Source organism: Skermanella stibiiresistens SB22, from assembly GCF_000576635.1.
Taxonomy (GTDB): domain Bacteria; phylum Pseudomonadota; class Alphaproteobacteria; order Azospirillales; family Azospirillaceae; genus Skermanella; species Skermanella stibiiresistens.
The window spans coordinates 57,672-115,342 of record NZ_AVFL01000014.1 but is presented as its reverse complement, the minus strand read 5'-3'; the positions used below and the strand labels follow the sequence as shown (position 1 = coordinate 115,342).

Below are 57,671 nucleotides of genomic sequence, written 5' to 3'. Positions count from 1 at the left end.
GGCGGCGCTGTTCTCGTCGACCGCGATCATGTCCACGGCCCTGTCGTCCAGCGCCATGGCCTGGACGCTGGAGGAGGCGGCGCAGCCTTATAAGGGCACCAGCATCAAGGCGATCTTCCTGGATCGTCCCGGCTATGCCGCCGCCATCAAGCTGCTGCCGGAGTTCGAGAAGAAGACCGGCATCAAGGTCAACTACGAGATCGTTCCCTACGAGAACAGCCGCGAGCGCCAAGTGCTGGACTTCACCGGCGGCGGCGAGATCGACGTCGTGCTGACCGACGTGGTTTGGATCGGCGAGTTCGCCGGCAACGGCTGGCTGGAGCCGGTCAAGACCTTCACCGATGACGCCAAGCTGGCCGACCCGAAGCTGAAGCTGGACGGCTTCTTCCCCATCCTGCTGGAGTCGTTCGGCACCTGGGGCGACGAGGTCTATGGCCTGCCGTTCGACAACTACTCGGGCCTGCTCTACTACAACAAGTGCACGCTCCAGCAGGCCGGCTTCGACAAGCCGCCGGCCACGTGGGACGAGTTGCTGAACGTTTACGGGCCGAAGCTGACGGATCAGGCGAACCGCAAATACGCCTTCGCGCTGCAATCCCGTCGGGGCGAGACCCAGTCGGCCGACAGCTTCATGCGCGTGCTGTGGCCGTTCGGTGGCTCGCTGCTGGACGACAAGTTCAAGTCGAACCTGAACTCCAAGGAATCGCAGGCTGGTCTCAAGTTCCGCCAGGACCTGATGAAGATCATGCCGCCGGGCATCGTCGACTATGACCACGCCGAGGCGGTCAACGCCCTGGCCCAGGGCAACGTCGCGATGATCACGGAATGGTCGGCCTTCTACAGCACGCTGGCCGATCCGACCAAGTCGCGGATCACCGACTGCCTGGCGGTCGCGACCGAGCCGGCGGGCCCCGCCGGTCTGAAGCCGGCGCTGGGTGGCTTCTCGCTGGGTGTCAACGCGCAGTCGTCCGACGCCAAGAAGGCGGCGGCGTGGCTGTTCATCCAGTGGGTCACGTCCGAGGAAATGGCCAAGCCCTATGTCGAGGCCGGTGGCGTCAGCGGCCGCACGACCATCTACAAGGATGCCGATATCCAGAAGCGCTATCCGTTCGTCCAGCCGATGGTCGCGTCCTGGGATGGTGGCGTGCCCGACTTCCGGCCGCGTTTCGCCGAGTGGCCGGAACTGTCGGAAGTCATCGCCGAGTGGGGCACCCGCATGATGCTGGGCAACGTCAGCATCGAGGACGGCGCCAAGTCGATCGGCGCCAAGGTCGAGGAAGTGCTGGGCCAAGCCGGTTATTACAAGGGCGACAAGCCGCTCCGGAAGTAAGGGGCGGAGTTTTGGGTCGAGGTTGCCGCCGATGCCGGGCTTAAACCCCGGTGTCGGCGTCGCCTTCTAAATATTTGTGAAACCAGGGAGATCCGCCATCATGTCGAGCGGCACCCAACCCGACGGCTCCGGCAAGCCGCGGGTCTTCCCGACGCTCTGGAACAATGGACGCGCGGCCTTCGCCTTCCTGGCACCCGCCGTGGTGGCGCTGGCGATGATCGGGATCTTCCCGACGGTGTTCGCGCTGGTCAATTCGTTCCGGCGCTACAACCTGGCCAAGCCGCGCGATCCGACGCCGTTCATTGGCTTCGACAACTATCTAACCGTGTTCAACGACGCGTCGTTCTGGGGCGCGCTCGGCCGGACATTCACGTTCCTGATCACCGTCGTGCCGATCCAATTGGCGCTGGGATTGATCATCGCGCTGCTGCTGCACAAGCCGGGCCTGTCCGGCTTCAAGCTGCTGGCGCGGCTCAGTTTGGTGATCCCGCTGGCGACCGCACCGGCCGTCGCGGGACTGATCGGACGGCTGGTCTTCAACCGTGACTTCGGTGTCGCCAACGCCGTGCTGGCGTTGGTCAACGCCGGTCCGGTCGAGTGGCTGGGCGACACGACCAACGCCTTCATCGCCGTGGCGCTGATGGACATCTGGCAATGGACGCCGTTCTGCGCCTTGGTGCTGCTCGCCGGATTGACCATGGTGCCGAACGAGGTCGAGGAGGCGGCGAGGCTGGAAACGCGAAGCCGCTGGCAGATCGTCCGCTATGTCCAGCTGCCGTTCCTGCTGCCCAGCATCACGGTGATCCTGATCCTGCGGACGGCCGACATCCTCAAGATGTTCGACACCGTCTTCACCATGACGCGCGGCGGTCCGGGGGCGGCGACGGAACTGGTCAGCGTCTATATCCAGCGGGTGGGATTCCGGGTGTTCGACCAAGGTGTCGCGTCGGCGCAGGCGATCCTGCTGCTGATCCTGACCATCATCCTCGCCCGCCTGTACATCAAGTTCGTCTACCGGGAGATCTGACCATGGCCGTGGCAACAGCGGGCGGCACCGTCCCCGCCGCATCCCACACCAAGCCGAAGCGGCTGGTCAGCGCGTGGCATCTGGTGGGATTGCTGGCGATCTTCCTGTTCGCCGTCTTCCCGTTCTACTGGATGGTGGCGACCAGCCTGAAGACGCAGGCCGAGGCCCTGGCCTCGCCGCCGATCTGGGTCTTCACGCCCCGCCTGGACAACTACTTCGAGGTCTTGTTCAACCGCGATGTCCTGTCCAGCCTGACCAACTCGATCATCATCGCGGTGTCCACCACCATCCTGGCGGTGGGACTGGGCACGCCCGCGGCCTACGCGCTGGCGCGGTTCGAGTTCAAGTCGAAGGAGGAGCTGTGGTTCTGGTTCATCACCAACCGCATGCTCAGCCCGATCGTCGTGGCGCTGCCGATCTTCCTGATGGCGCGGACCTTGAACCTGATCGACACCCATATCGTGCTGATCCTGGTCTACCTGACCTTCAACCTGCCGATCGTCGTGTGGATCTGCACCGACCAGTTCCGGGGCGTGCCCAAGGACCTGGACGAGGCGGCGCGGCTGGCGGGCGCGTCTCGCTTCACGATCTTCTGGCGGATAGCATTGCCGCTCGCCATGCCGGGCGTCGCGGTGTCGGCGATCTTCTCCTTCATATTCTCCTGGAACGAACTGCTCTACGCCCTTGTCCTGACACGGAATGTGGCGCGGACGGCTCCCGTGGCGGCGACCAGCTTCATGAGCGGTTACGACCTGCCCTGGGGCGAGATCATGGCGACCGGCACGCTGATCGTGCTGCCAGTGATCGTGTTCGCGCTGATCGTGTCGAAGCATCTGGTCCAGGGATTGACCATGGGAGCGGTGAAGTAGGACAGTCACGGGACGCTGACGCGAGAAGGATTTGCCGTGCGGACCAACAGCCTGGACGACGATGTGGGCACCAGCTCCGACGAGCAGCTGAACATCCGCATCGCTTGGTACTACTACATCACGGACATGACCCAGCAGCAGATCGCCGACCGGTTCGGCATCACCCGGGTGCGGGTCAACAAGGCGCTGGCGCATAGCCGCGAGTCCGGTGTCGTCCAGATCCGCATCAACTCCAAGCTGGCCTCCTGCGTCAGGCTGGAATACGAGCTGGAGCGGCTTTATGGGCTGTCACGGGTGACGGTGGTGCCGACGCCCGACGACGACCGCTTCATCTTCCGGGTGCTGGGCGTCGGGGTGGCGCCCTACATCCACGATCAGGTGTTCGACGGCTGCACGCTGGCGGTCGGCTGGGGCCGCACCCTGAGGCAGGCGGTGAGGGAAACGCGGGGACGAGCGCTGCCCAACACGACGGTGCTGTCGCTGCTGGGCGGGCTGCATTACGGCTCCGCCAACAACACGGCGGAGATCGCGTCCAGCTTCGCCAGCCTGTTCGGCGGCTCGTATTTCTATCTGGCGGCGCCGGTCTACGCGAGTTCCGACGAGTACCGCGATATGATCCTGGCGGAGGCATCGGTTCAGGACGTGTTGGGCAAAGCGCGGGACGCGGATATCGCGCTGGTCACCGTCGGAGATCTGACCAAGCGGTCGCTGATGATCGAGCTGGGGCTGGTCAGCCCGGAGGACGCCAAGTCGCTGAAGGCCGCCGGAGCGGTCGGCGACCTGCTCGGACATTACCTTAACAAAGACGGCGAAGAGGTTGATCATCCGCTGAATCGGCGGGTGATCTCGCTGAACCTGGAAGACCTCCGCCGCATCAAGAAGGTCGTGCTGGTCTCCGGCGGGCCGTACAAGGCCGACATCATCCGGGCCGTCCTGTCGCGGAAGTTCGTCCACGAATTGGTGATCGACGAGTCGACCGCGGAACGGCTGGCGGACCCTTCGCCCCGGAAGTGAAACCGAGGAAATGACATGACCGAGACCGTTGGGGAACTGGCGTCACAGGCTTGCGCCGAGATCGCCCGGACCTTCGAGACCATCGACGGGAGCCAGGTGGACGCCCTGGTCGAGGCGCTGGCGGCGGCGCGGAGGATCGTGCTCCACGGCGTCGGGCGCGAGGGGCTGATGATGCGGGCGCTGACCATGCGCCTGTTCCACATGGGGCTGGAGGCCCATCCCGTTGGCGACATGACCACGCCGGCGATCGGGGCCGGTGACCTCCTGGTGGTCAGCGCCGGACCGGGCGGGTTCTCGACCATCATGGCCCTGATCGGCGTCGCCCGCGAAGCGGGTGCCAAGGTGGCGGTGATCACGGCCCAGCCTGCCGGTGGAGCCGCGCGGACCGCCGATCTGGTGATGTTCCTGCCGGCCCAGACCATGGCGAACGACAGCGGAGCGGCGGCCAGCGCGGTCCTGTCCATGGGCAGCGCCTTCGAGGGCGCGCAATACGTCTTCTTCGAGGTGTTGGTGCTGCTGCTGCGCCAGCGGCTTGGCATCAGCGCCGAGGACATGCGCGCCCGCCACACGAACCTGGAGTGAGCGGGATGGTGCGATACGACTTCGGCGGCAAGCGCGCTTTGGTGACAGGGGCGGCGAAGGGCATCGGCAAGGAGACCGCCAAGCTGCTGGCGGATTGCGGCGCCGAGGTGATCGCCTTCGACCGCGGGATGGCCGACCTGTCCGACGTCGAGGCGACCAAGTCAGCCGTCCGCTCGGTCCTGCCGATCGATCTGCTGGTCAACTGCGCCGGGATCGTCGAGCTGGAGAGCTTTCTCGACACCAACGCCGAGACCTTCGACCGCACCCTGGCGGTCAATGCCCGAGCACCCATGATCGTGGCCCAGGAGGTCGCCCGCGACCTGATCCGGCGCGGCGTGCCCGGCGCCATCGTCAACGTGTCCAGCTTGGCCGCCGATGTCGGGACGCGGGATCACACCGCCTATTGCGCATCCAAGGCGGCGCTCGACGCCATCACCCGCGTGATGGCGCTGGAACTGGGATCCCACGGCATCCGGGTCAACAGCCTGAACCCGATCGTGACGCTGACGCCCATGGCCGACAAGGCGTGGAGCGATCCGGCCAAGTCGGGGCCGATGCTCGCCCGCGTCCCGCTGGGCCGCTTCGCCCAGCCAGCCGAGGTGGCGGCGTCGATCGCCTTTCTGCTGAGCGACGCCGCCGCGATGATCCACGGCACGACCCTGACGGTCGACGGCGGCTTCAGCGCCGGTTGAGTCGCGCCAGACGGGGGAACAGGTCGCGGAGCCGCGGGTAGAGGTCGGCGTAGAGGCCGAGCAGCTCGGCGTGGAAATCGGCGTGGGCGGGATCCGGCTCGAACGCCACTCCGGTGTGCGTCATGGCGGTGGCCGCCGCCTCGAAGTCCGGGTACCAGCCGGCACCGACCGCCGCCGCGATGCCGGCGCCGAGGCTGGACGCCTCGGCCGTCTCGGCGCGGACCACGGGGCGGCGGGTGATGTCGGCCATGATCTGGCACCACGGATCGCTGGCCGAGCCGCCGCCGATCGCGACGAAGCTGTCGACCGGCTGGCCCGTGGCAGCCACCACCTTGTCGGTCGCGAAGGCCTGCTCCAACGCTATTCCCTCCAGCAGCGCGCGGTAGATCTCTCCTCGGCCATGGTCGGGTGACAGGCCGAGCAGGCAGCCCCGGGCATCCTGGTCCCAGTAGGGGTTCATCACGCCGTTCCAGTACGGCAGCAGCATCAACCCGGCGCTGCCGCGCGGCACGGCGGCGGCCTCGGCCTCCAGCCTGCGGAAGATGCCGGGATCGGCGTCTGGATCGAGGCCGAACATCTGCCGAATCATGGAGTTGACGAGCAAAGTTCCCGATCGAAGTGAGGTTTCGAGGATGTAGCCTCGCCGGTCGATCGCACACATGGTGCGGAACGCCGGGTCGATTTGGGGCGCCTGGTCGTAGACACCCGAGACGATCGCGGTGCCGAGATTGAGATAGGCGGTGCCGGATCTCGCGACACCCGTGCCGAGGCCGCCCGCTTGCCCATCGCCACCACCGGCCACCACAGGCGTCCCGGCGCGGAGGCCGGTCAACTCCGCCGCCTCCGCCGTCACCTGCCCGACGATGGTTCCCGGAGCGAAGGCGGATGGGAACCTGTCCGTCGGCAGCGGGCTCGGCAGGGCCTGGATCACGTCGTCGGACCAGCGGTGTTCGGCGATGTCGAATGCGCCCAGGGGATCAGCGCTGGCCCAGCTGGTGGCGAACTCACCGGTCAGGCGGCGGACGAGCCAAGCGTGCGGGTCGTAGACGTGGCGGATGTGGCCGAACAGCTCTGGCTCCGCCCGCGCCATCCAGGCGAGGCTATAGACGGCCGGCGCGAAGTCCAGCGGCTTGCCGGTCAGTCTGTGCATCCGCTCGACGCCGACGCGGGCCGACATGGCGTTGACCTCGGCCTTGCGCCGTTCGTCCAGCCACAGGATCGCGGGACGCAGCGGTACGTCGCTCTCGTCGGTGACCGCGACGGTTTCCCGCTGGTTGACCACGGCGACCGCAGCGACCGAGGCGGCGGAGATGGTCGCCAGCGCCTCCGATAGGGCCAACTGAGCGGCGCGCCACCAATCGGCGGGGTGCTGCTCGTAGGCGTTGGGCGCGGGGCGCTCCAGGCCGAGCGGGGCACGTCCCTGCGAGATCGCCCGGCCATCGCGGCTCCAGGCGATCGCCTTGCAGGTCGTGGTGCTGAGATCAATGCCAATAACGACGTCTTCCATGATGCGCGGAAATTAGCACACGATCGAAGTCTTTGGCAGGCAAACATAAACGCCGTGCGACCTGGACCGACTCAGGAGTCGATCGTCTTGCGCGTGAAGGTCTCGATGTAGTCCATCAGGCGGTCGGACGCCCCGGCCGCGGCCACGGGGTCGCGCTGGGTGATCGCCCTGGCGACGCCGGCGTGGAGCTTCGCCGATAGCGGCAGGTCCGCGACCTCCTTGTAGTGCTGGTACCAGAAACGGCGCGACAGGCCGTGCATCAGGCTCATCGAGCGGGCCGCGAACTCGTTCCGGGCCGCCTGGGCGATCAGCAGGTTGAGGCGCAGGTCGAGCCGCATGAAAGTGATGTCGTCGGAGTCGCGCGAGGCGTCCAGCATGCTGGTGGCGATCTGGTCGAACTCCGCCAGTTCGACGGCGTTGGCGCGCTCGGCCGCCCCCCGCGCCATCAGCCGCTCCAACTCCCGCCTGACTTCCAGCAGGCGTAGCTGGGTCCGCAGGTTAATCTCCGACACCAGGATGCCCCGGCGCGGCAGGATGGTGACCAAGCCGTCCAGGGCCAGACGCTGGAGGGCTTCCCGGATGGGGGTGCGGCCGATCTCCAGCCTCTGCGACAGCATCTGTTCCGACAAGATGGTGCCGGGTGGCAGTTGGAGAGTGACGATCAGTTCCTCAAGCTGGCGATAGGCCCGCTCGGTCATCGTGCTCTCGTCTGGAGCCGTGGCGGGAGCGGAAGCTGTCCCGCCGCCTTCGGCGGCATCGGCGGAACCACGGTTTTTCAAGGACTTCATGCTCACCACGGCCGCGTCACCCCGACTGTTCCGGCCCTACGGTTCCGGTAGGGCGTATATGTCATGGCGGACCGGTCGCTTTCAAGATAAGCCGGTTCAGCGCTGGCCGCGCCGGTCCGACCCTTTCCGCGTCACCTCGGGGAAAACCCACATGGCGACGGCCATGAAGACGCCCAGGAACAGGACCGCGTATTTCGGGCCGACCTGCCCGATCGAGTCCTGGAACAGATAGGCGCCGGCGGCGGCGAGGATGACGATCACGGTCAATGTCATCTTGATGGGAAATGGCATGAACGGCCTCCAAGCGTTTGTGATGGATCAGGAAATACTGGTTAGGGGGAGGGCGGCCAAGGTGATGGCTTGGACCATCGCCAGCAGCCCCAGGCCGGTGCGGTTGTCGCGCCAGGCGGCTGGCCAGATCTGGAAGAGCAGGGGCGAGAACAGCAAGATCACGCCACCGACGACGACGACCGTGGTCCAGCGCAATTCCGTCAGCGCGTGAAGCGCTGTCCCGGCCGCCAACGCGAGGAGGAGCGCCGAGTTCGACAGGATCAGGAGACCCGAGCCCCGGCCCCGCGCGGCGTCGGGGCGGGAAGACAGGGGCAGCATGCCGGCGAGTGTCAGGAAAGCCACGCAGCCGATCGCCAGCGGGACGCAGAACCAGGGAAGCGCCATCAAGTTCGGTTCGATGTTGGTCATCGCATCGTTTCCTCCCAACGTTTGGCTTCTTGTGATATGAATGATATATCACTACCATGCTAGATGCAAGCTCACGGGAGGAGACAATGAACAAGACGTATCGCGGTGATCGCACGATCGACGGCATCCTGGTGACGGTGGATGGCGAACCCCTGGCCGAGCGGACGGATCTGAAGCGATTGTCCGGGGAGGGTTTCGAGTGGAGCTACGAGGGCGACGCCCCGGCGCAGTTGGCTCTTGCGATCCTGGCCAATCACGCCGGCGATGAGACGGCGCTGGCCCGCTACAAGTCCTTCATGACGGCGGCGGTGGCGAATTTCGCCAACGAATGGGAAATGACATCGGCGGATATCGACGAGGTCCTGGGTGTGGCATCGCCCCGCTCGGAGCGCGCGAGCTGACGCGGCGGGTTTCAAGAATGGTAAAAACCCCGGCGGAAGCGTTCCGCCGGGGCTTTTTCATGATCAGGGTCGTTCTGGAAGTACCGTACCGCTCACTCGGCCGCGACGGTGTGGTTCGCCGCCGGCTTCGGGGTCCGCGAGGTCCTGCGCATGTCACGCCTGACGAAGCGGGTGTCGTAGCCGTTGAACAGGTGGCCGACCAATCCGCGGTTCAGGTCGGAGGTGCCGAATAGCCAATCCATCACCGGGAAGGTCAGGTTCATGTTGCGCTCCATCATGATCGACTGCTCGTGATGGGCGGTGTGGTGCCGCCGGATCGTGTTGACGAACGGCATGTTGCGGACGAACCAGTTGTCTTCGACATGGCAGCAGAAGTGCATGAACTCGTAAATCAGGTACATCGACGTCGTCGCCGTGATGAACAGCCACCCGACATTCGGCGAGATCAGCCAGCCCAGAGCGATGGCGCCGGGGATCGACATCAGAGTGAACGTGGCGAGCGCGTAGGGCGGGAAGAAGGTGACGCGCCAGTCGTGGTGATCGGCGAAGCGCATTTCCTTCTCGGTGAAGAACTGGTGATGCATCAGCGTGTGGCGGTTATAGATCGCCCGAAACGCCGAGATACTCGACGGGCGGTGCATCACGTAGCGGTGCAGCAGCCATTCGAAGTAGTTGGCGCCGACCAGCGTCACGGGCACGATCAGCCATTCCCACCATCGCACCTGATGGAGGTTGGCTCCGTAGATGTACAGCGCCGTGAAGCCGATCGTGTAGATGATGAAGACGTGCAGCCATCCATTGTACCAGCCGGCGACGCGTTCCCGGTAGGTCTCGCGGTATTTGCGCTGCCGATCGCTCATCGGAGTTGCCGAGAGTTCCATCGGGCGTTTCCTCCTAAGTCTTTGTCTATGACTGATATGTCAGTAGAGTATCAGATGGGGCTTCCTATGTCCACCCCCGATCCGGACGGCGCTCAAAACATGACGACGCTGCGGATCGCCTCGCCTTTCGCCAGGGCGTCGAAACCGGCGTTGATCTCGGACAACCCGATGCGGCGGGTGATCAATTCGTCCAACTTCAGCGTGCCGTCCAGATAGGCCTGGGCCAGCATCGGGAAGTCGCGGGCCGGGCGCGCCCCGCCATAGCTGGAGCGCCGGATGCGCTTCTCGCCCATCAGCGCCCCCCAGCGGAGCGCCACATCCTGGTCGACATCGACCTTGCCCAACCAGACGACTTGGCCGCCGGGCCGGACCGCCTCGACGGTGACGCGGAAGGCGGCCGGGCTGCCGGCCGATTCCAGCACGACATCGGCGCCACGGCCCTCGGTGGCGGCCTTGATCAGTGCCACGGCATCCTGCCGCCCAGCGTCGATCAGGTCGGTGGCCCCCATCGACAAGGCCAGATCGAGTTTTCCGGGGTCCAATTCGCAGGCGAAGATCCGCGCGGCGCCGGCCAAACGGGAACCCTGGACGGCGGCGAGGCCGACGGCGCCGCAGCCGATCACCAGCACGGTATCGCCGGCGCCGATCTCCGCGATGTTCAAGGCCGCCCCGGCGCCGGTCATCACGCCGCAGCCGATCAGACAGGCTGCGTCGAATGGCATGGCGTGGGGGATCGGAATGGCGGACTGGTCGGGCACGACGCAGTATTCGCCGAACGCTCCGAGGAACATCAGGTGGTGCAGGTCGCGCCCATCCTTCAGGCGGGCGGGGGACGCGCCGTCGAATCGCAGAGCCTTGGCGCCTTCGCGCTGATAGGTGTCGCAGAGGATTGGAAGGTCGCGGTCGCAATAGAAGCATTGGCCGCAGTGGGGATTCCACGACAGCACCACATGGTCGCCCGGCGTGACGCCGCGCGCCTCCGCTCCCACCGCCTCGACGACACCGGCGGCCTCGTGCCCCAGGACGATCGGCAGGGGATAGCGTAGTTGGCCACGCATCACTTCCAGATCGGTGTGGCACAGGCCGGCGGCCCGGATACGCACGAGCACGTCCGTCGGTGCCAGATCGGGCGCCACCACCGTCTCGATCGCGAGGGGAGATCCTACGGCGTGAAGCACGGCGGCTTGGTATTCGAACGGCATGGATGGTTCCCGGTTTTGGCGGAAAAGGCGCCGGACCAGCCGCGCCGGTGGAAGGCGGAGCGGCTGGTCCGGCGGGCTGGATCGGATCAGTGGGAGATGTCCTCGAGCATCTTGCCCTTGGTCTCCTCGCCCAGGACGATCACGACCAGGGCCGCGATGACGAAGGCGCCGGCGCCCAGGCTGAAGACGCCGATCTGCCCGGCGGTCGGCAGGATGACGCCGACGATGTAGGGACCGAGCAGCGAGCCCAGGCGGCCGATCGCCGAGGCGCAGCCGGCCCCCGTCGCGCGCGCCCTAGTCGGGTAGAGTTCCGGCGTGTAGGCGTAGAGGACCGACCACATGCCGAACAGGAAGAACTGCATCACCAAGCCGAACCCGATCAGCTGGTTGACGCTGGCGGCGGTGCCGTAGAAATACGAGGCGGCGGCGCTGCCCAGCAGCATCAGCACGCAAGTCGATTTCCTGCCCCACGCCTCCACCAGCCACGCGGCGGTGATGAAACCTGGAATGCCGGCCAGGGAGATCAGGATCGTGTAGAAGACCGATTTGGTGACCGCGAAGCCCGCCTGCTGGAGCAGCGCTCCCAACCATGTCGTGAGGCCGTAGTACCCCAGCAGCGCGAAGAACCAGAGCGACCAGATCATCACCGTCCGCTTGGCGTAGGGGCCTTTCCACAACTCCAGGAACGAGAAGCCGCTGGGGGTGGCTGCCTGACGCGACGGGATGATCACGGGATCCGGCAGATCCCGGTCGCCGGTGCGTTGACGCACCTTGTGCTCGATCTTGGTCAGGATGGCGTCCGCTTCCGCGACACGGCCGCGTGATGCCAGCCAGCGCGGCGATTCCGGCACCCAGAGCCGGATGAAGAGCAGGAAGATCGCTGGGACCGCCTCGATGTAGAAGACGGTGCGCCAATCGGCGAAGGACAGGACCCAGTAGGTCAGCAGACCGGCGGCGATGAACCCGATCGGCCAGAAACCCTCCAGCAGGGCCATGTACTTGCCGCGCTTCTTGGCTGGGATGATCTCGGACACGATCGACTGTGCCACCGGGAATTCCATGCCCATGCCGAAGCCCAGGATGACGCGGGCGACCGCCAGGAACACGACATCCGGCGCGTAGCCGCACAGGAAGCTTCCGACGCCCCAAAACACCATGCTGGTCTGGAACACGATCGTCCGGCCGAACCGGTCGGCGAGCATCCCGGCGATGCTGGCGCCCAGGAACATTCCAAGGAAACTCATGCTGGACAGGAGCCCGGTCTGGGCCGTCGTCAGGCCAAACTCGGTCCTGATCGATCCCAGCACGAAGGTGAGGGTGCCAAGATCCATGGAATCGAAGAACCAGGCGGTCGCGATGATCAGGAAGATCCCACGCTGATACGAGGTCATCGGCAGCCGTTCCAGCCGCGCCGCGACTCCCTCAGCCTGCGCGTACCGACTGTCCACCGCCCGCGCCCGGGCGCCGGGCACGATTCCGATGCCGTCCACTCCGGCTTGTACCGTCATTCCGTCTCCTCCCCTTCTGGTTCTTCGCGCGATCTCGGGCGCGCTTGGGATGTGCGTGACGCGACGCTCGAACACCAATGACATGGTGTTGAGTATGCGACTGACATATCACTAACATACGCAAAAAGGGCTGACAAGATGACCGGAGGCGTTCACCCGTTTCCGAACGAAGGGATGGAGAAACCATGGAACCACCGGCCCATCAGGGAGTTTGGCCGGGTACGTCCAACCATCGATCTAGCGAGGGCTCCAAGTGGGAAACCAGACAATTCCATCTCCACCCGTCGTCTGCGTCACCGGCGCTTCCGCCGGGATCGGCCGGGCCATCGCGTTGGCCTTCGCCGCCGAATGGGGAGCCGACATCGCCTTGATCGCCCGTTCGGAGGAGGCGCTGAACGTTGTCGCCCGCGAGGTCGAGCGGCTGGGGGGCGGGGCCCTCGTCCTGCCGCTGGACGTGGCCGACGAGGCCGCCGTGTCGGCGGCGGCGGACCGGATCGAGCGCGAATTGGGACCGATCGACGTCTGGGTCAACAACGCCATGGTCACCGTCTTCGGCCGGGTCGAGCACTTGGCGCCAGAGGAGTTGCGCCGGGTGACCGAGGTGACATATCTCGGCTCCGCCTTCGGCATCCAGGCGGCCTTGCGGCACATGATCCCGCGCGGCCAGGGTACGATCATCCAGATCGGTTCCGCCTTGGCCTATCGCTCCATTCCGCTCCAGGCGGCCTATTGCGGAGCCAAGGCGGCCATCCGGGGCTTCATCGACAGCCTGCGGTCGGAACTGCTCCATGACGGCCACGACGTGAAGCTGTCGATGGTCCAGCTACCCGCCGTCAACACGCCGCAGTTCGATTGGGCACGGAGCCACATGCCGCGCCGGGCGCGGCCGATGGGGAAGATCTTCCAGCCGGAGGACATCGGCCGCGCCATCGTGCGGGTGGCGGAGCGACCGAAGCGCGAATACTGGCTGGGAGCGAGCGCCATGGAGGCGATCCTGGGAAACTACGCCCTACCGGGTTTCGCCGACCATTACCTCGCGGAGAACGCGGTCGATGGGCAGTTGACGGAGCAGCCCGACACGCCGGGCCGGCCCGACAACCTGTTCGACACGGTTCCAGGCCAGCACAGGATGCGCGGCCGGTTTGGCCTGCCTCGGCATCATCTGATGCTGACATCGAGTGGAGGGACGGCGAGGGCGACAGCCTTCACGGCGGCCGTAGCCTTGGCTGGAGGACTGGGATACCTGGCCCACGCGGCGCTGACCCGCCAGCGACGCTGACGGGCCAACGGGGGCAGGCTGGCCTTGGCTGGAGTTCAGCGGGGTTTGTGGCCGGGCAGGATGCCGCTCAGGACCTGCTTGGCGGAGTTGATCAGGACGCTGCCCTGATCGGGATCGCCGGCGATCAGGAACGAGGTGAAGTTCTTCGCCTGGGTCAGGGTGATGTGCGGCGGCAGCGGCGGCACGTTGGGGTCGGTCTTGACCTCCAGCAGGACCGGCCGGTCGGCGGCGAAAGCCTCGTCCCAGCCCGCCGCGACCCGCTCGGGATCGTCGACATAGATGCCCTTCAGGCCGATCATCTCCGCGAAACGGTGATAGGGGACGTTCGGCAGCACCTGACTCGCCTCGAACTTGGGGTCGCCTTCCTGCACCCGCTGTTCCCAGGTCACCTGATTTAAGTCCTCGTTGTTGAAGACGCAGACCACCAGCTTGGGGCTCGACCATTGTTTCCAGTACTTGGCGATGGTGATCAGTTCCGCCATGTTGCTCATCTGCATGGCGCCGTCGCCGACCAATGCGATCACGGGGCGATCCGGATGGGCGAACTTGGCGGCGATGGCGTAGGGAACGGCGGCGCCCATCGAAGCCAACCCGCCCGACAGCGAGCACATCATGCCGCGCTGGATTTTGATGTCACGCGCGAACCAATTGGCGCAAGACCCTGAGTCACTGGTGATGATCGAGCGGGGCGGCAGGCGCGGCGACAGTTCCCAGGTGACGCGCTGGGGATTGACCGGCTCGGCGGGCTGCATGGCCCGATCCTCCAGGGTCTTCCACCAAGCGGTGACGTTCTCCTCGATGCCGGTACGCCAGGAACGGTCGGACTTCTCCACCAGCAGGGGCAGCAGGGCGCGGAGCGTCTCGGCGCTGTCGCCGACCAGATTGACCTCCATCGGATAGCGGATGCTCAGCATGTCCGGCTTGAGATCGATCTGGACACCCCGGGCGTCGCCTTCCTTCGGCAGGAACTCGGAATACGGGAAGCCAGACCCGATCATCAGGAGCGTGTCGCATTCCATCATCAGGTCATAGCTGGGCTTGGTTCCCAGCAGGCCGATCGAACCAGTCACCCAAGGCAGGTCGTCGGGCAGAGCCGCCTTGCCAAGCAGCGCCTTGGCGACACCGGCACCCAGCCTGTCGGCGACGGCGATCACCTCGTCGGTGGCGCCAAGGGCGCCGGCGCCGACAAGGATCGCGACGCGCCGGCCCTCGTTCAACACGTCCGCCGCGCGCCGCAGGTCGGATTCGTAGGGAACCACCTTGGGGGCGCTGAAGCCGACACCGGAGAAGACGGAGCCGTGCTTGCGCGGCGGTTCCTCGTACGCCGCCTCCTGCAGGTCGTTGGGAAGTATCAGGGCGGTCACCTTGCGCTCGCCCACGGCCGTCCGCACGGCGCGGTCGACCAGATGCCGTACCTGTCCAGGCACCATCGCCTGCTGCACGAAGGCGCCGGCGACATCCTTGAACATGCTGACGAGGTCGACCTCCTGCTGGTAGTGCGAGCCAACCGCCGTGCGGGCCTGCTGCCCGGCGATCGCCAGCACCGGCATGTGGTCGAGGCGGGCGTCGTACAATCCGGTGATCAGATGCGATGCCCCGGGACCGGAGGTGGCGAGGCAGACGCCGAGTTCCCCGGTGAACTTGGCGTGGGCGGAGGCCATGAACGCGGCCATCTCCTCGTGCCGGACTTGGACGAACTCGATCTCGCCATCGAACCGGTTCAAGGCTCCGAGAAGGCCGTTGATGCCGTCGCCAGGATATCCGAACACCCGCCGCACACCCCATTGATGCAAGCGTCGCCAGAAGAAATCGCCGACTGTCTGGGCCATGGTCGCAAACCTTTTCGCTGAGGATCCGTCCCGTACCCGACCGCGCGTCGGTTCTGGCACTGGTCGGGACATGCCGGGTCAACAGGGGGGAGCCGTTGGCGTTGCCCGTGACTTCGTTAAAACCCCTTCGTGATCGGCAAGAATACCCATCGTATAAATTATGTTTTACGATGGGTTGTAGTTTACTAATTCACCAAAAACACCGACAACTAAAATAGTGATATACAGACTCACAGCTCTCCAAAACAATAATTGTGAGGATTATGTACCTAGCGGATTGCACCATGGATCGGCCAAAGCGAAGCGGCAGCCGACAAGCAGGCGCGTTTGAGTGGGTGTCGGCTGCCGCTTCGCTTTAGCCGACCTACGATTGAACCATCGTTGGTGGCGGATGACCGGCCAGTTCCAAGGCCTTTCTAGCCATTTCGAGCGCGCCGGCCTTGCTCCCGGCGGCACCGCAGAAGCGGGCGGCGTGAGCGAACACCGCGTCCTCGACCCCGGAGGTCTTCTGGATGTCGGCATCCCGCAGTCCCGCCCACGCCCGGGGCAGGGGAACCCGTTGGTCATGTCCCCCCGCGCTGGTTGGCATGGCGGTGATCATCCAGTCGCCGTCCTTGTGGTAGATGGCGTAGACCACGGGCAGACCGTGATCCTGTACGACGCCTTGCCAGGGCAAGCTTCCGGGTAGCTCCAGCACACGGGGGTCGGCGCTCGACGCATGCGCCTCCAGGACGATATCGCGCGAGAGAATGTGGGCGAGTTCCCGCCTGACCAAGCGGCGCAAGGTGTCCGCCGCGAAACCGGCCGCTTCGAGGAATCTCCTGTCGGCGTCGATCTCCTCGGTCCAGTTCGGGTTGAAGGCGTCGATCTGGTCCGCGTAGGAGAGCGGTGGCGCCGGCTCCTCACCGGTGTCGACGCCGTCTATCCGGCGGATGAACACGTGGTCGATGCGTGCCCAAAGCTCATCCAAGTGGGTCGTGACGCCATCGGCCGGAATTCCCTTGTCATCGGGACCAGCCGCCATTCCTCGCAACGCGGCACGGCCGAAATCCCGCCATATCAGACCGGCGGAACTATAAAGACGCCCGTCATCGCGTTTCGGCGCCCGATCGACCGTCATGTGGTGATCGTATCGGCCCTGGCTTGGATCGTGGACGCCGCCGACATCGAAGACGATGGCCGCCTGGGAGATCAGGGTCGGATCACGGCTGCGCTTGAACGAGGCGGCGACATTCTCGTCCCCGAGCCGGAGGATCGCGTAGGCGGTGACCTCGTCGGCGTGGAAGTATCCCGAGTGGGTGAGAGCTAGGATGGTCGCCATGGATCGTGCCCGCTATCGTGCCGGTAACCGAACCGCGTCGCGGCGATTATCATCGAAATCCTCGGGTGGCGCGGGGCTGGAATCAAGCGCGAATCCCCAGCCGGACAAATCCCCGTCGCTTTGGACGGCGCTGGACCGAAACCCGAGGTGTGGTTAAAAATAAACTATGATTATCCTCTCTGAAATTGTTAAGGGATGGGTGTCATCACAGCGCCCTCACGACGCTCACTGTAGAAATTGTATGATAAGTCCAGGAAAACATGACTGTGGCTTCTGTCTCGCCGATTGAAGAACGGGCGACTTGGTTTCGGCGGTCCCTGCGGGTGCGGACTTGGCTTGTTCTACTGGTGACCGCTTGTACCATACCACTTCTGCTTTTCTCCGCGGCCCTTCTCCACCATGGTGCCAAAGTGGAGATGGCCGTGATCGAGGATCAGGTTCAAGACCGGGCCCGACTGCTGGCCGAGGACATAGACCGGGAGCTTGCCCGCATCTTGGCCGTCGGCGAGGTCCTGGCTCTGTCGGAAAGCCTGACGAGCGACGATCTCGCGTCGTTCCACGATTACGCCACGAAGGTGCGCGACCTACTTGGAACCAATGTGCTGCTCCGCGATCTCGCCAGCCAGCAACTGGTGAACACGCGGGTGCCGTGGGGAAATCCCCTGCCGCGCAACCCCATCTTCGACGCGGACCGCGCCGCCATCTCGACCCGCCTGCCGAAGTTCTCCAATCTCCTGACCGGAGCCGTGGCCAGGACACGGCTCTTGATCGTGGTCGTGCCCGTCATCAGGAACGACGAGGTCAAATATCTGCTGAGCCTGACGATATCGCTGGAGCGGCTTCAGTCGATCTTCACGCCCGATCGCCTTCCTCCCGGCTGGATCGCGGGTTTGATCGATCGGACAGGCACCATCATCGCCCGCTCGAAATCGGGGGATGAACTGGTCGGCACGAAGCTGCCCGACGAGGTTTGGACAAAGGTGAGGGATGTTCCCGAAGGCGTCCAACACATCGCCAACATCGACCGGTTCATGTCGCTTCAGTCCTACCAGCGCTCCGAATATTCGGGCTGGCTGGTCGGTGTCAGCGTTCCCGACGCCCTGGTGAACTCCGCGCCCCAAAGGACACTGACGCTGTTCGCAGCCGGCGGCCTGCTGCTTTTCCTATTGGGCTTGGCCGTCGCCTTGGCGCTGGCGCGCGGTTTGGCGATGCCGATCACGCAATTGGCCGCGGCGGCGCGGGCTCTGGGCCTCGGCAGACCCCTGTCGGCGGTTTATCCAGGCGTCGCCGAGATCAGGGCCGTGGACGAGGCGCTTCGGGATACCGCCGACTTGATCGGCAGGCGGACCGCCGACCTGCGGGACAGCGAGACCCGGTTGCGGCGCGTGGTCGAGGGAGCGCCTTTCCCGGCGATCGTGCATGCCGAGGATGGCGAGATCATCCATGTGAACCGCGCCTGGCTGGACGCCTCGGGATACTCGCGCGCCGAGATTCCGACGATGTCCGATTGGTCCAGCCGCGCCTTCCACGACAATGCCGGACCCTCATCCAACTTTGACAGGCTCCACGCGCTGGACCGGCCGCTCGAGGAGGGCGAACACGCCGTCGTCACATCGGAGGGGCTGGAGCGCGCCTGGGCTTTCCGATCCGCGCCGATCGGGCGCGACGGTGGCGGACGCCGACTGGTCGTCACGATGGCGGTCGACCTGACCGAGCGGAAGGACGCCGAAGCCCGTCTGCGCCTGCTCATGGGGGAAGTCGATCACAGGGCCAAGAACGCGCTCGCGGTGGTGCAATCCATCGTCATCCTGAGCCGGGCGGAAAGTCCCGCGGATTTCGCGGAGGTCGTCCAAGGGCGCGTCGCGGCCATCGCCCGGGCTCATACGCTGCTCGCGAACACGCGCTGGTCCGGGGCGGATCTGACCACGATGATCCGTCAGGAGTTGGAGGCCCACACCACGCCTGGACGCATGGACATTTCCGGAGTTCCGGTGACGATCGTGGCAACGTCCGCCCAGGCCATGTCGATCGTCCTGCACGAATTGACGATCAACGCGGCCAAACACGGCTCTCTCTCGAAGGCGACGGGAAGGGTCGCCGTCGCCTTCGAGGTCGACCAGCGGAACGGCACCCTGGTGCTGAACTGGGAAGAAAACGGTGGCCCCACCGTCAACACGCCGAAGCGGCGCGGGTTCGGCACGTTGATCATCGAACGGACCATCAGGAATCAGCTTGGCGGCGAGGAGGATCGCCAATGGGATCCGGCCGGCCTCCGATTCCGCATGGTATTGCCCGCGCATCATTTCATGACAAGCGGAATCGTTTCCGCAGCTCCCATGCCCCGCCCCGCGAACGATGAGCCGACACGGCCGTCGAGCGGCGTCCGGGTGCTGTTGGTGGAGGATGAGGCGCTCACCGCCCTGGCGATGGCCCACGCGGTGGAGGAGGCTGGCTACCAAGTGCTCGGACCCGTGGGACGGGCGCAGGACGCCATCGACATGGCCCAAACGACGAGGCCGGATGTCGCCGTGCTGGATTTCAATCTTCTCGGTCAGACCTCCTTGCCGATCGCCAGGGTGCTGGCTTCCATGGGCGTTCCTTTTCTTTTCTGTACCGGATACGATTCCCTGAATGGCGTCGATCCGGACCTACGGGACGTGACCGTGCTGACGAAGCCGGTCAGCCCCGCCGACCTGACAACCGCCATCTCGACTTTGCTCACGGTGGAGGCCGGCGGAGTGACATCATTACGATGACGCCGGACCGATGACGTCGAGGGTCAATGCGCCATCAGCACGGGAACATGCATGTGATCCAGCACGGCGCGCGTCGCCCCGCCGAGAATCCACTCCCGCAGACGGGACCGTCCGAAAGCCCCCATCACGATGAGATCGGCCCCGGCATCCCGCGCGGCATCGAGGATGGCCATGCCGACGGCGGTGCCTTTGGCGTCGGTTCGCGCCGTCTCAGCCTCTATGCCATGGCGCTTCAAATAGGCCACGACATCGAGCGGCCGGCTGGGAGTCGTGACGGGAAGCCGCTCGCGATCCTCGCTTCCCTCGAGCACGACCACACGTTTGGCGCCGGCTATGAACGGCATGCCCCGCATCACGGCATCCGCCGCCTGGGCGCTGCCGTTCCAGGCGATGAGAACGCATTGTCCGGTGTCCAGGAAGGGGCCTGTGGATGGAACCACCAGGGCGGGGCGACCGGTCGGCACGGTTACCATGCGCTCGATCACGCCGAAACTCTCGCCCGGCTCCGTCTTGCCGACGACGACGAGGTCCCGCAAGCGTCCAACGATGGCGATGAGATCGGCGGCGTCACCCTCGCAGGCCAGCCAGTCGAAATCAACGCCCTCGCGTTCCGCCAGGGCGCGGACACGCTGCTCGGCCTCGGCGGCGGACTCCCGGTCCCGCTCGATCAATTCCCGCAAGGGGTCCGAATTTTCCGCCAGGATCCGCCGGAAACGCGCGACGTCCTCCAAGGCGTAAAGGCCAGTGACGCGGGCGTCGAACCGCCCACCGAGCCGCAGGGCGACCTCGACCGGTTCGAGTGATCCGTAAGGCCGAACATGCGCCAGAATGTCCCGATAGGTCATCGTCGCCATCCTCCCCAACTGGTTCCTTCACGCGTCCCTTCGTGGGATCCGCCATTGGCCCGCGCCGCATTGGGTACCGGCTCCAACCCGGATTCGCCGACCAAAGAACATGATGAGCCTTCGTTCGCCGCTTTGGAAGCGCACTGACGTGGCGCCGGATCAGCCGAGGCGCCCGGCCACCGGAATTGTCACGGGCGCCAGCGTCACGGTTTGAGCCAAGCCGCCGCCGTCACGGTTGCGGATGGCGATGTCGCCACCGTTCCGCGTCACGATCTCGCGCGCGATGGCGAGACCCAAGCCGGCTCCGGGGATTTGCTGGCGACGGCCGGGATCGACCCGGAAGAACGGCTCGAACACCTGCCGAAGCAGATCCTCGGGAATTCCGGGACCGTTATCGGTCACGATCACGGTGGGTGAGCCATACCGTGCCGTCACCTCGACGGTGGCGCCGCCGCCGTGACTGGCGGCGTTGATGATCAGGTTGCGGAGCGCCCGCTTCAGGGCCAGGGGGCCGGCTTTGGTCCAGGCGGGTTCCATCGGTCCCAGCGTGACCTCAATCTCCAGCGCTTTCAGATCCTCGACCAGGGCCGCGACCAGTTGGTCGAGCCGCAGCGGCTCGACGGTGCCGGTCTCGGTCTCGATCTCCTCGCGGACGAGGCCGATCGCGCTGTCGGCGATGCGGTCCAGCTCCTCCAGGTCGGTGAGCCACTGGTCGCGGTCCTCGTCGGGCAGGAACTCGGCGCGCAGCCGCATGCGGGTCATTGGCGTGCGCAGGTCGTGGCCGGCGGCGGCGACCAGGCGCATGCGGCTCTCCATCGCGGATTTCAGGCGGGCGGACAGGCGGTTCAGGGCGCGCGCCGTGGCTTTGACCTCGTCCGGACCGGCCTCGGGGAGGATCGGCAGGTTGCCATCCGGCCCGATCGAGGTGATCGCCTGTTCCAGCATCCCGAGCGGCCGGGAAATCTTGGCGGCGGCGAACAGGGCCACCACCGTGGCGCCCAACGCGATCAACGCCATGTAGGACAGCAGCAGCGGCCAGGGTGGGCCGGAGCCCGGCAGTTCCTGCAAGGGCAGGGTCAGCCAGCCGCGGCCGGGAACGGGAAACGAGATCGTCATGCGGGTGTCGGGGCCGGGGGGCTCCGGCCGGATCACCACCACGGGCATGGGATGACCGATGCGGTCGAGCGCCGCGCGCAGGCTCTCGGTGAAATGGGCTGATCGGGGGCCGGTCGGCGGCGCCGGATCGAACCGCAGGTCCGCCGCGGCGGTGGGGCCATCCTCCCCCGTCAGAGTGGCGATCAGCTGGAGGTGACGGGCGATCGGCTCCATGATCTGCTGCGCGCCCGGCCCGCGGACCACGGCCATGGTCACGAAGGTCGCCAGTCCGACGACCGCGACGATCGCGACCACCAGGACCACGGCGAGCTTGGTCCGGACCGATGAGCGGGGCAGGTCCATGGCGCTCAGGTGGAGGTGTCGACGCGGGCGGCCAACTGGTAGCCACCGTTCCGCACCGTCTTGAAGATCTGGAAGGTGCCGCCGTCGCCCAGCTTGCGGCGCAGACGGCTGACCAGCACGTCGATCGAGCGGCCGAACGGGTCGCTGTCGCGGCCCTGCGTCAGGTCGAGCAGCTGATCACGCGACAGCACGCGGCCCGGGCGTTCCAGGAAGACGCGCAGGAGTTCGAACTCGCCGGCGGTCAACCCGACCTCCTCGCCCTGGCTGTCGGTCAGGCGGCGTGTGGCGGGGTCGGCGGTGAAGCCCGCGAAGCGGAATAGGGTGTCGGTCGCGGGTTCCGGCGCTTCCCAGCCCCGGCGCAGCACGGCGCGGATGCGGGCCACCAATTCACGCGGATTAAATGGCTTGGCGATGTAGTCGTCCGCTCCGATCTCCAGCCCGATGATGCGGTCGATCTCCTCCTTCAGCGCGGTCAGCAGGATGATCGGCACATATTGGCGCTGGCCGCGCAGATTGCGGCAGATCTCCAGCCCCGAGCCATCGGGCAGCATGACGTCGAGCACGACGAGGTCGATCTGGGCATTGCCGAAGGCCTTCTCGAACTCGCGCCGGTCGGCCGCCAAGGTCACGCGGAAACCCTGCGTGTCCAGGTAACGGCCCAGCAGCCGCCTGATCTCCTGATCGTCGTCCACGACGAGTATGTGCGGCGATGTCTGCATCTGGCCCTAGGAGTTGCGGTCGGGTCCGCCTGTTCGTCTTTTATACGACGAGCGTCCGATGGATCGCGATCGGATTTTTGCAACGGCGCGTGTAGAACGAGGCCGCGGCAACACTCGGCAACAAATCCCCCCATGGCTGTCACGCTTCGTAATGAACCGAAGAATTGTGGCAACGACCGTCCCCTATGGTGCCGTCATCGCCAGCCGGTCTGGCGCATCGCTGAAGGGAAATGCGGTCGATGGAGAGCAAGGGTGCGCATGTCAGGGAATGGTCCATCGTGGCCGCCGCCGTCCTGGCGATGGTTGGGCTGCTGATCATGATGCTGGCGACGGCATTGACCGTTGTCACCGGGGCGTGAGGGAATCTTGGACGTGGGATTCTTGAATAGGTTGGCCGCCGCCGGATTGGCCTTGGCGCTGGCCGCTTGCGGTCCATCGGACGCGCGGGACCGGTCGGGAGAGACGGCGACCGCACCCGTCACGGGGTTGGGTGTGACGGTCGAGCCAGCCGAGCGTCAGGCCATGACCTCGACGGTGACGGCGACCGGCACCGTGGTGGCGTGGCAGGAATTGACGCTGGGGTCGGAGACCAGCGGCCTCGCCTTGGTCGAGGTCCTGGTCGGCGAGGGCGAGCGGGTCACGGCCGGACAGTTGCTGGCGCGGCTGGACGACCGCGAATTGACGGCCCAAATCGCCCAGCAGCGTGCCGCGATCGAGGAGGCCGACGCCAATCTGGCGTCGGCCCTGCTGGCGGAGGAGCGCGGGCGGAAGCTGCTGGCGACCAACGCCGTCAGCCGCGAGGTCGCCGACGAACGCGCCACCGCCACCCGCACCGCCCGCGCCAAGCTGGCGCAAGCCAAGGCCGCTCTCGACCTGCTCAACGTCAGGCTGGCCCAGACCCGCGTGGTGGCTCCCGTCGCGGGCGTCATCGTCGCGAAACCGGCCGTGGTCGGCGCCGTGGCGCAGACCGGGACGGAGCTGTTCACCATCCTCCGCAACGGCAGGCTGGAGGTCGCGGCCTTGGTGCCGGAGCGGGATATCCCGGCGATCAGGACGGGGCAGGTGGCGACCGTGACCGACGCCGCAGGAGGCGCGATCCGTGCGGAGGTCAGGGCCATGGCGGGCAAGGTCGATCCGGTGACGCGCCTGGGCACCGCCTATCTGAGCCTGCCCGATGGCGCTGGGCTGCTTCAGGGCATGTTCGTCCGCGTCTCGATCGAGGCGGAGGAGCGGCTGGTGCTGACCGTCGCCGAGCCGGCCGTCGTCTGGCGCGGTGGGCAACCAGCCGTCTTCACCGTCACGGGTGACGGCACCGCCGAGCTTCGGCGGGTCGAAACCGGCGCCCGCGCGGGTGGCCGGGTCGCGATCGAAGGTGGCTTGGAGGAAGGCGAGAGCGTGGTCGTCGCGGGCGCCGGATTCCTGGACGACGGCAATCAGGTGCGCGTCGTGACGCAACAGGCGGACGCGGGGAGTGGCACGCCATGAACGGGATATCCTCCTGGTCGATCCGGCATCCGGTTCCGACGATCGTGCTGTTCCTGTTCCTGACGGGAGCCGGGGTGCTGGGCTTCCTGGGTCTCCGAACCAACAACATGCCGGACATCGACCAGCCGACAGTGACGGTGACCGTCTCGCAATCCGGCGCCGCTCCCAGCGAGTTGGAGACGCAGGTCACCCAGGTCATCGAGAACGCGGTCGCCGGGATCGGCAATGTCGATGACATCTCCTCGTCCCTGACGGAGGGAAGCTCGATCACGACCATCAAGTTCCTGCTCGCCACCGATGTCGATCGGGCGACCAACGACGTTCGAAACGCCGTCTCCAGCGTGGAGGGCAACCTTCCGGCCGGCGCCGATAGTCCGATCATCGCGCGGGTCGACGATACCGGACAGTCGATCCTGACCTTCGTTGTCGACGCGCCAGCCATGGCCCCGGACACCCTGAGCTGGTTCGTCGACAACGATGTCGCCAAGGCGCTGCTGGGTATCGACGGCGTCGCCAAGGTCGAGCGGTCCGGCGGCGTCGACCGGGTGGTGCGGGTCGAACTGGACCCGGATCGGCTGGCGGCGCTGGGCGTCGGAGCCGACGAGATCAGCCGGACGCTGGCTTCGGTCAACGTCAACCAGCCCGGCGGCAGGACCCGGATCGGCGGACGGGAACAATCGGTCCGGACGGTGGGAAGCGCCACCTCCGTCGCGGCCCTGGCCGAGACGCGGATCAAGCTGGCGGCGGGTGGCGCCGTGCGGCTGTCCGATCTCGGCACGGTGAGGGATGGTTGGGAGGATCCGCGCCAGCTCGCCCGGCTGGATGGCAAGGAGGTCGTGGCCTTCAGCGTCTTCCGCGCGGTCGGGTCGAGCGAGATCGACGTGACCAAGGCGGTGCGGGCGGCCGTTTCCCAGTTGGACGCCTCCTGGTCAGGTGCTGGGCGGGCGGACGTCTCGTTCCGTGAGGTCACGTCGTCGTCGGATTTCGTGGAGGAGAGCTATGAGGCCGCGATCGAGGCGCTGTGGCTGGGAGCGCTGCTGGCGGTCGGGGTCGTCTGGCTGTTCCTGCGCGACATCCGGGCGACGCTGATCTCGTCGGTGGCGTTGCCGCTGTCGCTGATCCCGACCTTCGCGGTGATGCGGCTGCTCGACCTGTCGCTCAACAACATCACGCTGCTGGCGCTGTCGCTGGTGGTCGGTATCCTGGTGGACGACGCGATCGTCGAGGTCGAGAACATCGTCCGCCACATGCGCCAAAGCGGCAAGCGCGCCTGGCAGGCGGCGATCGAGGCGGCCGACGAGATCGGGCTGGCGGTGGTCGCGACCACGGCGACCATCATCGCGGTGTTCCTGCCGGTCGCCTTCATGCCCGGCATCCCGGGGCAGCTGTTCAAGAGCTTCGCCATCGCGACCTGCGTGTCGGTGGCGTTCTCGCTGGTCGTCGCGCGCATGCTGACGCCGCTGATGGGCGCCTTCCTGATCCGCTCGGAAGGTCATCGGGAGGACACGCCGACCTGGGTTCCCGCATATCTGTGGCTGCTGCGGAAGGCGCTGCGCTGGCGCTGGATCACGCTGACGCTGGGCGTCGCGTTCTTCGTCGGCTCTATCGGGCTGGCGCGGATGCTGCCGACGGATTTCATGACTGCGTCGGATCGTGGACGCTCGCTGATCTCGGTGGAACTGCCGCCGGGCTCGACCCTGGCCGACACCGACGCGGTGACGTTGCGCATCACCGAAAAGCTGAGGGGCGAACCGGAGGTCGCCGGGATTTTCGCATCGATCGGGACGCCGTTGTCGGCCGGCATGGGACCGAAGGCGACCTCGGCCGGCGAGGTGCGCTCGGCCACGGTCACGGTCAATCTCGTGCCGCGTGGCGAACGGTCGGCTTCGCAGCAGGCGTTTGAGAAACGGGTGTCGCCACTGCTGGCCGATGTTCCGGGTGCCCGAATCCAGTTCGGCGCCGACGGTCAGTCTGGAGCCAAGGTCTCGGTCACGCTGACCGGCGACGATGACGCCATGCTGGCCGCGACCAGCGCCAAGCTGCTGGTGGAGATGCGGTCGGTGCCGGGCTTCCTCAATCCGACGTCCACGGCGGCGACATCCCGGCCGGAGTTGATCATCACGCCCGACGACGCCCGCGGGGCCGAGCTCGGGGTGACGCCTTCCGCGATAGCGCAGGCGATCCAGGTCGCGACGCTGGGCGACACCGACCGCAATCTCGCCAAGTTCAACCTGGGCGACCGTCAGGTGTCGATCGTCGTGTCCCTGCCCACGGACATGCTGGGCGATCCGGGCCGGTTGGCGATGCTGCCGGTCTCGGGAACGCGGGCGACCGTGCCGCTGGGGTCCGTCGCGACCATCGGCTTCGGGGCGGGTCCGACCAGCATCCAGCGGGTCGATCGGCGGTCGAGCGCCACGGTGGAGGCCAACCTGTCCGGGCTGACCCTGGGCGAGGCGGCGGATCGGGTGGCGGCCTTGCCCGTCATGCGGAACCTGCCGGCGGGTGTCACGGAGTTGAAGCGCGGCGACGCCGAGCGGATGCGGGAACTGTTCACCGGCTTCGCCATGGCGATCACGGCGGGTGTCTTCCTGATGTACGCGACGCTGGTCCTGCTGTTCCGCAGCTTCATCCAGCCGATCACCATCATGATCGCCCTGCCGCTGTCGATCGGCGGCGCGCTGGGCATGCTGCTGCTGTCGGGTCATTCGCTGGCCTTGTCGGCGCTGATCGGCTTGCTGCTGCTGATGGGCATCGCCGCCAAGAATTCGATCCTGCTGGTGGACTATGTGCTGATCGCCCGCGCCGGGGATGTGAAGGTGCCCGGCATGGAGCGGACGGCGGCGCTGCTCGACGCCGCCGCCAAGCGGGCGCGGCCGATCGTCATGACCTCGCTGGCGATGGGGGCGGGAATGCTGCCGCTGGCGCTGGGCCTGGGAGCGGACGCCGAGACCAGGGCGCCGATGGCCATCGCGGTGATCGGCGGCCTGATCTCCTCCACCGTGCTCAGCCTGGTCTACGTGCCGGTCTTCTACACCGCGATGGACGATCTGGAACGCCGGCTGGGGCGTCTGCTCAAGCCGCTGGTGACCGGAGACGAGACGCCCGCCACCCCCGCCGTCACCGCCACGACGGCTTGAGGAGGACCACGGACATGGACACCGCCTCTCCTCTCCGCCGCAAGATCATCCTGGCTCTCGGCCTGGTGATCCTGCTGACCTTCGTGGCCTTCGCGTGGCTGACCCACTTCGTCGTTACGCCCCGTATTCGCGAGCAGGTGGGGGCGTCGCTCAGCGCGATGGCGACGCAGGCGCGGGCCAGCCTGACCGAGCGGTTGCGGGAGCGCTCCTGGGAGTTGCGCAACTCGGCCCTGCGCGCCGCCTTGTCCGATGCCGTGCTGAGCGACGCCGCGTTGACGGAGGCGGCGAAGCCGCGGCAGCGCCTGCGTCAGGTCACCTCGAACCTGAAGGCGACGGGGGAGACCTTCGGCTGGATCGGCTTCGCCGACGCGACGGGCAGGGTGGTCGCCAGCAGCGATCCCATAATGGAGGGGATGGATGTATCCAACGCGGACTGGTTCGTATCCGGACGGTTGGCGCCCCATCTGGCGGAGATCGCCGGCAGCGCGCGCCACGACGTGATGATCGCGGCGCCGATCACGGCGGCGGATGGCAAGGCGCTCGGTGTCATCGCCGCGCGGCTCAATCCGTCCTGGCTCATGGCGGCCGAGCGCGCGACGCTGGGCGACCACCACCCGCTGCGTGACGGAACGGAGCTTTTGCTGCTGGACCGGCATGGTGTCGTGATCGACGGGCCAGCGGCGCTGATGGACGCCGCGGTGCCGTTCGGGGGAACCGATCCGGATGACAGGTTCTTCCAGGTCACCCGTCTTGGCGGCGAGGACTACGACGTCGGACGCCCAGTCGGCACCCGCGCTCCGGAACTGGACAGGCTGGGATGGTCGGTCGTGGCGGTCCAGCCGCTCAGCATGGCGGCGCGGCCCCTGACATGGCTTTCGGTGGACACCGCCGCCATCGCCACCGCCGCCGGGCTGGTGCTGCTGGCTTGCGGTTGGATCATCGTGTCGGGCGCCTGCCAACCCCTGACCGCGCTCGGCAAGACCGCCAGTCGGATGGCGGCGGGCGACGCGGTGCCTCCGATCCCGACCCTGGGCGACTACGCGGAGGTTCAGTCGCTCAGCCACTCGCTTCAGGCGTTGGATGACAGGATGCGCGAGGGAGAGCGGCGTTCATCGATGATCGGCCGGTCGCTGAAGGACCGGGACATGCTGCTGCGCACGATGGCGCACGACCTGCGCTCGCCGCTGACGGCGGCCCTGTCGCTGGCGGAGACGCTGGCGAATCCCGCCAGCCGCCTAGGCGCCGAACGCCGTGTCGTGGTGGCGGCCGGGTGCTTCCAGGCTATCCGCAACATGCAGGACATGCTGGACAATCTGCTGCGCTGGACTTTCCTGACGATGGAGGTGGCGCCGGCCAGCGCGGCGGTGGATATCCGCCAACTGGTCCATGACTCGCTCGCCATGAGCTTCGCCACCGCCGAGATGAAGGCGGTGGACCTGATCGTCGAGGTGCCGCCGCTGACGGTCGAGGCGGATCCCGAAACGATTGGAACCATCGTCCGCAATCTGGTGAACAACGCCGTGAAGTTCACCCGCGAGGGAGGCGTTGTCCGGGTGACGGCGGGCATGGTGGAAGCCGGGATGATCCTGACGGTGAGCGACACCGGTGTCGGCATGGGCGCCCGGACCATCGCGGCGTTGTTCACGGAGAGACCCAGCCAGGTCGTCCTTCCGACGACACCGGGCACCGACGGTGAACCCGGCACCGGCCTGGGCCTGATGCTGTGCCGCGATCTGGTCGAACGGTGCGGCGGAAGGATCGCGGTGGAGACCGTCGAAGGCTCCGGCACCGCGTTCCAGGTCTTCCTGCCGGTCAGACCGGCTTCGAGTGGGTCGGAACGGCGATATCCAACGGCTTGATCGCCGGTCCCTTGGTGCGCTCCCAAATGCGGGCCATCGCGACCGCCGGCAGGGTCAGGGCCGATACCGCGATCTTCTGGCCAACGGTCAGCCGCTCGCGCCATTTCTCGTCCGACTTGATCTCGTTCGAGGTCGACCGGCGCATCACGTTGCCGTCGATGTTGTGCGAGATCTGGTCGGTCCAGGCGAGTTGCGCCGGCTCATAGGCGAGGCCGGACCATTCCATGATGCGCCGAAGCTCGCCAGCCGGATCGAGGGCCAGGTTCTCGTATTGGACCGACAGATGGGGCTTGCCGCGCAGGAACAGCACGGTGGTCGCCGTCTCGCGGCAATAGCGCAGCGCTGGGCGCAGGACCGGACGCTTGGCGCGGTGGATCACCGAGCAGACCTGCCCGCGTGGATCGCGCATCAGGTGGAGCGGCAGCATCGGCGCGAAGCCGGCGGCGACCAATCTCTCGAGTCGGCCCTGGAGCTTGCTCGAGTCGATGATGACCCTGGCACCGCTGACCTCGGCCACTGCGTCGAACACGAGCTTGTTGTGCAGCCGGAATGTCTCGGGATCGTCGCTGTTCAGATCGAGGTCGCGGAGGCTCAGGCCGGACGCCTTCTTGACGATCCCGTCGATCCGCGGCCAGAAGGAGCAGTGCCAGATCGTCTCCGCGCCGCAGGTACACTCGTTGCCGAGCAGCGTTTTGTTGTCCTTCTTGTACCGCGTGTTCGCGAGGTTGGCGAGTTGCCAAACCTCCCCGACGCTGACCGCCAGGGAATTCTTGCTGATCAGCAGATCCAGCAGTGTCGATCCACTGTGCGTCATGCCGACAATGTACAGGATCTTATAGTTCGGACTCATGTTTGCCCCACACCAGCTTGAGGAGAACAGCGGTGACGCCAACGTCGAAAGTCATATGTCTTTCGGCGGTTCCGACCGGATTTATCAGCGCCTTCGATTTCCCGTCCGATTATTGTCGCGCCTTTCGCACATCAATCAAATTTATCAAGTGGATAATAGTTGAAAGATACACAAGGTTTAGACGGATCACCTTTATGGGCAATCAGTTCCGCCATGCACGTAAGGTGATATCCAAAACGCTCCCGTGATCCCGATGCCAGTCCTGTGATCCCCTGTCGAAGGGTGTGGTCACGACAGTCGCGCTTGCACGCGCGGGAGGGGCGTATGGGCGGATCTGGTCAGCGGATTTCAGCCGGTTTGATCGTCATGCTGATGGCGCTGACGGGCCCGACATCGGGCCTGGCGGGCGCGTCGGTCTCCGACGCGGAGGCTGTGGCCATGGGGGATGTCGTGGCGCGGGCCTCGTCCTGCGTCAGCCGTCCCAAGCGGATCAAGGTGACGCCGGGCCAGTCGATCCAGGCCGCCATCGCCAAGGCGCAACCAGGCACGGTGATCGGCGTCGCCGCTGGCGTCTACCGCGAGGCGCTGGATCTGACCGGGCTCCAGGGCACGCCCGACAAGCCGATCATCCTGATGTCCGCCGACGGTGTCGGCGCCGCCACCATCCTGGGAGCGCCGGAGAAGCCGGCGATCGCCGCGTGGGGTATCGCAAATGTCGGGATCTATGGGTTCCGTGTCGTCGCGGACACCTCCGACGGCGACATGGGCGCCTTCAAGATCGCGGGGCCTTGGGAAAAGCCCGCCCGAAACGTCGCGGTGGTTGGCAACATCGTGACCGGGGTAGGCACCGACGGCATCAAGTTCTTCAATGGCGCGACCAATATCCTAGTGGTCGGTAATGTCATCGACGGCGATTGGCGCGAGGAGGCGATGGACAACGTCTCGATCGAGAACGCCTTGTTCGCTTACAACACAGTCCGCGGCTCCGCCCGCAACACGTCGATCACCATGAAGGCGGGATCGCGGAACATCATCCTCACCGGCAACGACTTCAATTCCCGCTCCAATGTCGGGATCAATGTCGGCGGCGTTGGCACCTCGCGTTTCAACAGAAAGTTTCCCGACTACTGGAAAGGCTTCGAGGCGACATCGATCACCGTGGCTGGCAACGTCGTCGGCGACCAGGCGCGCAAGAGCGTCTCCTTCATCGGCGCCAACAACTCGGTCCTGAAAGAGAACTTCCTGTCCAACGGTGTCAGGTCCCGTCAGCATGAACAGCCCGGTGAACTGCTGTATCCATCGCATGACAACAGGATCCAGGACAACACCGTCCGATCCACCGACTTCTTCGAACCCGACGATGGGCAGGACAAGGGGTATGTGTTGTCGCGCAACGCGCCCGGCAAACCGAAGATCCAGGCGGGTGTCCTGGCTTTCCCAAAATCCGGGGGGGCGATATGTCCAGCGACGCCACCTGTTGGCTGACTCTCTCCTTTGAGTTGCGGGAACGCGCCACTTGAGTGCGCCGGGAGCGGGAAACCTCCAAGTGGGTGCGATCGCGACCAACTAGTCGATGAGCGTTAACCATATGAGTTAAGGGAGTATTGCCGTAGCCGAAACAGGCCGTCGCGTTGATCATGTCAAGCGCACAGTTTGTGTCGGTCGAAGGGCCGGGATGGGGTGCCGTCGAGGACTTTCCGACTGGAAAATGTCTCAACGTTCGCTTCATCCAATTCGAGAATGGTCCGTTCGGCCGTTGTCCACCAAGTCAAGGAGTTGCGCCCGCATGTCCACACATCTGGACGCGTTGGAAGCCCGGTCCATCCACATCTTGCGGGAAGCGTTCGCCTGTATCGAACCGCTCGGCATGCTGTGGTCGATCGGTAAGGACAGCAACGCGTTGCTGTGGCTGGCCCGGAAGGCGTTCTTCGGCCGTGTCCCATTTCCCGTGGCGCAGTTGGACACCGGGATGGAACTGCCGGAGGTCTACGAGTTTCGTGACCGCATCGCCCGAGAGTGGGACCTCGATCTGGTGATCGAGCACTGTCCGCCGGAATCGGAAATGGACCCGACACTTCCCCCGGCCAGCCGGTCGGCGGCGCGGAAGACCGCGGGCCTGAAGAACCTGACCGAGCGCCACGGGTTTCGCGGCCTGATCGCCGGCATTCGGCGCGACGAGCAGGCGACCCGCGCGAAGGAGCGCGTGTTCAGCCCCAGGTCCAGCGACAACGCCTGGGACGTGCGGGAGCAGCCGCCGGAGTTGTGGGACCAGTACAAGACGGAGTTTCCCGAAGGAACCCACGTCCGCATCCACCCGCTCCTTCATTGGACCGAGATGGACATCTGGCGCTACACGCGGCGGGAGGAGATACCGGTCGTGCCGCTCTACTTCGCGCGGGACGGCAAGCGCTACCGTTCCCTGGGCGAGAAGAACATCACCCTGCCGATCGACAGCAGTGCTTCGACGATCGACGAGATCATCGCCGAACTGAGCGAGACGCGCACGTCGGAGCGCGCCGGTCGGACGATGGACCATGAAGCCGAGGACGCCTTCGAGCGTCTGCGCAGCAGCGGATATCTTTGACATGACGGCACAGCCCCTCGATACCGAACAATCCCAAGCCGCCCCGACCCAATTCCGCCCGGCCGACTTGCGGCTGGTGGTGGTCGGCCATGTCGATCATGGCAAATCCACCCTGATCGGGCGCTTCCTGCACGACACCGATTCGCTGCCCGACGGCAAGCTGGAGGAGATCAAGGCGATCAGCGAGAAGCGCGGCATGCCGCTGGAGTGGTCGTTCGTCCTGGACGCGCTCCAGGCCGAGCGCGATCAGGCGGTGACGATCGACATCACCCAGATCTGGCTGCGCACGCCGCGCCGCGATTGCGTCATCATCGACGCTCCCGGACACCGCGAATTTCTCCGCAACATGGTGAGCGGCGCCGCGTCGGCGGACGCCGCCGTTCTGGTGATCGACGCGGGGGAAGGGATGCGCGAGCAGTCCCGCCGCCACGCCTATCTGCTGAACCTGCTCGGCCTTCGCCAGATCGTGGTGGCGGTCAACAAGATGGATCTGGTCGGCCACGACGCCGGGCGCTTCGAGGAGGTGCGGCGATCTGTGGAGGAGTTCCTGGCCGAGCTTGGGCTCACGGCCTCGGCGGTCGTCCCGGTATCGGCCCGTCACGGTGAGAACCTCGTCAACCGTTCTCCCGAGATGCCGTGGTACACCGGACCGACACTGCTGGAAATGCTCGATCGATTCGAGCCGAGCGCCGCACCCGTCGAACAGCCTCTTCGCTTGCCAATTCAAGATGTGTACAAATTCGACCATCGGCGAATACTGGTCGGACGTGTCGAAACCGGTGTATTGCGTGTGGGAGACCAGCTTCTGTTCTCTCCGGCTAACCGATCCGCCCGTGTGGCGACTATCGAGCATTGGGGCCCGGGGCAAGCGCCAACGGAAGTGCGGGCCGGTGGGACCTTCGGAATCACGCTGGACGAACCCCTGTTCGTGGAGCGTGGGGATATCGCCAGCCATGCCGAGAACGCGCCGGTCCTGACCAACGTGTTCCGCGCCAGCCTGTTCTGGATCGGCCGCAAGCCGCTGGCGCCCGGCGACAGCCTGACCCTGAAGCTGGCCACCGACCGCGCCACCGTCACCGTCCAGTCGATCGATCGGGTAGTCGACACGCAGACGCTGGGCGGGGGCGATGCCGACCGCGTCAGGACCAACGAGGTCTGCGAGGTGACGCTGCGCTCGCGCGAGATGCTGGCGCTCGACGAGCACTCGACCAATCCCGCGACTGGCCGTTGCGTCCTGGTCGACGGCTTCGACACCGTCGCGGCCGGTGTCATCAACATGCGGGGCTATCCCGACCAGCGCCAATTGCTGACGGTCAAGTCGACCAACATCCAGGAGGTCGACCATCTGCTGAACGCGACCACGCGGGCGTGGCGCAATGGGCATCACGGCGCGGTGATCTGGTTCACCGGACTGTCGGGTGCCGGCAAGTCGACACTGGCCATGCGCGCCGAACAGCGGTTGTTCCAGCGCGGCTTCCAGACCTATGTCCTCGACGGCGACAATGTCCGTCACGGATTGAACGCCGATCTCGGGTTCACGCCGGACGACCGCACCGAGAACATCCGACGGGTGGGCGAGGTCGCGTCGCTGTTCGCCAACGCCGGGCTGATCGTGATCACGTCGTTCATCTCGCCCTACCGGGCGGATCGCGAACGCGTCCGGAAGGCGGCCGGGGCGGCGTTCCACGAGATCCACATCAAGGCCGATCTCGCGGTCTGCGAACAACGCGATCCCAAGGGGCTCTACCGCAAGGCCCGGGCGGGGGAAATCGCGGAATTCACCGGCATCTCCGCGCCGTACGAGCCGCCCGAAAATCCCCAGCTGGTGGTCGACACTTCGCGCCATAACATCGAGGAGTGCCTGGAGCAGATCATGCGCTATGTCGAGAGCACCATCGCCCTACGGGCGAGCGGAGCCGCGTGAGAACCCTTGAACCTTGGGAGGGGGCGCCTCCCAACGATGGGAGGCGCCCCACGACGGTTCAGGAATGGCCGTCGAAGTGGAAGTTGCCGGCGACCAAGGCCGAGGTCTTGACGCCCAGGAGGGTCAGGGTCTCGTTGTTGCCCAGATCGATCTCGACATCGACGCCCTGCTGGCTCATCGCCGCCTTGACGTCTGAGAAGCTGTCGAGCTTGTAGCCGCGCAGGTCGATGTAATCGCCCCCGCTGGCCGCCTTGAAGTCGGCGACGGTGTCGCTGCCATCACCCTTGTCGAACACGAACGTGTCGCGTCCCGCGCCACCGAACAGGAGGTCGTCGCCACCCTCGCCGGTGATGGTGTTGTTGCCGGCACCACCCTTGATGATGTTGGCGAGACCGTTGCCCGTCAGCGAGCCGTTGCCGGAATTCTGCAGGTACAGGTTCTCCACGTGGTCCGGCAGCTTGAAGTCGGACGCGTTGACCAGGATGGTATCGGTACCCTCGCCGGCCTTCTCGACGATCTTCTCCGATTTGCTGCTGGCAACATAGGTGTCGTCGCCCTTTCCGCCGATCAGGGTGTCGAGACCCGCCTTGCCATCGATCTTGTCGTGGCCGCTGGTGCCGGTCAGCGTGTTGGTGCCGCTCGTCCCGTTGATCGTCTTGGTCGGATTGGCGCTGGTGGCCCAGGAGCCGGAATCCACGCCCGTATCGGTATCGCCATCCTTGTCCGGAACGGGGGTCTTGTCGGGAGCCGGTGCCGCCGCGCCATCCGTCGACGAGCCGGTGTCGCCCTTGACGCCGCTGCCCGCGGGGATCGTCGCGTTGCCGACCTTGTTGCCGGAAACCGTGAAGCCCGAGGACTGGCCGCCATCCGGCTTGAAGAAATTGGCGCTGGCGACGCTGTTGTCGATCAGCTTGTTGTTGAAGGAATTATAGGTGAAGTGGCCCTTCTGCACATGGGCCGACGATCCGACGTTGTCCTTGAACGAGTTGTCTTCGACCAAATTACCGTTGGCGCCGGTGAATTGCAGGCTCTTGCCGGTGATCTTGGCCGTCACGACGTTGTCGTGGACATGGACGTTCTTGGCTTCGAAGCCCTTCCACTCGTTGGGAAAATCCCGGTTGAAGCGGGAGTTGCCGACACCGCCGACCTTGATGCCGATCGGGGTGTTCAGGTCGAACAGGTTGCCCACCACCTCGACATCGTGGGAACCCGCCTTCAGCGTGATGCCGGTATAGTTGGCGTTGCCCTTGATCGTGTTGTTGGCGTAGACGACGTTCTTGACCGAGACGTTGTCGATCGCCTCCTGGCGCCAGTTGCCATCGATCGTGTTGTTGGTCACCAGAACGTTGTTGGCGCCCTGGAACAGCTTGAAGCCGTCGGTGCCCTTGCCGGTGATGATGTTGCCCGAAATCAGCAGGTTATGCGGCGGATTGGCCCAGGGACCCCAAATCTTGAAGCCGCCCATGTCACCGGAATTGGTGTTGGAGACAACCTGGAAGTCCTTGATCGCCACGTTGCTGATGCCGTTCGCCGTGACCGTCGCGTTGCTCGATCCTCCCACGATCTTCGCGGCGCCCTTGCCGTCGATCGACTGGAGGATGATCGGCTTGTCCTCGGTCCCGTGAACACCGCTCAAGTTGATGTTTTCGTTGTAGGTTCCGGCCTTGACCTTGATGATCGTGCCCGGATCGGCCTTGTTGATCGCGGCTTGGATGCTCTTGAGGGGAGATCCCTCGGAGCCGTTGCTTCCGTTGTTGCCTTTATTGGAAACCCAAATCACCTTGGACGGAGTGAATCCAGAAAAAATATTGGCGACATTGTTGGCTGTTGGCATCTCAGGTTCTCTTCATGTGTGTAGGGCTGGTGGCGCAGTTTTGGCTGCATTACTTGCGACTCTTGCAGTCAATCCTTAATCCATCTTTACCCCGGCTGTGACAAAATAGGGTGGTGCGCTCTTTGGTTTGTAATGGCATCAGAGAAGAGCGCGTGGGTGGTCCTCCGTTTCATCCAGATACCTGGATACGGTCTTTAAAATCGGCACACATATTCAAAACGCACTTAAATCCGAAGGATTTTCGCGCTTTTTGACTGCCGAGTTTTTGCTGGAATTTTAGGATGGCGGGTGCTGCGGATCAGCGGCCATCACTGATCACCTAATGAAAGTGATCGCTCCAAAAAGCATCAAGGGAATGAAGTCTAAATCGCGCTCATTATGATCTCACTTTCATTCCATTTTCGAAACTCCGCCCCAGTCAGCCGATCGTCCACAAGCTTCCCTTGAACGGACTCGTGAAGCCGTTATTGAACTTTCCAGGGTAGGGATGGTTTCTTGTTGGCGGGTTAACTGGAACGCAAATTACAGCCAAAACGCCTGTGCGCCTGCGCAAAAAACCCGTTCGCAAATTCGACAAAAGTGAGACTTCGATGATGGCGGAATTGGGATTTCTTTGGGCCGCCCGCGATGTTTCCGCAACTTTTTTGGTTTGACGGCAAATTCTTAAGGTCCATCGGCCCTGTGGCCGGACCGGTTCTTGAAAACACCGGCGCCGGCCACAACTGCGAATCTTTGGTCCGTTGAAACAGCGGCTGGTGTCAGCCCGCTTGGCGCGGACGGGCGATATCGTTGATTCCATCAAGGTCGGGCGCCTGCCCGTAGCTCATCCGGCGCATCTGTTCGATCACCCGCTCCATCTCATCGTCCGGCAGGATCGGAGGCTCGCCGAGCGTCAAGGCCTGGACATACATCCGCGACAGGGTTTCCACCTCGTTCGCCAGCCACAACGCGGACTCCAGCGTCTTTCCAAGGGAAATCTGGCCATGCTGACCCAGCAGGCAGGCGAGCCGCCCCTCCAGCGCTTCCAAGGCGTAATCGGAAAGCTGCTGGGTGCCGAAGGTCGCGTATTTGGCGCACCGGATCGTCGTGCCGCCGGCGACGCCCGTCATGTAGTGGAAGCTCGGAATCGTCTTATGGTGGACCGCCAGGGTCGTGGCGTACAGCGAGTGGCAATGCAGAACGACGTCGATGTCGCCGCGCTGGCGCAGGATGTCCCGGTGGAAGCGCCACTCCGACGAAGGACGGCGTCCGACATAGGTGCCATCGAACGCCATCTCGACCAGATCGTCCGGCTCCATCCGGTCGTAGGGCAGGGATGACGGCGTGATCAGGAACCCGTCGCCGGTCCTGACCGACAGGTTGCCGGCGGTTCCCTGGTTGATGCCGGTCGCGTTCATCTGGCGGCATGTCTCCACCATCTGGCGGCGGAGATCCTGGTTATCCGTCATGGTGACGGTATCGGCTGTCATCGCGTTTCCATCCTCGTCATCGTTGTCATCGCCGCGGTGGATCCCGCGGCATCCCGTGCCCGCTCCAACCAGCGGGCGCGATAGGGTGCCAAGCCGGGGAGATCCAGCCGTGGCGGTTTCTCCAAGGTGACCGCGACGGGTCCGGTACGCCGGACATGATCGGCCAGCAGGGCCGAACCGGCCGCGGTTCCTTGGGAATCGAGATTGAACAGGGTTTGGGCTCCTGCGCCCGAGGCTTGCCGGGAGGCCGCCACCAAGCCGGCGTAGAGCGGGTCGCGCACGAAGCTGCCGTCCAGCACTACCAGCCCGTCGGCGCGGAGCGCGTCCAGGCACACCGTCGTCAGCAGGGCCGTGTAGAGCACGGCCAGCGCCCGCTTCTCCGAGGGGTTCGCGGGGGGCGGCCCGATGATCGCGCCAGCGCCAGCGCTTCCCGGAAACATGCCGTCCTCGTCACCGAAGGAGGGCAGGGCCATGGTGCCACGCTCGATCAGGCGGGCGACCGTCGCGGCGTCCGTGACGGCGGCGGCGCCATCCTCGCCCGCCACGCGGGAGAACTCCCGGCCGCCCATCGTCAGGGCACCCGCCAAGGGATGGCCTTCGACATCGGCGTTGCAGGTCATGCCGCGCGCCTCGCTCAAGCGCGACTGGTCGAACACGTCGCTCAGCCCGACGATCCAGGTTCCGGTCGACACCACGGTCATGTCGGCGTGCCCCGCCGCCTGATAGCGGTAGAAGTTGGCGCTGCTGTCATGGATCCCGGCCAGCACGTCCATGTCGGCGGGCAGGTCGAAGCGCTTCGCCAGCTCCGGCTTGAGGCGTCCGACCGGCGCCCAGGCGGGTGCCAAGGGTGGCATCAGGCAATTCCAAGCCTGTGATCTGGCGATCTCTGTGACGCGCCGTTCCGGCACGTTCCACAAATGGGATTGGGCGCCCAGGATGGTGAACTCGGACACGGCGCCGCCGCTCAACCGCCATGCCCAAAATTGCGGCAGCCCCAGGAACCAGCGCGCCCGGCCGAACGCCTCGGGAAACCCACGCTCCAGCCACAGCAATTGCCGGGCGAGATGGGTGGCGCCCACCATGATTGGACTGCCGCGCTCGCGATAGGATCCAGCCAAGGCCGCGTATGCTCGCTCGACGTCGTCGGGAAGCGGCTGCTCGTAGTCGATCATCGGCGCGGCTGGGCCATCCTCTCCGACGAGCACGCCGCCCGAACCGTGGCCGCAGGCGACGAAGGCGCCGAGCGCGTGGCGGGTGGCCAGCGTCCGTAGCTCCTCCATCAGCCAATCCTCCAGCCCCGCCAGATCGTGATGCCGGTAGGGCGGACCGGGATGGGTCGCGTTGGGAGCGGAGATCGTTTCCAGGATTCCGCCTTCCCGGGTCGCCACCGTCAGTTTGACGTTGGTCTTGCCGATGTCGAACACCGCCACGCGCGTGTTTTTGTCGTGGTTCACGCTTTGAATTCCTCCCTCAGTGCCCGGTAGAGCCGCTTGAACCGGATGAACGTCTGGTCGTAGGTGACACCCAGGGCCGGATCGGGTCGCGTGACGTCCAGCACCGGCGGCTTGACGCAAACGGCCTCGACCGCCTCTCCGGTGACGGCGATCCGGGCGAGCCGGGCGGCACCGAACGCGGGGCCGCTTTCGCTTCCGGCGTAGCGGGTGATGGGAATGCCGAGCGCCGAGGCGATGAGCCGCGTCCAGAACGGGCTTCGGGCACCGCCGCCGATGACCGCCGCCGTATCGACCCGCGTTCCCGCCGCCGTCAGACAGTCGCGCGCCTCGCGCAGCGACAGGGCGACGCCCTCCAGCACCGCCAGCATGACATCGGTCGGTGTCGTGTCCGGTGCCAGCCCGAATAGGACGCCCCGAGCGTGAGGGTCGTCGTGCGGCGTCCTCTCACCCGCCAGATAGGGTAGGAACAGCAATCGCCTGGACCGGTCCCGGCTGTCGAATTCCGCTTCGGTGCGCGCCAACAGGGCCCCGATGTCGGTTTCGCCGACCAGCCGGGCGGCCCATTCCACCACGCTGGCGCCGTTGAGCAGGGCCGCCATCTGGAACCACGTGGCCGGCAAGGTGTGGGCGAAGCCGTGGATCAGCGTCTCGGGAGCCGGGCGGTATTCCCCGGTGGTGACGAAGATCTGTGCCGAGGTGCCAAGCGAGATGAAGGCGTCGCCGTCGGTGACGGCGCCGATCCCGACCGCTCCGGCCGCCGCGTCGCCTGCGCCACCCGCGACGATCACGGTCCGGTGGGTCAACCCCCAGTCCTGGGCCACCGCGGGGATCAGGCATCCGGCGGCGGACGTGCCGTCCACGACGCGCGGCATCTGGGCGAGCGTCAAACCGCAGGCGTCGAGCAGGGGAGGGGACCAGTCGCGCGCCGCCTCGTCCAGCAGGAGCGAGCCAGCGGCGTCGGACGGGTCGGTCACCGCCTCGCCCGTCAGCTTGAACCGGATGTAATCCTTGGGCAGCAGGACACGCGCGACGCGCCGGAACAGGTCGGGCTCGTGTCGGCGGACCCATAGCAGTTTCGGCGCCGTGAGGCCGGGCATGGCGGTGATGCCGGCGATCCGGCCCAGGCCTGGAACTTCCGCCGCCAACTCGGCGCACTCCGTCGTGGCGCGTCCGTCGTTCCACAGGATGGCGGGACGGAGGGGACGGTCTTGGTCGTCCAGCAGCACCGCGCCATGCATCTGTCCGGACAAGCCGATCGCTGCGATGGTGGAGAAGCGGTCGGGTGCCTGTCGCCGGATCTCCGCCACGGCGGTCTGGGTCGCGCGCCACCAGTCCTCCGGGTCCTGTTCGGACCACAGTGGCCGCGGGCGGGACGTCATCAATCCGGTGGAGGCGGAAGCGAGCGGCGCCTGCGTCCGATCCACCAGCACGACCTTGACGGCCGATGTGCCGACATCGATCCCGAGATAGGTCTCAGCCATGACGCGGCACCGTCCCGGATGGCCCGAACTGGGGAGGGATCTTGACCATTGGGCACGCGTCCACCCTGTACTCCTCCATATAGACGAAAGCTTGGTCGATCATGGCTTCCACGTTCTGCCGCAGCATGGTGACGGGGAAGGGCAGGAAGGCCGCGAAGGGGTCCCAGTCGAAGCAGCCGATGAAGCGGTCGCGGAAGGCGTCCGGCTCCAGGGACTTGAAGAACTGGATGGCGCCCTCGAAGGCGGTGATCGAATTGACGAACAAACCGGCGGGCATGCCACCAAGGCGATGGTGCATTTCCTCGACCGTTTGGCGGGCCGTCGCGGGCGAGTAGCCGCAGCGGTGGATGTGGGTCTTGGAGACGGTGAAGCCATGTCCGGCGACCGCCTCCTGGAAGCCGGCGACGCGTTCCTCCGTAGCGTATTCCCCGGCGACGCCGCCGAGGAAGTGCAGATCGGCGCCGCCGCTTCCGGCACCGCCGCCGGTGGCCGCGATCTTGTCCAGCAGCAGGCCGGTCAGCATGGCGGCGCCGCCCCGGTTGTCGCTGACGACCGACGGGGCGTTGGCACCCGGCAGGTCGATGTTGACGCAGGGCGTGCCGGCGGCGCGGCACAGGTCGTTCAAGGGTTCGGGCCGGGCGACGCCGACGATGAACAGGAATTCGACCTGATGCGACAGCAGCCGCTCCACCACCTCGCGCTCCGTCTCGGGCCGCCGCTGGGTGCTGACCACCATCGGACAGAATCCGCGCTCGCGGGCGCCCGCCTCGAAACTCTCGGATAGCCCCGCGAAGAAACGGTTGCGGTAGTGCGGCATGATCATGCCGGCCAGTCCGGAGCGCGCCAGCCGGAGCCCGCGGGCCTTCATGTTGACGGCGTAGCCGATGGCGCGCGCGGCGCCCAGCACGCGTTCCGCCGTGGATTCGCTGATGCGGTAGCGCCGCCAGGTGCCGTTGAGCACCATGCTGACGGTCGAGGGCGACGTCCCCGTGGACGTCGCTATGTCATAGATGGTGGACTTCCGCTGTCCCCGGTCCGATGCCATCTGGTCGCCTTCCTCCCGGTACCCTTCACCCATCTCCTGGGTCCATTGCCTGGATGGAGCACCTTTTGGGGAGGGATGATAGATCATCTTGACCGATTTGCTAAATGGATTTAGCGTTGTCCGGCGAAACAAAAGCAATCCGGCGACAAGCTGGAAAGAAACACATGGAGGAAACATGACCAGCAAGCTCAGCCGGCTTCTGCTCGCCGGCGCCTTCGCGATCGGCCTGACCGCCACCGCCATCCCCTCGAACGCCGATGCCGCGACCCGCATGGGCGTGGTCGTCAAGATTGGTGGCATCCCCTGGTTCAACGCCATGGAGGCCGGCATCAAGCAGCGCGCCAAGGAGTTGGGCGTCGACGCCGTGATGGTCGGCCCGACCAGCGCTGATCCCGCCCTGCAGGTCCGCGCGGTCGAGGACCTGATCGCCCAGCGCGTCGACGTGATCGGTGTCGTCCCGAACGACGCCGAGGTGCTGGAGCCGGTACTTCAGCGCGCCCGCGACGCCGGCATCAAGGTGATCACCCACGAATCACCCAAGCAGAAGAACGCCGACTGGAACTTCGAGCTGGCCTCGGTGGATGGCTTCGGCGACGCCTATGGCAAGATGCTGGCCGACAAGCTGGGCGGCAAGGGCAAGTACGCCGTGTTCGTCGGCTCGCTGACGGTTCCGCTGCACAACGCCTGGGCCGACGCGGCGATCGCCTATCTCAAGAAGAACAATCCGGAGATGGAACTGGTCGGCGACCGCTATGGCGTCGCGGAGAACGTCGACGAATCGCGCCGCACCGCGCTCGACCTGATGCGCGCCCATCCCGACCTGAAAGGCTTCCTCGCCTTCGGCAGCCAGGGCCCGATCGGCGCCGCGCGCGCCGTCAGCGAGCGGCGCAAGGGCGGCGAGATCGCGGTGCTCGGTCCGTTCTCTCCCGGACAGGGCCGCCGGCTGGTCCATGACGACGTCCTGACCGGCGGCTTCATGTGGAACCCGATGGAGGCTGGCAAGGTCTTCGTCACGCTGGGCGACATGCTGGCGAAGGGCCAGGAGATCAAGGACGGAATGGAGATCGAAGGGCTGGGCAAGGTCCATCCCGACTTCACCGAGCGCAACATCATCGTCGATCAGTTGGTCGAGCTGAACAAGGACACGGTCGACAAGCTGGCCGAACTGGGTCTGTGAGCACCCGCCCCCGTTTGATCGGTAAAAGCAATGTTGCTTCGACTTGACAACGTGTCGAAGGTGTTCGGCGGCGTCCAGGCGCTGCGATCGGTCTCCTTCGACGTGGCGCCGGGCGAGGTCCTGTGCCTCGCCGGCGAGAACGGCTCGGGCAAGAGCACGCTGATCAAGATCATCAGCGGCGTCTACCGTCCGGAGCCGGGCGCCACGATGCTGTTCGACGGCGAGCCGATCGACGGGCTGACCCCCGGCGTCGCCCGCTCGCTCGGCATCCAGGTGATCTGGCAGGATCTGGCCCTGTTCCCCGAGATGTCGGTGGCGGAGAACATCGCGTTCGAGCGTAACCTGGGGGCTGGGTTGCGGCTGGTCGACTACTCGGCCATGCGCGACGCGGCGGCGGGCATCCTCGCCCGGTTGGGCGTGACGCTGGACTTGGACAGTCCGCTGCGGGAACTGTCGATAGCGCAGCGCCAGATCGTGGCGATCTGCCGGGCGTTGATCGCCGACGCCCGGCTGGTCTTCATGGACGAGCCGACGGCCTCGCTCAGCCAAGCCGAGACCGACGCGCTGCTGGTCATCGTCCGCCGGCTGTCGGCCGACGGCATCGCGGTCGTGTTCGTCAGTCACCGTCTGGCCGAGGTGCTGGAGGTCTGCGGCCGCGTCACGGTTCTGCGCGACGGCCGCAACGTCGGGACCTTTCCGACACAGGGCATGACGCAGACGCGGCTGACCGAGTTGATGACCGGCCAGACCTTCGACCAAGCGGTCCGCGCCGCCGACCACTCGGCCAGCGCCACCGTGCTGGAGGTCAGGAACCTGACCCGGCGCGGCGATTACGAGGATGTCTCGCTGACGGTGCGCCGGGGCGAGGTCGTCGGCGTCACCGGCAGGCTGGGCGCGGGGCGGACCGAATTGGCCCTGTCGCTGTTCGGCATGAACCGGCCCGACGGCGGGGAGATCCTATTGAACGGCGAGCCGCTGCGCCTGCGGTCGAACCGTGACGCGATCGACGCCGGCATCGCCTATGTGTCGGAGGACCGACTCTCGCTCGGCCTCGTCCAGCCGCAGTCGATCGCCGACAACACGGCGCTGCCGGTGCTCGACCGCCTGCTGGGGGCGGCCGGGCTGCTGTCGGAGAAGCGGAAATCGGTGCTGGTGTCGGAGTGGGTCCGCCGCTTGTCGGTCAAGATCGGCCGGCCGGAGGACGCGGTCTCCACCTTGTCCGGCGGCAACCAGCAGCGCATCGTCCTGGCCAAGTGGCTGGCGACCGAGCCCAAGGTCCTGATCCTGGATTCGCCGACGGTCGGCGTCGACGTGGGTGCGCGCGCCGGCATCTTCGCCATCGTCCACAAGCTCGCCGAGGAGGGCATGGCCATCATCCTGATCTCCGACGAGATCCCCGAGGTCTATTTCAACTGCGACCGGATCCTGCACATGCGCGACGGTCGCCTGATCGACGAGTACCTGCCTGGTGCCACCCCGATCGACCGGATCGAAAGCCATGTCCATGCGTAGGAACCCCTTGCTTGGCATCGGCTCGACCGAGCGTTGGCTGATCGTGGTGATCGCGGCGATGTGCCTGTTCCTGGGGCTGACCACCGACACCTTCCTGACGCTGGTCAACCTGTTCGACCTGCTCAACATCAGCGCCGTCAACGTGATCTTCGCGGCGGGACTGCTGGTCGTGCTGATCGCCGGCGGCATCGACATCTCGTTCGCGGTCGCGGCCTCCGTCACGCAGTACCTGACGGCGCTGACCGTGGGACACCTGGGGGGAGGCAATTGGGCGATCGGCTTCGCGGTGGCGTCTTGCTATGGCTTCGCGCTGGGAGCCTTGAACGCCACCTTGATCTGGCGTTTCCGCATCATCTCCATCGTGGTCACGATCGCGACCTTCAACCTGTTCTTCGGCGCCCTGATGTTCCTGACGCAGGGCGTGTCGATCTATGATCTGCCGGACTGGTGGCTGGACCGGATCATCCTGTTCGAGTTCGACACCGCCAATGGCTACGCCGAGCTGACCTTGCCGGTCGCCGTCATGATCGTGGTCATCGTGGCGACTTGGTTCCTGATCCGGCGCACGACGGCCGGCCGACAGCTCTACGCCATGGGCGACAATCCGGAAGGCGCGCGGCGGGTCGGCATCAACATCGCGGCGATGCATTACCTGGCCTATGGCTGGCTGGGCGTCACCGCCGGGATCGCCGGGCTGATGCAGGCCCATTACGCGCAGGAGGTCGTGCCCAACGCCTTATATGGCCGCGAGTTGGACGTGCTCGCCGCCGTGGTGCTGGGGGGAGCGCGGCTGGGGGGCGGACGGGGCACCTTGCTGGGAGCGATCCTGGGCGTGGCGCTGGTCGCCATCACCCAGAACGGGCTCAACCTGCTGGGCGTCTCGCCCTACGCCTTCAAGATGATCGTCGGCGCCGTGATCCTGGTCGCGATCACGCTGTCCAACAGCGGCATGGCGAGCCTGCTGAGCGGCTTCCGGACACGGCCCGAGCGGGTGCCGTCATGAGCCGGACCACCACCACGCGGCCGGCGGCGGGCGCACCCACCCTGACTGGCCGGCTGGTAGCCTGGGGCTCGACCAGCGAGGTCGGCGGCCTGCTGCTGTTCCTGGCGCTCGTGGTTCTTGGCTTCAGCCTCGCCACGGACAGATTCCTGACGGCGCCGACCTTCGCCTCGATCGCTTTCCAGTTGCCGGAACTGGGACTGCTGACCCTGGCGATGCTGATCCCGATCCTGTCCGGTGGACTGAACCTCGCGATCACCTTCACCGCCAACATCTCGGGTCTGGCGCTGGCCTGGGTGCTCCAGGCCCATGGCGGGGCTGAGGCGGGCATGTTCGCCTTCGCGCTGGGCGTCTTCGCCGCCCTCGCGGTCGGGGCGCTGGTCGGCTTGGTGATGGGAGCCGCGATCGCCTATACCGGCGCGCATCCGATCCTGGTGTCGCTCAGCATGATGATCTTCCTGCGCGGGCTGGGCGAGTTCCTGACGCGGGGCGGCGACATCTCCGGCTTTCCGGAATTCGTCAGGCTGATCGGTCATGGCTGGTTCGCCGGATTGCCGGTTCCCTTATGGCTGCTGATCGGCTGCGTGCTGGCGTGGCACGTGCTGCTCAGCCGGACCCGCCTTGGGCTGACCATCCACATGGCGGGCTCGAACATCGAGGCGACGCGCTATTCCGGCATCGACACCCGGCGCACGCTGATGCTGGTCTACACCCTATCCGGCGTGATGTGCGGGATCGCGGGCGTGCTGATGCTGGCGCGCTTCAACTCGGTCCGGGTCGGGCATGGCGAGGCCTATCTGCTGATCACCGTGCTGGCCTGCTTCCTCGGCCGGGTCGATCCGTTCGGCGGTTTCGGCCGGGCCCTGCCGGTGGCGGTGGCCCTGCTGATCCTCCAGGTCATCGCCTCCGGCTTGAATCTGCTGGGTGCCAACCAGCACTTGGCGACCGCCCTATGGGGCGCCTTCCTGATCCTGGTCATGGTGATCCGGTACCTGTGGGCGAGCAGATCGCCCCACCGGCCCTGACCTGATTTCCCATCCGCTTTCAAAGGAGAAACTTCCATGCAAGGTTTTGGCGTACACACCAGTCTGTGGTCGCTCGATTGGAGCCGGAAAGCCGCCGATCTGGCGATCCCGGAGGCCAAGCGCTATGGGCTGGCCTTCGTCGAGATCGCGCTGCTGGACCCGCCCGCGGTTGACGCCGAGCATACCCGCAAGCTGTTGGAACAGCATGAGCTGACCGCCGTCTGCTCGCTCGGCCTGCCGGATGACAGCCGCCCGACCAACAATCCCGGCAAGGCGCTGGAATTCCTGACCATGGCGCTGGACAAGACGGCGGCGACGGGAGCCAAGGCGTTGAGCGGCGTGGTTTATGGCTCGATCGGCGAGCGCACCGGCAAGCCGCCGACCCAAGGGGAACTCGACGCGGTCGCCTCGGTGATGGAGAAGGCGGCGGCCCATGCCCGCAAGCTGAACCTGGAGATCGGCCTGGAGGCGGTCAATCGGTATGAGAACCACATGCTGAACACCGCCGACCAGACTGTCTCGATGCTGGAGCGTATCGGCGCTCCCAACGTGTTCGTCCACCTCGACACCTATCACATGAACATCGAAGAGAAGGGCGTCGCCAACGGCATCCTCCGCGCCCGCGAGCACCTGAAATACATCCATCTGTCCGAGAGCGACCGGGGCGTGCCCGGCACCGGCACCGTCGCCTGGGACGAGGTGTTCGGCGCGTTGGCCGCGATCGGCTTCAAGGGCGGCATGGCGATGGAGAGCTTCATCGAACTGCCGCCGCAGGTTGCCACCGCGCTTTCCGTCTGGCGCCCGGTCGCCCGCGACCGCGAGGAGGTTCTGGCCGACGGCCTGCCCTTCCTCCGTAACAAGGCGCGGCAGTATGGGCTGATCTAGACGATCACGCTCGGTAGGGGAGCTTTGCACCGTGGGTTGGCCGCCGCTTCGCCTTGGCCAACCCATACGCGGTGATGCTGGGATCGGCCTGCTCAAGCCGCTGGTTGCCTCGACCACCCTGTTTTACATGGACAGATCGGTATAATCTGACCTGAAAAACAGGGAGGAAGCCGTGGCCGACGTCAAGGTCGACATCAAGCCCACCATTGAGACACCCACGTTCAGCGCGCCCGAGATCGGCGCGCTGGCGCATTTGTACCGGGGGGAGTTGTATCGCAGCACCGTGTGGCGGACGCGGCTGGATGCCACGACCAACTGGGCGGTGGTGACGACAGGCATCGCGCTGACGCTGACCTACAGCAGCGCCGCGGCGACGCCGCTCCCGTTGGTGCTGGTGGGTTTGCTGGTGGCGGTGTTCCTCCACATCGAGGCGAGGCGCTATCGCTTCTTCGACTTCTGGCGCATCCGGGCGCATGTGCTGGAGGTCAATTTCTTCGGCCCGATCCTGCGGGGGCAGGGGGTGCGGACCGACAACGGCTGGAACGAGATCCTCTACCAGGATTATCGCCAGCCCAACCTGCACATCACGTTGATCGAGGCGGCGGGGCGGCGGCTGCGCCGCAACTATGGCTGGATATTCATGATCCAGGTGGTGGCCTATATCGGTAAGCTGCTGATCCACCCCATGCCCATCACCCATCTGGATGAAATCTTCGTCCGCGCCACCATCGGCCCGGTGCCCGGCCAACTGGTCCTGCTCGCGGGCTTCCTCTTCCATGCCAGTTGGATCGCCATCGCGGTCCAGACTTCCAGAAGCCGGCGCGGCGCCGACCGGGTCCATCCACCCCGGCCTCCCGTCGACAGGATCCTCCAACTCGCGCGGGGGACCGAGTAGCGGGCCTGCCGGTTAGGGTCGCATCGTCTGGACCAGAAACCCGAGTAGATCAGTGATGGCTCGGTCGAGCGCGCCGTGCCCGGCATGGTAACCGCCAAGCCAACTCATGTTGAAACTGATGTTTTTACGATGGGTCGTATATTTATATTACATATTAAAACTACACTAAACCTCACAACACCAATCAACAAAATGACACCACAAAGCTTGGCAAAGCCGCCTCTCCTGGGTATTCATTCTTCATGAGCGAAACCACCAACCGACGCGCGGAACTGCTGAACGACGCACAGGTCGAAACCTGCCTGCGCTGGTGCGGCGAGCGGCGGCGCTATCCCCACCGCGACCGTGTCGTGGTGCTGCTGAGCGTTCGCGCGGGCTTGGGGGCGACCGAAATCGCCAAATTGCGGCGCGGCCACGTGATGGACGGCGGCGGCGGCATCGGTGACGAGATCATCCTGGAGGAAGGCATCCGCAAGAGGGGAGCCGGCCGTGTCATTCCCATGCACTCCAGCCTCCGAGCCCATGTCATCACGCTGTTCGGGACCGTGCCTGGCGGTCCCAATGATCCGCTGATCCTGTCCGAGCGGGCGATGCGCCAGAACCCGGAGGATCCCGAGGACCGTCGGCTGGTCTGCATGGCGCCCAATTCGATCGTGCTGATGTTCCGCCAGATGTATGACGAGTTGGGATTGGTAGGATTCTCCAGCCACTCCGGCCGCCGCACCTTCATCACCAGCACCGCCCGCCTGATCACCAAGGCTGGCGGTTCCCTGCGCGATGTCCAGCAATTGGCCGGGCACACCAGCTTGGCGACCACCCAGACCTATGTGGAAGGCAGCGATGAAGCCAAGCGACGCGTCATCAAGCTCCTGTGACATGGCGATCGAGGTGCTGGACGCGGCAGGCGCCCGGGCCGCGATCCCCGAGCTTTGCGACGTGCTGATCGAGTGCGTCGACGGCGGCGCCTCGGTCAGCTTCATGGCGCCACTGTCCCGCGACAAGGCCGCCGCGTTCTGGGAGGGCGTCGCCGACGGCGTCGCACGCGGCGAGCGGGTGTTGATCGTGGCGAGGGCGGAAGTGATCGTCGGCACGGTCCAAATGGTCCCGGCGCCTCAGGAGAATCAGCCGCACCGCGCTGACATCGCCAAGCTGCTGGTGCGTGACCATGCGCGGGGCAGGGGAGTCGCAGCCTCCCTCATGGCCGCGGCGGAGACCGCCGCCCGCACAGCCGGCCGGACGCTGCTGGTGCTCGACACCGCCAGCGGCGAGGCGGGAGAGCGCGTCTATGCCCGCCTGGGCTGGACGGCGGTTGGGAAGGTGCCGGGCTACGCCTTGTTCCCCGATGGGCGGCCGTGCGACACGACCTTCTTTTACAAGAACCTCCGAGCGAGGGACGCCGTCGACGCGCCGGATCAGAGCATCGACTTGACCAGGACGGCGGCGCCGTAAGCCGCGATGAAACCGGTGACCGCCCGATCGTAGACGCGCGGCGTCGCCCTCATGAACACGATCCGGCCACAGAGCCAATATCCGAACGCCGCGATGATCACCGCCAGAAGGCTTCGCCACCCCAAGACGTCCGGTCTCATGATCACCAGCGTAGCGACTTGGGCGACAGCGAACATAAGGTAGTATGTCGCGATCGTTCCCCTGATCCCATGCTTGTCGTCCTGATGCGCGGCCGCGTAGAGCGTGAGCAACGCGCCGCCCATGTTCGTCAAACCGTGTACGGCACCCATCGCCATCAGGTAGGGGCGTTCACCAGAAACGATGAGGCGGGAGATCCGTCGCCGCAGGCTGTCATCGTGGCGAATCGCCGCCGCCGCGACGAGCGTCAACCCGATCAGCACGTCCACGCGCGCTTGAAGGCCCAGGGCCAGGACCGCGGCAAGGCTGACGATCAACGGGCCGATAGAGAGCAGCGGCCGCCCGCTCCGCCAGATCGTCGCCACCCGCGTGGGATCTGACGCTGTCTGAATGGCCGAAATCGCGATCGACGCCGGCAGCAGCAAGCCAAGCGCCTCAGGAAAATCGAGCCCCAGCAGCAGCAGGGTCGGCGTGCCAAACACCAGCAAGCCGACCCCGAAGACGGATTGGACGATCGCCAGCGCCGCGATGATGGTGCCGACAAGAAACGGCTCGTCCACATTGCCTCTCCACAGATACGCCGACTTCCGCCGGCCTCGCCCAAACACCCGCGGCGTGTCTTGTATGAGGGCAGATCGCGCGCGAAGGAGGACGCGCCATTCCCCAGCATACCACCGCAAAGCGGGATGAGGCATATTATCACGCTTTTTAATTGGTATTGATATGTGTTCAGTAGTTTTTTTAAATATATTTTTAGCTCTACAACAATTTATCGGATGTTTCTGACATCTGGTGCGCTCAAGGGTCCCATGATGATGTCCACGGTCCAGGAGTATCGGTGTTCCTCACGCCTCCCGAGAACAAGCCCATGTTGGACCGTGTCCATTGTCGTCGCGCTGGTGCTCGCGTTCGTCCAATCCGCCCAAGCGAAGTCGGCGTGTGAAGCCAAATACGCGAATTGGGAAAGCAAGCAACTCTACGTCACGGGAGAAACGCTGATCGAGTTGAAGGACCAGCTCGATCGCAGCGATGTCCTCGGAGGCTACAACTCAGCCAGGGAAATGCTGGTGACGCCGGCGTTCTCGTCCCCGTTTGTCATGATGACGAAAACTCCCGGGCCGCATACGGGATCCCTGGATTATACCCATAGCCCACTCGGTTATTGCGGACCGATCGGACCTTTTGGTCCCTTGGGGCCGAAGGGCCCGCTCGGGGCTTTCGATCCCGAAAAGCTGGGCACGACTGGGGCCGTCAGCGTCGCGGCGGCAATCGGCATGGCCTCCGACATTTACGGCGCTTGGTTCGCGACCTTGTTCACCCAAGCCAACCAAGTCTCCCCCCTGGGAAGGAACGGGCCACTTGGACCGGAGGGGGCTGTCGGGGACGGTTACTGCGCGTTCGATCAGATCGCTGATCTGGGTTTCGGCACGATGCGCGGGGTCAAGCACCTCCAAGCCGGTGGCATCTGGGCGGCGTTGGGCCCCGTGGGTCCCCTCGGTCCCTTGGGACCCTTGGGCGCCTTCGGACCACTTGGAGCGGTCCAGTCCCTTTACGACGACAGCGGCAAGACGGGACCGAAGCGAGGTGTCTATTACGACCGGGTGACCAAGCGCGCGGCGTTCGCCCGCGCGGTTGACTACCATCCCGATCAACCCCGCACTTATGAATTGGTGGAGTTCTACTCGAAATCGACCGCGATGGATCCCACCGTGTCCAAGGACACCTCTTTCGTGGTCGATGGCATGTTGGAGCGGGCCGGAAGCGCGGATCGTTACGGCTTCACCTCCCACACCGATCAATACGTCACGATCATCGTCATTCCCGGCAATCCGCGCGACGGCTATGGCTTGATGGCGAGGATGACGAACCAGGGCAAGGGCATCCAGACCGTGACCTCGCGGACGCCCTGGTGGCACTATGTCAATCAGATCCACGTCCGCGTTCCCGCCGGCACCCAATTCGACCTCACCGTGGATTACGAGAGCCGAGCCGACGCCGCGCCGCTCCCAACTTGCGAGTGGCAGGCGAAGAACCCCGCTGCGGCTGACTTTCTCAGGATCGGCGAGACGGAGGGCCTTGGGAGATATCGACTGATCGTGGTGGGATCGAGCGAATACATCAACAGAACGGACTTGAGTGGGTACCATCAGATCATCATCGGACCGTGAACCAAGGTGGTCCCGACAAGGTTCGTCACCTCGCCTGTGAAATCCCAAACCGCCGCCGGTACTCGCCGGGCGAAAGTCCCACCAGCTTGTGGAATACCTTGCGGAACGCGCCGGGATCCCCGTAACCCACGGCCCAGGCGACCTGCTCTATCGGCGTCGCGGAAGACTCCAGGATCTCCCGAGCCTTGCCGACGCGGAGATGCTGGAGGTATTCGGACGGGTTCAATCCCGTCGCCTTGTGAAACCGGCGAAGGAAGGTGCGCTCGCCCAGTCCCGCATGGGAAGCCATCATCGGCAGCGTCGGTTTCCCGCCGCCGTGAGATTGCAGCCAGTGCTGGACCTTCAGCACGGCCGCGTCGCCATGACGCAGTTTGGGAGCGAACCCGCGGTAGAACCGTTGCTCGCGGCCCCCCGGGTCGACCAGAAGGAAACGCGCGGTGTCCTGCATCACGCTGGGGCCGACCAAGCGCTCGACCAGACGCAGGCCGAGATCGACCCAGGCCATCACGCCGCCCGCCGTGATGATGTCACCGTCGTCCACCACCAGCTTGTCCGCGTCCAGCGTGATGTCGGGGAACCGCTCCGCGAACGTCTCCGCCAAAGCCCAGTGGGTCGTGGCCATCCGCCCGTCGAGCAGCCTGGTTTCGGCAAGGAGAAAGGCGCCGGCGCAGACGGAACACACCACCGCGCCAGCGGCGTGGCGTTCACCGATCCAGCGCGTCAGTGGAATGGCGCGGTCTCCCAACGGTTCGCGGGCGAGCGAGGGTGGCACGATCAACGCCGCCAACATGGGTTGGAGCGCCGCGGCATCGGGGTCCGGCACCGGCTCGACCGCCCCTCCATCCGCCGACAGCCGCCAGTGGCTGACCCGGAAAGCGGCGGCCTCGCCGTCCTGGCACGCCGCGGCGAGCCTGCTGGCGACGGCGAACAGGTCCGTCAAGCCGTGAACGGCCGATAGCTGCGCTCCGGGATAGATCAGCAGGCCGATCTCGATCGCGTCGCGCGAGACCATCATCCGCCCGCTCCCGTCATCTGTCAGTTTTGGCCCCGATAATGTCAGTTCCGCCAATACGCATCATGGCGAACTTCCCCTATGGTTCTCAACGGTCATCAGCGGTGCCGTGACCCGCGCCAATGACCCAACGGCAAGGAGCCAGAACCATGTCCAAGCGAGCCCTTCTGATCATCGACATCCAGAACGACTATTTTCCCGACGGCAAGTGGACACTGAGCGGCATGGACGCGGTGGCCGACAATGCCGCCAGACTGCTCGCCGCGGCGCGCGCGGCCGGCGAGATGGTCGTCCACATCCGTCACGAGTTCACCCGCCCCGAGGCCCCCTTCTTCGTCGCCGGCTCGGACGGTGCCCGCATACACCCCAAGGTGACGCCAATCGAGGGTGAGACCGTCGTGCTGAAGCACTTTCCGAACAGCTTCCGCGAAACCGATCTCAAGGGCATCCTGGATCGGAATGGTGTCACCGACCTGACGATATGCGGCGCCATGAGCCATATGTGCGTCGACGCCGCCACCCGGGCCGCCGCCGATTTCGGTTACGCCTGCACCGTCGTCCACGACGCCTGCGCGTCGCGCGACCTGGAGTTCGACGGCACCCTGGTCCCGGCGGTACACGCCCACTCCGCCTTCATGTCCGCGCTTGGCTTCGCCTACGCGAAGCTGGTGACGACGGACGATTATCTGGTGGCATCATGATTTGAGGGCAAGGACGAACGGATAGCCCTCAAGAGTCGGTTGCGGCGCGCTGGGGCTATGTCACACTCATTGGAGCGACGCGTGGCGATCATCGAGACACCGGCGCCGCACCGGAGCCGGAACCTCCACCATGGGGGAAACGGCCCCGCAAGGATAACGCAACGGGTCGAATGACCCGCATAGGTTCGGGAGGAACCACGATGTCCAACAGCATAGGACCGCGGCAACCGTCGCGGCGCCGTTTCATCCGTGCCGCCACCGCGTCAGCCGGAGCGGGCGCCGCCCTGCTCGGCGGGTTCGGCGTCAGCCCCGCCTTCGCCGCCGACATGGTCAAGGAGACCATGCGGTCGGAAAAGCCGCTCAAGGCCGCCTTCTCCAACGCCGGGCTCCAGGCGACCTGGTGCGCCCAGGGCAAGCGCGCGGCGGAGTGGTGGGGCAAGCTCCTCAACGTCGAGATCACTTGGTTCGACGGTGAATTGAGCGCCACCAAACAGCGCGCCGCGATCGACAACATGGCGTCGCAGAAGTGGGACTTCGTCGCGATCCAGGCTTTCGGCATCGGCACGCTGACGGCCCCCGTCGGCAAGATGATCGACGCTGGCGTTCCCGTGCTGGACATGGACACGCTGATCGCCCCGCTGGAACAGATCAACGTCCACAGCTTCCTGGCGCCCGACAACGAGTTCATGGGCGCCTCGGTCACCCAGGCGCTGCTCGACGCCATCGGCGGCGCTGGCACCATCATCATGACCCAAGGCGCCCTCGGGCACACCGGCGCGCAGGGTCGGGCCCGCGGCTTCGAGTCGGTGGTCAAGAAGTTCCCCAAGGTCGAGGTGCTGGACACCACGCCGGCCGATTGGGACGTGACCAAGGCCGTGCGGATCTGGGAGACCCACCTGACCAAGTTCCCCAAGATCGACGCCGCCTTCTTCCACAACGACGACATGGCGCTGGCCGCCTGGAACGTCATGAAGGCGCGGGGCCGCACCGACATCAAGATCGGCGGCGTCGACGCCATGCCGCCAGCGCTCCAGGCCGTCACCGAGGGGCGGATGCACGCGACGGTCCGCAATCCGTCGTGCCGCATCCATGGCGGCGCCGTGCTGGCGGGAGTCGCGGCGGTGCTCAACGGCGAGAAAAGCGGGCAGGGCATTCCAAAACACATCATCACGGATGGTCCCGTGGTGACCAAGGAGAACGCGCCCGGAATGCAGTGGATGCAGGATCACTACCTGATCTGATCCAAGTTCACCGCGTTTTGGCACGGCACTCTGGAAAGCGGGTCATCGGCATGGGCGTTGGGACGGAAGCGGCTCCGCCGCTGCTGGAACTGGCCGGCATCAACAAATCCTTCGGCGGCGTCGCGGCGCTTCGGGAAGTCGACTTCACGCTGCGCGCCGGCGAGATCCACGGTCTGGTCGGGGAGAACGGTGCCGGCAAGAGCACCTTGATGAAGATCATCGCGGGCGTGCACGCCGATTATGGCGGCACGCTGCGGATCGACGGACAGCCGCTCCGCTTCCGTTCGGCCCGCGACGCGCTGAGGGCGGGCATCGGGATGGTGCACCAGGAACTGAGCATCGTTCCGGACCTGACGGTGGCGGAGAACGTCTTCCTCGGTTCCCAGCCGATCACCCGGTTCGGCGTGGTCGACTGGCGGCGGATGAACGCGCGGGCGGCGGAACTCCTCCGCGACCTGGGCATCGACGTCGATCCACGGGTGCCGATCGGATCGCTGCCAATCGGTCTCCAGCAGTTGATCGAGATCGCCCGGGTGCTGTTCTCGGGCGCCCGGATCATCATCCTGGACGAGCCGACCTCCGCCTTGTCCCCGCCGGAGATCGAGCGGCTGTTCGGATTGCTGCGCGGGCTGCGGGCATCCGGACGCAGCATGATCTTCATCTCCCACTTCCTGGACGACATCCTGAACGTGTCGGACACCGTGACGATCTTCCGCAATGGCCGGAAGATCGTCACCGCCGCCGCGTCGGACGCCTCCAAGGGCTGGGTGATCGAGAACATGATCGGCAAGGGTCACGAGGACCTGGAGGAGAGCTACACCTCCGACATGATGCTCGATAGCAAGCCTGACGCCGCCGTGGTGCTGGAGACGTCGGGGCTCCGCCACGGCCGGGCGTTCCGCGACGTGTCGCTCCGCGTCAGGGCGGGGGAGGTGCTGGGGATCTACGGCTTCATGGGCTCTGGCCAGCTGGAACTGGCGCGCGCCCTGTTCGGCAAGCTGCGGCCCGACGGCGGCACACTGACGATCGGCGGGCGTCAAGTGACGCTCAACGGCACGGCGGCGGCCAAGCGGGCGGGGGTGGCATTCGTCCCCGAGAGCCGGCGTTCCATGCTGTTCAGCCACGAGCCGATCTATAAGAACATGTCGATCTCGATCCTGGATCGGCTCCATCCGGTTCTGCTGCGGCCCGCCGCCGAGCGATCCCTCGCGGAGCGGCATGTCGTCAGCCTCGGCATCCGGCCGCCGCGCGTCGACCAGGCGCTCGGCACCTTGTCCGGCGGCAACCAGCAGAAGGTCGGGCTGGCGAAGTGGTTGACCTACCTGCCGAAGGTGCTGGTGCTGAGCGAGCCGACCCGCGGCATGGATGTCGGCGCCAAGGAGGACGTGGTCAAGATCGTGCGATCGTTGCGCGAGCAGGGCGTCGGCATCGTCGTGGTGTCGAGCGAGCCGGAGACGGTGCTGTCGCTGTCGGACCGCATCCTGGTGATGAGGAAGGGCGAGATCGCCCGGGAGTTCGCGAGTGAGACGGTCAGCAAGGACCGCCTGCTGGATGCCGCCTGATATCTTCAAGGATCCGAATCCCTCAAGGAAATGACATGAGCGCACGCGTGACCGAGACGGGACGGGGGGCCAGCCCGGCCGTGATGAACTGGCTTCGCGGCCGGCTCAGCAACATCGCCCCGTTCCTGACCTTGCTGTTCCTGATCGTCTTCTTCTCGATCGCCAGCCCGTCCTTCGCGACGCTGGGCAATGTCGGCAACATCCTCAACCAGATCTCCATCACCGCGATCATGGCGGTGGGCCTGACCTATGTCATCCTGTGCGCCGAGATCGACCTGAGCGTCGCCAGCGTCGCCAACGCGACCGGCATCGTACTGGCCTATTTCACGCTCCAGGACAGCTACGCCAACATCGCCAACGTGCCGGTGGACGGCTGGGCCGCGATCCTGCTGGCGCTGGCATCCTGCTTCGCGCTGGGCGCCGTCAACGCCTTCGGCGTCACCAGGATCGGCATCCCGTCCTTCATCATGACGCTCGCCATGCTCCAGATCGGCGCCGGCATCTGCGCCATGCTTGTCCGTGGCCAGATCGCCTACAACGTGCCGCCCCTGATCGCCACGCTGGGGCAGAAGGCGCTGGGGCCGATCCCCTATGTCGTCATCGTCGCGGCGGTGTTCCTGCTGGTCGGCCATCTGGTGCTGACCTACACGCGTTTCGGCCGCTACGTCTACATGGTGGGCGGCAACCGGGAGGCGGCGGAGTATTCCGGCGTCAACGTCAAGCTGGTGCTGGCTTCGGTCATGATCATCTCGGCCGTCTGTTCCGGTACCGCCGGAATGGTCGGCGTCGCGTATTTCGGCAGCGCCCAGCAGAACGAGTTCGACAGCTACCTGCTCGATTCGATCTCCGCCGTGGTGGTCGGCGGCACCAGCCTGTTCGGCGGCCGGGGTGGCATCGGCAACACCATCGTCGGGCTGCTCGTGTTGGGCGTGCTCAACAACGGATTGGACCACATCAACATCGACAGTTTCCTGAAGATCCTGATCCGGGGCCTGATCCTCCTGGCAGCCTTGATCATCAACATCTACGCCCAGCGGCTCCGGAGCGCGCAGTCGGCTCCCGCCCATTAGGCATAAA

General features: G+C 65.6%; 48 protein-coding genes (1 of these 48 only partly in view). 28 read left to right on the top strand and 20 right to left on the bottom strand.

Annotated elements, in window-relative coordinates; translation table 11 throughout:
* The 6 genes from N825_RS19130 to N825_RS19105 all read left to right on the top strand — a co-directional run.
* On the top strand, positions 1-1,330 hold the 3' portion of the coding sequence (locus tag N825_RS19130) for an ABC transporter substrate-binding protein (RefSeq protein WP_037455519.1). It extends 47 nt beyond the left edge of the window; only the last 1,330 of its 1,377 coding nucleotides appear in the window; its start codon lies off the left edge, out of view; it ends in the stop codon at positions 1,328-1,330.
* 100 nt (positions 1,331-1,430) lie between these two features.
* On the top strand, positions 1,431-2,357 hold the full coding sequence (locus tag N825_RS19125) for a carbohydrate ABC transporter permease (RefSeq protein ID WP_037455516.1): 927 nt from the start codon (positions 1,431-1,433) through the stop codon (positions 2,355-2,357).
* Positions 2,358-2,359: 2 nt separating this feature from the next.
* A complete protein-coding gene (locus N825_RS19120) occupies positions 2,360-3,226 on the top strand; it encodes a carbohydrate ABC transporter permease (protein ID WP_084164874.1) in 867 nt (288 codons plus the stop codon).
* Between the two features lie 36 nt (positions 3,227-3,262).
* Positions 3,263-4,240 carry a sugar-binding transcriptional regulator gene (locus N825_RS19115; protein WP_051512588.1) on the top strand — a complete coding sequence of 326 codons (978 nt, stop codon included), beginning with the start codon at positions 3,263-3,265 and terminating at the stop codon, positions 4,238-4,240.
* Positions 4,241-4,255: 15 nt separating this feature from the next.
* Positions 4,256-4,822 carry an SIS domain-containing protein gene (locus tag N825_RS19110; RefSeq protein WP_037455514.1) on the top strand — a complete coding sequence of 189 codons (567 nt, stop codon included), beginning with the start codon at positions 4,256-4,258 and terminating at the stop codon, positions 4,820-4,822.
* 5 nt (positions 4,823-4,827) lie between these two features.
* Complete coding sequence (locus tag N825_RS19105; protein WP_037455512.1) at positions 4,828-5,514, top strand: SDR family oxidoreductase; 687 nt, start codon at positions 4,828-4,830, stop codon at positions 5,512-5,514.
* Here the strand turns inward: N825_RS19105 and N825_RS19100 are convergent.
* The 4 genes from N825_RS19100 to N825_RS19085 all read right to left on the bottom strand — a co-directional run bounded on the left by N825_RS19100 (position 5,501) and on the right by N825_RS19085 (position 8,508).
* A complete protein-coding gene (locus tag N825_RS19100) occupies positions 5,501-7,021 on the bottom strand; it encodes a xylulokinase (RefSeq protein WP_037455510.1) in 1,521 nt (506 codons plus the stop codon). The two genes, N825_RS19105 and N825_RS19100, sit on opposite strands and share 14 nt — an antisense overlap.
* 71 nt (positions 7,022-7,092) lie before the next feature.
* Positions 7,093-7,809: a GntR family transcriptional regulator gene (locus N825_RS19095; protein ID WP_037455507.1), complete on the bottom strand. Its 717-nt coding sequence runs from the start codon at positions 7,807-7,809 to the stop codon at positions 7,093-7,095.
* Between the two features lie 96 nt (positions 7,810-7,905).
* A complete protein-coding gene (locus tag N825_RS19090; protein WP_037455504.1) occupies positions 7,906-8,100 on the bottom strand; it encodes a hypothetical protein in 195 nt (64 codons plus the stop codon).
* Between the two features lie 27 nt (positions 8,101-8,127).
* On the bottom strand, positions 8,128-8,508 hold the full coding sequence (locus N825_RS19085) for a hypothetical protein (protein ID WP_037455503.1): 381 nt from the start codon (positions 8,506-8,508) through the stop codon (positions 8,128-8,130).
* Positions 8,509-8,594: 86 nt separating this feature from the next.
* Here N825_RS19085 and N825_RS19080 point away from each other — a divergent pair, with 86 nt between their 5' ends.
* On the top strand, positions 8,595-8,909 hold the full coding sequence (locus N825_RS19080) for a DUF6166 domain-containing protein (protein WP_037455501.1): 315 nt from the start codon (positions 8,595-8,597) through the stop codon (positions 8,907-8,909).
* 92 nt (positions 8,910-9,001) lie between these two features.
* Here N825_RS19080 and N825_RS19075 read toward each other — a convergent pair whose 3' ends face one another.
* The 3 genes from N825_RS19075 to N825_RS19065 form a co-directional block, all read right to left on the bottom strand.
* Positions 9,002-9,790 carry a sterol desaturase family protein gene (locus N825_RS19075; RefSeq protein ID WP_037455500.1) on the bottom strand — a complete coding sequence of 263 codons (789 nt, stop codon included), beginning with the start codon at positions 9,788-9,790 and terminating at the stop codon, positions 9,002-9,004.
* Positions 9,791-9,882: 92 nt separating this feature from the next.
* Positions 9,883-10,992: a Zn-dependent alcohol dehydrogenase gene (locus N825_RS19070; protein WP_037455497.1), complete on the bottom strand. Its 1,110-nt coding sequence runs from the start codon at positions 10,990-10,992 to the stop codon at positions 9,883-9,885.
* An 86-nt stretch (positions 10,993-11,078) separates the two neighbouring features.
* Entirely contained in the window at positions 11,079-12,500 is a 1,422-nt protein-coding gene (locus N825_RS19065; RefSeq protein WP_084164873.1) for an MFS transporter, read from the bottom strand.
* Between the two features lie 253 nt (positions 12,501-12,753).
* Here N825_RS19065 and N825_RS19060 point away from each other — a divergent pair, with 253 nt between their 5' ends.
* Complete coding sequence (locus N825_RS19060) at positions 12,754-13,779, top strand: SDR family oxidoreductase (protein WP_198038554.1); 1,026 nt, start codon at positions 12,754-12,756, stop codon at positions 13,777-13,779.
* Between the two features lie 35 nt (positions 13,780-13,814).
* Here N825_RS19060 and N825_RS19055 read toward each other — a convergent pair whose 3' ends face one another.
* The gene (locus N825_RS19055; RefSeq protein ID WP_037455494.1) at positions 13,815-15,608 is read right to left on the bottom strand and encodes a thiamine pyrophosphate-requiring protein; all 1,794 of its coding nucleotides are present in this window, start codon (positions 15,606-15,608) and stop codon (positions 13,815-13,817) included.
* Positions 15,609-15,972: 364 nt separating this feature from the next.
* Positions 15,973-16,929 (bottom strand): MYG1 family protein, encoded by a 957-nt coding sequence (locus N825_RS19050; RefSeq protein WP_037455491.1) that lies wholly within the window; start codon positions 16,927-16,929, stop codon positions 15,973-15,975.
* A gap of 422 nt (positions 16,930-17,351) precedes the next feature.
* Here N825_RS19050 and N825_RS36660 point away from each other — a divergent pair, with 422 nt between their 5' ends.
* Positions 17,352-19,685 carry an HWE histidine kinase domain-containing protein gene (locus tag N825_RS36660; RefSeq protein ID WP_198038553.1) on the top strand — a complete coding sequence of 778 codons (2,334 nt, stop codon included), beginning with the start codon at positions 17,352-17,354 and terminating at the stop codon, positions 19,683-19,685.
* Positions 19,686-19,708: 23 nt separating this feature from the next.
* Here N825_RS36660 and N825_RS19035 read toward each other — a convergent pair whose 3' ends face one another.
* The 3 genes from N825_RS19035 to N825_RS19025 form a co-directional block, all read right to left on the bottom strand.
* Positions 19,709-20,530, bottom strand: coding sequence for a universal stress protein (locus N825_RS19035; RefSeq protein WP_198038552.1), 822 nt, complete (start codon positions 20,528-20,530; stop codon positions 19,709-19,711).
* A 159-nt stretch (positions 20,531-20,689) separates the two neighbouring features.
* On the bottom strand, positions 20,690-21,988 hold the full coding sequence (locus N825_RS19030; protein ID WP_037455488.1) for an ATP-binding protein: 1,299 nt from the start codon (positions 21,986-21,988) through the stop codon (positions 20,690-20,692).
* Between the two features lie 5 nt (positions 21,989-21,993).
* Positions 21,994-22,707 (bottom strand): response regulator, encoded by a 714-nt coding sequence (locus tag N825_RS19025; RefSeq protein ID WP_037455485.1) that lies wholly within the window; start codon positions 22,705-22,707, stop codon positions 21,994-21,996.
* Positions 22,708-23,079: 372 nt separating this feature from the next.
* Here N825_RS19025 and N825_RS19020 point away from each other — a divergent pair, with 372 nt between their 5' ends.
* Genes N825_RS19020 through N825_RS19010 form a run of 3 tightly spaced genes read left to right on the top strand, consistent with a single transcriptional unit; the run spans position 23,080 to position 29,188 of the window.
* The gene (locus tag N825_RS19020) at positions 23,080-24,192 is read left to right on the top strand and encodes an efflux RND transporter periplasmic adaptor subunit (RefSeq protein WP_157619382.1); all 1,113 of its coding nucleotides are present in this window, start codon (positions 23,080-23,082) and stop codon (positions 24,190-24,192) included.
* Positions 24,189-27,329 carry an efflux RND transporter permease subunit gene (locus tag N825_RS19015; RefSeq protein ID WP_051512583.1) on the top strand — a complete coding sequence of 1,047 codons (3,141 nt, stop codon included), beginning with the start codon at positions 24,189-24,191 and terminating at the stop codon, positions 27,327-27,329. Before N825_RS19020 ends, N825_RS19015 begins: the two co-directional genes overlap by 4 nt.
* 14 nt (positions 27,330-27,343) lie before the next feature.
* The gene (locus tag N825_RS19010) at positions 27,344-29,188 is read left to right on the top strand and encodes a sensor histidine kinase (RefSeq protein WP_037455482.1); all 1,845 of its coding nucleotides are present in this window, start codon (positions 27,344-27,346) and stop codon (positions 29,186-29,188) included.
* Here N825_RS19010 and N825_RS19005 read toward each other — a convergent pair.
* Complete coding sequence (locus tag N825_RS19005; protein ID WP_051512582.1) at positions 29,142-30,038, bottom strand: sulfotransferase; 897 nt, start codon at positions 30,036-30,038, stop codon at positions 29,142-29,144. The genes N825_RS19010 and N825_RS19005 overlap by 47 nt on opposite strands.
* A 324-nt stretch (positions 30,039-30,362) precedes the next feature.
* Here N825_RS19005 and N825_RS19000 point away from each other — a divergent pair, with 324 nt between their 5' ends.
* The 3 genes from N825_RS19000 (at position 30,363) to cysC (ending at position 34,546) form a co-directional block, all read left to right on the top strand.
* The gene (locus N825_RS19000) at positions 30,363-31,523 is read left to right on the top strand and encodes a right-handed parallel beta-helix repeat-containing protein (protein WP_157619380.1); all 1,161 of its coding nucleotides are present in this window, start codon (positions 30,363-30,365) and stop codon (positions 31,521-31,523) included.
* A gap of 301 nt (positions 31,524-31,824) precedes the next feature.
* Positions 31,825-32,622, top strand: coding sequence for a sulfate adenylyltransferase subunit CysD (gene cysD, locus N825_RS18995; RefSeq protein WP_037455477.1), 798 nt, complete (start codon positions 31,825-31,827; stop codon positions 32,620-32,622).
* Between the two features lies 1 nt (position 32,623).
* Positions 32,624-34,546 (top strand): adenylyl-sulfate kinase, encoded by a 1,923-nt coding sequence (gene cysC, locus N825_RS18990; protein WP_051512581.1) that lies wholly within the window; start codon positions 32,624-32,626, stop codon positions 34,544-34,546.
* 58 nt (positions 34,547-34,604) lie between these two features.
* Here the strand turns inward: cysC and N825_RS36655 are convergent, their stop codons facing one another.
* The 5 genes from N825_RS36655 to N825_RS18965 form a co-directional block, all read right to left on the bottom strand.
* Positions 34,605-36,380 (bottom strand): right-handed parallel beta-helix repeat-containing protein, encoded by a 1,776-nt coding sequence (locus N825_RS36655; protein WP_051512580.1) that lies wholly within the window; start codon positions 36,378-36,380, stop codon positions 34,605-34,607.
* A 758-nt stretch (positions 36,381-37,138) separates the two neighbouring features.
* Entirely contained in the window at positions 37,139-37,849 is a 711-nt protein-coding gene (locus N825_RS18980; RefSeq protein ID WP_051512579.1) for a class II aldolase/adducin family protein, read from the bottom strand.
* Positions 37,846-39,303: an FGGY-family carbohydrate kinase gene (locus tag N825_RS18975; protein WP_051512578.1), complete on the bottom strand. Its 1,458-nt coding sequence runs from the start codon at positions 39,301-39,303 to the stop codon at positions 37,846-37,848. The genes N825_RS18980 and N825_RS18975 overlap by 4 nt, the downstream gene beginning before the upstream one ends.
* Entirely contained in the window at positions 39,300-40,784 is a 1,485-nt protein-coding gene (gene xylB, locus N825_RS18970) for a xylulokinase (RefSeq protein ID WP_037455475.1), read from the bottom strand. The genes N825_RS18975 and xylB overlap by 4 nt, the downstream gene beginning before the upstream one ends.
* The gene (locus N825_RS18965) at positions 40,777-41,829 is read right to left on the bottom strand and encodes a LacI family DNA-binding transcriptional regulator (RefSeq protein ID WP_063833879.1); all 1,053 of its coding nucleotides are present in this window, start codon (positions 41,827-41,829) and stop codon (positions 40,777-40,779) included. Before N825_RS18965 ends, xylB begins: the two co-directional genes overlap by 8 nt.
* Positions 41,830-42,004: 175 nt before the next feature.
* On the opposite strand from N825_RS18965, the gene N825_RS18960 reads away from it, so the two are divergent.
* From N825_RS18960 to N825_RS18925, 8 genes are all read left to right on the top strand, one after another.
* Positions 42,005-43,006, top strand: coding sequence for a substrate-binding domain-containing protein (locus N825_RS18960; RefSeq protein WP_037455473.1), 1,002 nt, complete (start codon positions 42,005-42,007; stop codon positions 43,004-43,006).
* Positions 43,007-43,036: 30 nt separating this feature from the next.
* Positions 43,037-44,518 carry a sugar ABC transporter ATP-binding protein gene (locus N825_RS18955; protein ID WP_037455470.1) on the top strand — a complete coding sequence of 494 codons (1,482 nt, stop codon included), beginning with the start codon at positions 43,037-43,039 and terminating at the stop codon, positions 44,516-44,518.
* Positions 44,505-45,521, top strand: coding sequence for an ABC transporter permease (locus N825_RS18950; RefSeq protein ID WP_198038551.1), 1,017 nt, complete (start codon positions 44,505-44,507; stop codon positions 45,519-45,521). The genes N825_RS18955 and N825_RS18950 overlap by 14 nt, the downstream gene beginning before the upstream one ends.
* Complete coding sequence (locus N825_RS18945) at positions 45,518-46,543, top strand: ABC transporter permease (RefSeq protein ID WP_084164871.1); 1,026 nt, start codon at positions 45,518-45,520, stop codon at positions 46,541-46,543. Before N825_RS18950 ends, N825_RS18945 begins: the two co-directional genes overlap by 4 nt.
* A gap of 36 nt (positions 46,544-46,579) precedes the next feature.
* Positions 46,580-47,428 carry a sugar phosphate isomerase/epimerase family protein gene (locus N825_RS18940; protein ID WP_037455467.1) on the top strand — a complete coding sequence of 283 codons (849 nt, stop codon included), beginning with the start codon at positions 46,580-46,582 and terminating at the stop codon, positions 47,426-47,428.
* A gap of 172 nt (positions 47,429-47,600) precedes the next feature.
* On the top strand, positions 47,601-48,323 hold the full coding sequence (locus tag N825_RS18935; protein ID WP_245613170.1) for a DUF2270 domain-containing protein: 723 nt from the start codon (positions 47,601-47,603) through the stop codon (positions 48,321-48,323).
* Positions 48,324-48,565: 242 nt separating this feature from the next.
* Positions 48,566-49,198 carry a tyrosine-type recombinase/integrase gene (locus N825_RS18930; RefSeq protein WP_037455464.1) on the top strand — a complete coding sequence of 211 codons (633 nt, stop codon included), beginning with the start codon at positions 48,566-48,568 and terminating at the stop codon, positions 49,196-49,198.
* Entirely contained in the window at positions 49,164-49,772 is a 609-nt protein-coding gene (locus N825_RS18925) for a GNAT family N-acetyltransferase (RefSeq protein WP_245613169.1), read from the top strand. The genes N825_RS18930 and N825_RS18925 overlap by 35 nt, the downstream gene beginning before the upstream one ends.
* Here the strand turns inward: N825_RS18925 and N825_RS18920 are convergent.
* Entirely contained in the window at positions 49,736-50,470 is a 735-nt protein-coding gene (locus tag N825_RS18920) for a TSUP family transporter (protein ID WP_037455461.1), read from the bottom strand. The two genes, N825_RS18925 and N825_RS18920, sit on opposite strands and share 37 nt — an antisense overlap.
* Positions 50,471-50,788: 318 nt before the next feature.
* Between N825_RS18920 and N825_RS18915 the strand changes: the two genes are divergently transcribed.
* On the top strand, positions 50,789-52,078 hold the full coding sequence (locus N825_RS18915; protein ID WP_037455458.1) for a hypothetical protein: 1,290 nt from the start codon (positions 50,789-50,791) through the stop codon (positions 52,076-52,078).
* A 25-nt stretch (positions 52,079-52,103) separates the two neighbouring features.
* On the opposite strand, the gene N825_RS18910 is transcribed toward N825_RS18915, so the two are convergent.
* The gene (locus N825_RS18910) at positions 52,104-53,093 is read right to left on the bottom strand and encodes a GlxA family transcriptional regulator (protein WP_037455455.1); all 990 of its coding nucleotides are present in this window, start codon (positions 53,091-53,093) and stop codon (positions 52,104-52,106) included.
* Between the two features lie 146 nt (positions 53,094-53,239).
* Between N825_RS18910 and N825_RS18905 the strand changes: the two genes are divergently transcribed.
* The 4 genes from N825_RS18905 (at position 53,240) to N825_RS18890 (ending at position 57,664) form a co-directional block, all read left to right on the top strand.
* On the top strand, positions 53,240-53,791 hold the full coding sequence (locus N825_RS18905; protein ID WP_037455452.1) for a cysteine hydrolase family protein: 552 nt from the start codon (positions 53,240-53,242) through the stop codon (positions 53,789-53,791).
* 200 nt (positions 53,792-53,991) lie between these two features.
* Positions 53,992-55,032 carry a sugar ABC transporter substrate-binding protein gene (locus N825_RS18900; protein WP_037455449.1) on the top strand — a complete coding sequence of 347 codons (1,041 nt, stop codon included), beginning with the start codon at positions 53,992-53,994 and terminating at the stop codon, positions 55,030-55,032.
* Positions 55,033-55,082: 50 nt separating this feature from the next.
* Positions 55,083-56,594, top strand: coding sequence for a sugar ABC transporter ATP-binding protein (locus N825_RS18895; RefSeq protein WP_037455446.1), 1,512 nt, complete (start codon positions 55,083-55,085; stop codon positions 56,592-56,594).
* Positions 56,595-56,629: 35 nt separating this feature from the next.
* Positions 56,630-57,664 (top strand): ABC transporter permease, encoded by a 1,035-nt coding sequence (locus N825_RS18890; RefSeq protein WP_037455444.1) that lies wholly within the window; start codon positions 56,630-56,632, stop codon positions 57,662-57,664.
* Positions 57,665-57,671 lie beyond the last annotated feature (7 nt).

Excerpts from the sequence above, each read along its gene's own strand:
- N825_RS19125 (WP_037455516.1), top strand. The coding sequence starts at position 1,431 with ATGTCGAGCGGCACCCAACCCGACGGCTCCGGCAAGCCGCGGGTCTTC.
- N825_RS19120 (WP_084164874.1), top strand. The coding sequence starts at position 2,360 with ATGGCCGTGGCAACAGCGGGCGGCACCGTCCCCGCCGCATCCCACACC.
- N825_RS19110 (WP_037455514.1), top strand. The coding sequence starts at position 4,256 with ATGACCGAGACCGTTGGGGAACTGGCGTCACAGGCTTGCGCCGAGATC.
- N825_RS19105 (WP_037455512.1), top strand. The coding sequence starts at position 4,828 with ATGGTGCGATACGACTTCGGCGGCAAGCGCGCTTTGGTGACAGGGGCG.
- N825_RS19100 (WP_037455510.1), bottom strand. The coding sequence starts at position 7,021 with ATGGAAGACGTCGTTATTGGCATTGATCTCAGCACCACGACCTGCAAG.
- N825_RS19095 (WP_037455507.1), bottom strand. The coding sequence starts at position 7,809 with ATGAAGTCCTTGAAAAACCGTGGTTCCGCCGATGCCGCCGAAGGCGGC.
- N825_RS19090 (WP_037455504.1), bottom strand. The coding sequence starts at position 8,100 with ATGCCATTTCCCATCAAGATGACATTGACCGTGATCGTCATCCTCGCC.
- N825_RS19085 (WP_037455503.1), bottom strand. The coding sequence starts at position 8,508 with ATGACCAACATCGAACCGAACTTGATGGCGCTTCCCTGGTTCTGCGTC.
- N825_RS19080 (WP_037455501.1), top strand. The coding sequence starts at position 8,595 with ATGAACAAGACGTATCGCGGTGATCGCACGATCGACGGCATCCTGGTG.
- N825_RS19075 (WP_037455500.1), bottom strand. The coding sequence starts at position 9,790 with ATGGAACTCTCGGCAACTCCGATGAGCGATCGGCAGCGCAAATACCGC.
- N825_RS19070 (WP_037455497.1), bottom strand. The coding sequence starts at position 10,992 with ATGCCGTTCGAATACCAAGCCGCCGTGCTTCACGCCGTAGGATCTCCC.
- N825_RS19065 (WP_084164873.1), bottom strand. The coding sequence starts at position 12,500 with ATGACGGTACAAGCCGGAGTGGACGGCATCGGAATCGTGCCCGGCGCC.
- N825_RS19055 (WP_037455494.1), bottom strand. The coding sequence starts at position 15,608 with ATGGCCCAGACAGTCGGCGATTTCTTCTGGCGACGCTTGCATCAATGG.
- N825_RS19050 (WP_037455491.1), bottom strand. The coding sequence starts at position 16,929 with ATGGCGACCATCCTAGCTCTCACCCACTCGGGATACTTCCACGCCGAC.
- N825_RS19035 (WP_198038552.1), bottom strand. The coding sequence starts at position 20,530 with ATGACCTATCGGGACATTCTGGCGCATGTTCGGCCTTACGGATCACTC.
- N825_RS19030 (WP_037455488.1), bottom strand. The coding sequence starts at position 21,988 with ATGGACCTGCCCCGCTCATCGGTCCGGACCAAGCTCGCCGTGGTCCTG.
- N825_RS19025 (WP_037455485.1), bottom strand. The coding sequence starts at position 22,707 with ATGCAGACATCGCCGCACATACTCGTCGTGGACGACGATCAGGAGATC.
- N825_RS19015 (WP_051512583.1), top strand. The coding sequence starts at position 24,189 with ATGAACGGGATATCCTCCTGGTCGATCCGGCATCCGGTTCCGACGATC.
- N825_RS19010 (WP_037455482.1), top strand. The coding sequence starts at position 27,344 with ATGGACACCGCCTCTCCTCTCCGCCGCAAGATCATCCTGGCTCTCGGC.
- N825_RS19005 (WP_051512582.1), bottom strand. The coding sequence starts at position 30,038 with ATGAGTCCGAACTATAAGATCCTGTACATTGTCGGCATGACGCACAGT.
- N825_RS19000 (WP_157619380.1), top strand. The coding sequence starts at position 30,363 with ATGGGCGGATCTGGTCAGCGGATTTCAGCCGGTTTGATCGTCATGCTG.
- cysD (WP_037455477.1), top strand. The coding sequence starts at position 31,825 with ATGTCCACACATCTGGACGCGTTGGAAGCCCGGTCCATCCACATCTTG.
- cysC (WP_051512581.1), top strand. The coding sequence starts at position 32,624 with ATGACGGCACAGCCCCTCGATACCGAACAATCCCAAGCCGCCCCGACC.
- N825_RS36655 (WP_051512580.1), bottom strand. The coding sequence starts at position 36,380 with ATGCCAACAGCCAACAATGTCGCCAATATTTTTTCTGGATTCACTCCG.
- N825_RS18980 (WP_051512579.1), bottom strand. The coding sequence starts at position 37,849 with ATGACAGCCGATACCGTCACCATGACGGATAACCAGGATCTCCGCCGC.
- xylB (WP_037455475.1), bottom strand. The coding sequence starts at position 40,784 with ATGGCTGAGACCTATCTCGGGATCGATGTCGGCACATCGGCCGTCAAG.
- N825_RS18965 (WP_063833879.1), bottom strand. The coding sequence starts at position 41,829 with ATGGCATCGGACCGGGGACAGCGGAAGTCCACCATCTATGACATAGCG.
- N825_RS18960 (WP_037455473.1), top strand. The coding sequence starts at position 42,005 with ATGACCAGCAAGCTCAGCCGGCTTCTGCTCGCCGGCGCCTTCGCGATC.
- N825_RS18955 (WP_037455470.1), top strand. The coding sequence starts at position 43,037 with ATGTTGCTTCGACTTGACAACGTGTCGAAGGTGTTCGGCGGCGTCCAG.
- N825_RS18950 (WP_198038551.1), top strand. The coding sequence starts at position 44,505 with ATGTCCATGCGTAGGAACCCCTTGCTTGGCATCGGCTCGACCGAGCGT.
- N825_RS18945 (WP_084164871.1), top strand. The coding sequence starts at position 45,518 with ATGAGCCGGACCACCACCACGCGGCCGGCGGCGGGCGCACCCACCCTG.
- N825_RS18940 (WP_037455467.1), top strand. The coding sequence starts at position 46,580 with ATGCAAGGTTTTGGCGTACACACCAGTCTGTGGTCGCTCGATTGGAGC.
- N825_RS18930 (WP_037455464.1), top strand. The coding sequence starts at position 48,566 with ATGAGCGAAACCACCAACCGACGCGCGGAACTGCTGAACGACGCACAG.
- N825_RS18925 (WP_245613169.1), top strand. The coding sequence starts at position 49,164 with ATGAAGCCAAGCGACGCGTCATCAAGCTCCTGTGACATGGCGATCGAG.
- N825_RS18910 (WP_037455455.1), bottom strand. The coding sequence starts at position 53,093 with ATGATGGTCTCGCGCGACGCGATCGAGATCGGCCTGCTGATCTATCCC.
- N825_RS18905 (WP_037455452.1), top strand. The coding sequence starts at position 53,240 with ATGTCCAAGCGAGCCCTTCTGATCATCGACATCCAGAACGACTATTTT.
- N825_RS18900 (WP_037455449.1), top strand. The coding sequence starts at position 53,992 with ATGTCCAACAGCATAGGACCGCGGCAACCGTCGCGGCGCCGTTTCATC.
- N825_RS18895 (WP_037455446.1), top strand. The coding sequence starts at position 55,083 with ATGGGCGTTGGGACGGAAGCGGCTCCGCCGCTGCTGGAACTGGCCGGC.
- N825_RS18890 (WP_037455444.1), top strand. The coding sequence starts at position 56,630 with ATGAGCGCACGCGTGACCGAGACGGGACGGGGGGCCAGCCCGGCCGTG.